Source organism: Streptomyces sp. AC602_WCS936, assembly GCF_019049125.1.
Lineage (GTDB): Bacteria > Actinomycetota > Actinomycetes > Streptomycetales > Streptomycetaceae > Streptomyces.
The window spans coordinates 1-57,671 of sequence record NZ_JAGMUF010000129.1; the positions used below are offsets into that span (position 1 = coordinate 1).

Below are 57,671 nucleotides of genomic sequence, written 5' to 3' on the forward strand. Positions count from 1 at the left end.
AGCACGCCGCCAGCGTTCGTCCTGAGCCAGGATCAAACTCTCCGTGAATGTTTACCCGTAATCGGGTGACACCACGAGAGCGGAACAGTCGGAGGAATAATCCGACCGTTCACAGCGTCCTCGCTGTGTTATTTCAAAGGAACCTCGTCCCAGCCTGATGGCTGGTAACGGGGTATCAACATATCTGGCGTTGACTTTTGGCACGCTGTTGAGTTCTCAAGGAACGGTCGCTTCCTTTGTACTCACCCTCTCGGGCTTTCCTCCGGGCGCTTCCCTTCGGTGTTTCCAACACTATCAGGCTTTCCCGGTGCTTCTGACCACCGTCCTGCGGGCATGCAGAAGGTGATCCAGCGATAGGATCTGACGAGTTGGATGCTGCCGTTGCGAGGACGCTTGCTTCGCGTCGCTCACTCCCAGGCAGGAGTAACGACTCTACACGGGGCCGCGGAACGGGTGCAAATCCGTGGCGAGTGTGGTCTAGACCTCTAATCGGAACACTCATGCGGAACCGGTACTTCCTATGACATACCCTGCTGCACAGTGCGCCGTCCGGGACAGGCAGTGACGGCCCATATACATCCCCGCCCCTGGGAGGCTTCCCATGACCACCGTCTCGTCCCCGCTCGCAGGACGTGCCATCGGACTGGCCGCCGTGCCCGATCCCGTCTTCTCCGGGGCCATGGTCGGCCCGGGTACCGCCATCGACCCCGTCCGGGAGGCCGGTGAGGCAGTGGCCCCCGTGGACGGGGTCATCGTTTCTCTGCACCCGCACGCCTTCGTCGTGGTCGACGAGAGCGGGCACGGCGTTCTCACCCACCTCGGTATCGACACCGTGCAGCTCAACGGTGAGGGCTTCGAGCTGCTGGTGAACAAGGGGGACACCGTCGTGCGCGGGCAGGGCGTGGTCCGCTGGGACCCGGCGGCCGTCGAGGCCGCGGGCAAGTCGCCGGTCTGTCCGATCGTGGCCCTCGAAGCGACCGCCGAGGCCCTCACCGAGCTGCGTGAGGACGGCGAGGTGAAGGCCGGCGAGAGTCTCTTCCTCTGGAAGTGACGTCGGCGCCGTCGCAGGACGGCTGGCAGGACAACCACCGCGGCGGCGGGACCCGCCGCATTATCGGGACGGGTGAGATGGAGACAACGCTGCGAGGCGTCGGTGTGAGCCACGGCGTGGCGATCGGCGAGGTTCGGCACATGGGGACGGCGGTGCTCGAACCGCCGGCGAAGCAGATTCCGGCCGAGGACGCCGAGCGTGAGCAGGGGCGCGCCCGCAAGGCCGTGGAGGCTGTGGCCGCCGATCTGATGGCGCGCGGCAATCTGGCGGGGGGCGAAGCCCAGGCGGTGCTCGAGGCGCAGGCCATGATGGCCCAGGACCCCGAGTTGATGGCGGACGTGGAGCGGCGGATCGCCGTCGGCAGCACGGCCGAGCGGGCGGCGTACGACGCCTTCGCCGCCTATCGCGCCCTGCTGGCCGGTGCCGGTGAGTACCTGGCGGGCCGTGTGGCGGATCTCGACGACGTGCGGAATCGTATCGTCGCGCGTCTGCTCGGAGTGCCGATGCCGGGCGTACCGGACAGCGACGAGCCCTACGTCCTCATCGCGCGCGACCTCGCGCCGGCGGACACGGCCCTGCTGGACCCGACGCTGGTGCTCGGTTTCGTCACCGAGGAGGGCGGGCCGACCAGCCACAGCGCCATTCTCGCGCGGGCGCTCGGCGTGCCCGCAGTGGTCGCGCTGCCCGGTGCCGGGGAGCTTCCCGAGGGCACGGTCGTCGCCGTGGACGGCAGCACCGGTGAGATCTTCGTGAACCCCAGTGCGGAGAAGAAGGCGCGGATGGCGGCGGAGGCGGCCGAGCGCAAGGCCGCGCTGGCCGCCTCGACGGGGCCGGGCGCGACCTCGGACGGTCACAAGGTGCCGCTGCTCGCGAACATCGGCGGCCCCGCCGACGTGCCCGCCGCGGTCGAGGCCGGTGCGGAGGGTGTGGGTCTCTTCCGTACCGAGTTCCTCTTCCTCGACGACAGCAAGAACGCGCCGTCCGAGGAGAAGCAGGTCGCCGCGTACCGCCAGGTGCTGGAAGCCTTCCCGGAGGGCCGGGTCGTCGTGCGGGTGCTGGACGCCGGCGCGGACAAGCCGCTGGACTTCCTGACGCCGGGCGACGAGCCGAACCCCGCGCTGGGTGTCCGCGGGCTGCGGACGCTGCTGGACCACCCGGAAGTGCTGCGCACGCAGCTCACCGCGCTGGCGAAGGCGGCTGAGGGCCTGCCGGTCTACCTCGAGGTCATGGCCCCTATGGTGGCGAACCGCGCCGACGCCAAGGCGTTCGCGGACGCGTGCCGCGAGGCCGGGCTGCGGGCGAAGTTCGGCGCGATGGTGGAGATCCCGTCGGCCGCGCTGCGGGCGCGCTCGGTGCTGCAGGAGGTCGAGTTCCTGTCGCTGGGGACGAACGACCTCGCGCAGTACACCTTCGCGGCCGACCGTCAGGTGGGCGCGGTGTCCCGGCTGCAGGACCCGTGGCAGCCGGCGCTGCTCGACCTGGTCGCGCTGTCCGCGGAGGCGGCGAAGGCCGAGGGCAAGAGCTGCGGTGTCTGCGGTGAGGCGGCGTCGGATCCGCTGCTGGCGTGCGTGCTGACGGGTCTGGGCGTCACCTCCCTTTCCATGGGTGCCGCGTCACTGCCGTACGTGCGGGCGACGCTGGCGAAGTTCACGCTGGCTCAGTGTGAGCGTGCGGCGGCGGCCGCCCGGGCGGCGGAGAGCGCCGAGGAGGCGCGCAGCGCCGCTCAGGCGGTGCTGTCCGGCGAGTAGGGCCGGGCGAGGCCGTCTGCGTGGCCGCGGTGCGGGGCGCTCCACCTTCGGGTGGGGCGCCCCGCGCGCGTTCAGTGGTGGTGTCCCGGTGGCATGTGGTCGTCTCCGAGGTAGGGCGGCGCGCAGTAGTCGACGTTGGATTCCGGGGAGATGAGGTCGCCGGACTCGATGTCGGTGCAGTAGGCGTCGAAGACCTCTCCGGCGGTGAGGGGTTCGAGGCCGTATCCGCGCAGGCGCCAGCCGTGGATGCGGTCGGGGCCGCCCGGGGTGCTGACGCGCATGACGAGTCCGCCGGGGCTGTGGGTGGCCAGGCCGAGGGCGAGGACGCTGGTGAATTCCAGGGCTTCGGCCTCGTCGACGTGCGGGCTGCCGTCGAGTTCGTCGTCGGCGTGGAGGACGGAGACGAGGGTCTCCGGGGAGCCGGAGACGCTGCAGACCAGGTGGCGGTTGCCCGGTGGGGCGGTCTCGAGGACGCGTAGGAGGAGCCGCGAGGCGCGGGTGAAGGCGGCTCGGCCCAGGTCCTCGCCGCAGGTCGCGCAGCTGCCGAGGCGGGCGAGGAGGGTGGCGGCGTACTCCCAGGTGGCCTGGCGGACCGCTTCGTCGACGAGAGCGGGGAGGAGGTCGGCGAGTGGCCGGCCGTCGTAGGGAACGGTGGGGCCGTCGGCCGCGAGTTCGGCGGTGAATCGGCTGCGGCTGGCCGGGGCGTCGGGGTCGAGGCCCGCCGCCGTGCAGAATTCGGCGTACTCCTCGGGGTCGAAGAGGGCGATCGTGGTGTGGGTGCCTTGTGACGCGCGTGTTTTGAGCAGGGCTTCCACCTGGTGGAGATAGGCGGCGTGGTCGTCGAAGGTGAAACTTCGGTAGCGCCGCATGGCGCGGAAGTCGTGCTCGTCGGTGAGCAGTCCGATGGTGCCGGCGATTTCCCGGCGCAGGACGCGTCGCGTGGTCTGGTCGGTGTGCGCCATCTTTCCCCCTGTGCGCAGTCGATCAATGCTCACTCACAGTAACCGGCGGCACTGACAACGGCGTCGGGGCAGGCGTCGCGAGCCGGCCGCCGGATGTGTGGCCGGCTCGCGAAGTGCCTGGTCAGGTGCGTTTGCGGGCGAGTTCCTCGTAGAAGTGGAGCAGGTCGAGGTTGTCGATGGAGCCGGGGTTGACCGCCTTGTCCAGCGGAGTGCCCTGGAGGAGGCGCTTGACCGGAACCTCGATGCGCTTGCCGGTCAGGGTGTGCGGGATGCCGGGTACCTCGATGACTTCGTCGGGTACGTGACGCGGGGAGAGCTGTTCGCGGATGGTCTGCTTGATGCGGGTCAGCAGGGCCTCGTCGAGGGCGGCGCCGGGGGCGAGGTGCACGAACAGGGGCATCCAGTAGCCGCCGTCGGGCTGTTCGACGCCGATGACGAGGGATTCCCTGATCTCGGGCAGCCGCTCGACGGCTTCGTAGATGTCGGCCGAGCCCATGCGGACGCCCTGCCGGTTCAGGGTGGAGTCGGAGCGGCCGTGGATGACGACCGATCCCCGTGAGGTGACGGTGATCCAGTCCCCGTGCCGCCACACGCCGGGGTAGGTGTCGAAGTAGCTGTCGCGGTAGCGGCTGCCGTCGGGGTCGTTCCAGAAGCGGAGCGGCATCGAGGGCATGGGGTTGGTGACGACGAGCTCGCCGACCTCGTCGGTCAGGGGTTTGCCGCTGGGGTCCCAGGACTGGAGGTCGGTTCCGAGGCCGGGAGCCTGGAGTTCGCCGATGTACACGGGGAGGGTGGGGACGGCGCCCGCGAAGCAGGAGCAGACGTCGGTGCCGCCGCTGACGGAGGCGATCCACAGGTCGGCGCCGCTCGCGGCGAACTCGTCGTGCAGCCAGCGGAAGCCGTCGGGCGGGAGCGGGGAGCCGGTGGTGGCGACGCACTGGACCTTGGAGAGGTCGTGGTCGCGGGCGGGGTGGACGCCGGCCTTGCGGCAGGCCATGACGTAGGCGGCGGAGGTGCCGAAGAGGGTGGCGCCGGTGCGTTCGGCGATGCGCCACTGGGCGCCGGTGTCCGGGAAGCCGGGGCTGCCGTCGTAGAGGACGATCGTGGTGCCGGTGAGGAGGCCGGAGACGAGGAAGTTCCACATCATCCAGCCGGTCGAGGTGTACCAGAAGAAGCGGTCCTCGGGGCCGAGGTCGCAGTGCAGGCCGAGCTGTTTGAGGTGCTCGACGAGGATGCCGCCCTGGGACTGGACGATGGCCTTGGGCAGGCCGGTGGTGCCGGAGGAGTAGAGCACCCACAGGGGGTGGTCGAAGGGCAGCTGCTCGAAGACGGGTTCCGTGTCCGCGGCCGTCAGCGCTTCCCACTCCAGCGCGCCCTCGGGGGCCTCGCTGCCGAGGAGAGGGATGTGGACCACCGCGCGGAGGGTGGGCAGTTCGCGGCGGAGTTCGGCGACCGTTTCGCGGCGGTCGTGTTCCTTGCCGCCGTAGCGGTAGCCGTCGACGGTGAACAGGACGACGGGCTCGACCTGCTGGAAGCGGTCCAGGACGCTGCGGGCGCCGAAGTCGGGGGCGCAGGAGGTCCAGACCCCGCCCACTGCGGCGGTTGCGAGAAGGGCGACCACGGCCTGGGGGATGTTCGGGAGGTACCCGCTGACGCGGTCGCCCGGGCGGACGCCCAGGGCGCGCAGTTCGGCGGCGAGCGAGCCGACCTGGCGGCGCAGTTCGGCCCAGGTGACGGGGCTGGGTTCGTGGGTCTCGTCGACGTACAGGAGGGCCGGTTCGTCCGCGCGGGTGGCGACCGCGCGCAGGGCGTGCTCGGCGTAGTTGAGCGTGGCGCCGGGGAACCACTGGGCGCCGGGCATGGAGCGGTCGCCCAGTACGCGCGCGTAGGGGGTCGTGAAGCGTACGTCGAACCAGTCCGTGACCGCTTGCCAGAAGGTGTCGGGCTCGTCGACGGACCAGCGGTGCAGGGCCGCGTAGCCGCCTTCGGCGGGCGCGCCGTGGTGTTCGGCTGCCCAGGCCTGGAAGGCGGTGATCCGGGCTCGCGCGATGCGTTGCGGATCCGGCTGCCAGAGCGGCTGGGGGTTCACGGTCGACATGGGCGGCTCCCGGACTGTGCGCGTCGTGTGCGTCCTCCGCGCACGGGCTGGGGTGTGCGCGTGACGCGGCTGACAGGGACGATGCCATGTGATCGACTTCCGCACCAGGGCGCGCCCCACATAGTCGGCGACATGAAGATGTGGTGGCGTCACGGGTGAACGGCAGTTGAACGCGTCCCGCGCGGGTGCCGGTCGGTGGCAGGGTGAGCAGCATGGACGGTCGTGACCTGGTGCGTTCGATGAAAGCGGTCGGTTCTGCGGGGGCTGTGCAGGGGTTGCGTACCGTGCGGGCGGCGTGGCGCAGGCGGCGGGCGGATGCCGCGGGGCTCCCGCCGCGGGGTGCGGAGCGCGCCCGGGTGCCGGGGCTGATGCGGGAGGTCGAGCCCGGGCCCGGGGGTGGGGCGGTCCGGTTCGCCCGCTCGGAGCTGCGCATTCTCGTCGCCGTGAACGGGGCGGTGTTCTGGGGGTGGGACGGGGCCGGGCCGGAGCCGTCGTACGCGTTGGCGGGCCGTTGCCCGGAACCGGACCCGCGGGCGGTGCTGGAGCCGGACAAGGGCGGCGGCTGGCGGGTGGTGGCCGAGCGGGCGACGGTGGCCGTCTCCCGGCACGGGGCGATCGAGGTGCGTACGCCCGGGGGTGTGGTGGTGCGCCGGGAGGCGCCGCCGCGCTGGTGGGAGCCGGTCGGCGGTGGTCCGGCGCGCTGGACGCTGCGGTCGGAGGTGGCGGCGGACGCCCGTTTCTTCGGGCTGGGCGGGCGGTCCGGCGGTCCCCGGCTGCGGGAGGGCACGTACCGGTTGTGGAACGGCACCCGGGAGTCGGGCTTCGCGCCGGGTGAGGACCGGTCGTCGGTCGCGATGCCGGTGCAGCTGGTGGTGGCGGACGCGGGGACGCACCTGGTGTTCCACGACAGTTCGTGGGACGGCACGGTGGCGTTGCGGGAGGGCGAGGAGGGGGCGGGGTCGGGTCACGACCGGCCGGGGCGGAGTGTGTTGCGGATGGAGGGGGGTCCGTTGCGGTGCTGGGTGGCGGTGGGCACTCCCGCGCGGGTGCTGCTCGCCTGGGCCGCGCTCACCGGGGCGCCCGCGCTGCCGCCCGCGTGGGCGCTCGGTCACCAGCACGCGCGGTCGGGTGCCGGTGACGAGCAGGAGGTGCGGCGGGTCGTCGCCGGTTTCCAGGAGCGCGACCTGCCGTTGGACGCCGTGCACCTGGGCGCCGGGCATCTTGACGGCCGGCAGGTGTTCACCGTGGACGAGGGACGGTTCCCCAAGCTGCCCGTCCTCGCGGAGGAGCTGCGCCGGGACGGTGTCCGGCTGGTGTCGGTCGTCGATCCGGCGGTCCCGGCCGTGCCCGGCAACGCGGTGTACGACGGCGGGACGCAGGAGGACGTGTTCGTGCGGGACGCCTCCGGGCCTCCCGTGCGCGGGGTGGCGCGGCCCGGGGAGGTCGTCTTTCCCGACTTCACGCGCGCGCGGGTGCGCGAGTGGTGGGGCGGGTGGTACGAGGAGCGGCTCGGGCGGGGTTTCGCCGGGTTCTGGCACGACCTGGACGAGCCCACGTCGTTCGCCGCGTTCGGGGAGCCGACGTTGCCGCTTTCGGCGCGGCACTCGCTGGAGGGCCGGGGCGGCGACCACCGGGAGGCCCACAACGTGTACGCGTTGTGCATGGCCCGCGCCGGGTTCGAGGGGTTGCGGGCTCTGACGCCCGGGGAGCGGCCGTTCGTCCTGTCCCGTTCCGGGTGGGCCGGCATGCAGCGGTACGGCGGTGTGTGGGCCGGGGGCGCGGGTGCGGGCTGGTCCGGACTGCGGGCCTCGCTGGCGGTGGTGACGGGGCTCGGGCTGTGCGGGGTGCCGTACGCGGGGCCGGATGCGGGCGGCGGTGGGAGTGAGTCGCCGGAGTTGTATCTGCGGTGGCTGCAGCTGGCGGCTCATCTGCCGTTGTTCCGTACGCGGGGCCGGTCGGCGGGCGGTGGTGAGCCGTGGGGGTTCGGTGCCGAGGTACTGGAGCACGCGCGCGTGGTGCTCGACGGACGGCGGCGGCTGCTGCCGTACTTCGTGACGCTGGCGCACCTGGCCCGGCGAACGGGCGCTCCCTATGTGCGTCCCCTGTGGTGGTCGACGCCGGAGGAGCGGGCCCTGCGGGACTGCGAGGACGCCTTCCTGCTGGGCGACTGTCTGCTGGTCGCGCCGGTACTGGACCCGGGGGCGGAACGCCGGGCGGTGCGGCTGCCCCGGGGGCGCTGGTACGACACGGCGACGGAGCGGGCGTACGAGGGGCCCGCGCAGGTGCTCGTCGACGCTCCCGTGGCGCGGATTCCGGTGTTCGCCCGCGCAGGTGCCGTGATTCCGGTGCGCGGGGAGGACGGTGGGACGGTGCTGGAGGTGTGGGCTCCCGCGCGGGGGCGGACCGGTGGCGGACTGGTCGTGCCGGACGCGGGCGACGGCTGGGAGGAACCGGAGATCGAGCGGTACGGCTCGCGTTGGGAGGGTCGGCGGGTGGTGGTGGAGCGGGAGGGCGAGGACGGCGTGTGCGAGCCGTCCCGCCCGGTCCGCGTCCGCGGGCTCGCGGAGTGCTCGGCCCCCAGGTAGCAGCGAGCCGGATGTTGCGGCACCCCAGATGTAGCGGCAGCCAGATGTAGCGGCACCTAGCTGTAGCGGCAGCTAGATGTAGCGGCCCTCGAACCAGGCCCGTACGGCCCGGGTGTGGAGCGGGAAGGCGAGCTCTTCCGCCCTGCGCAGCAGGTGCCAGCCCTCGGTCTCGTTCGTGGCGGCGGAGGGCGGGAGGCTCTCGGCCGGCCGTTCCGGCAGGAGTCCGAAGAGCAGCAGGTGGCCGTCGGGCGAGCTCATGGCGTCGATCAGGCGTACGTCGCGGCTCGCGACGTCGATGCCCGTCTCCTCCTTGAGTTCGCGGACGACGGCCTGCCGCCAGTCCTCCCGGTCGTCGATGTAGCCGCCGGGCAGTGCGACGCCCCCGCGCGCGGGGGACACGGTTCGGGTGATGACGACCAGGGCGGTGCCCTGGGTGTCGTACACGGGCTGGAGGGCGACCGCGACCGGCAGCGGGTTGCGGTAGGCCACGGTGCCGCACGCCGGGCAGGTGCGGGGCCAGCCGGAGACGCCCTCTCCGTAGGGCGATCCGCAGCTCGAACAGTGCGAGGCGGGCGCGGAGTTGGGAACGGAGGATTGAGTTTCGGACACGCGGCGGACTGTATCCGATGGCTCGGCGGGCGGCTCCGGCAGGCGGCTCAGCGGCGGCCGGCGAGGGACTTGGCGGAGACCGGGAAGTCGAAGTAGGTGTCCGTGTACGGCTCGGGCTTGTACGTGAAGTGCCACCACTCTTCGGGGAGGTTCACCAGGCCGACGTCCTCCAGCGTGTTCTTGAGCAGCAGCCGGTTGGCGCGCTGGGCGCCCTGGATGCGGGGGTCGAGGGTGTGGGAGCGGGTGTCGAAGCAGTCGTAACCGGTGCCCATGTCGACGGAGTTGTCGGGGAAGCGCTCCTCCTGGGGAGCGAAGCAGGGCACCAGGGGCTGTCCGGGGTGGTAGGGCCTGGTCGGCTCGGCCGGGAGCTTGACGAGGGTGAGGTCGACGGTCGAGCCGCGGCTGTGGCCGGACTTCTCGGCGATGTAGCCGTCGGCGAACAGGCGGGTCTTGTCGACCTCCGGGTAGAACTCGGCCTTCATCCGCTGGTCGTCGAGGTCCTCGGCCCAGCGGACGAAGTGGTCGACGGCGCGCTGCGGCCGGTAGCAGTCGTACACCTTGAGGGAGTAGCCCTGGCGCAGCAGGCGGGTCTGGGCCCGGTGCAGGGCTTCGGCGGCGGGGCGGGTGAGGATGCACAGGCGCTGTCGGTAGCCGTCGATCGGTTCGCCGACGAAGTTGTGCCGGGTGACGTAGCGCATCTCCTGGATGATCGTGGGGTCGACGCTTCTCAGGGACACGAAGTCCTCGGGAGCCCTGGGTTCGGTCTTCGCCTGGGCGGTGGCGGGGGCGGCGGTCACGGCGACCAGGGCGGCGAGGGCGGTGACCAGTCCACGGAACGCGGTGGGGATACGTGTCATGTTCCCTGCATCTATCAGGCGGGAGCGGTGCGGGGGAAGTGGGCGGACCGGCGGCACGCCCCGCGTACGCTCCGTGAGCGATTCGGAATCATGCGTGAACGTCTCATGAACTGGGCCCGGTCGGGCGCCGGGGACGCCATCCTGCTCCCGTGCGCTCCTGGACGGACAGTCTCCGCTTCGCCTTCCAACCGGTGGTCAACCTGATGACCGGCGGGGTCGCGGCGCTGGAGATACTCGCCCGCCCGGAGAGCGGCGACATCCTGGCCGAGGCCCGCCGCGACCCCGGACTCGACGGCCGGCTGGCGGTGTCCGCGTTCCGCGCGGCGGTGCGCAAGGAGACCTTGCTGCCCCTGCACGTCAACGTGTTCGCGGGCACGCTGGCCGACCTCGGTGGTCTCCAGCCCCTGTACGACGCCGTGCGCGAGGCGGGGCGGATGCCCTGGGAGGTCACGCTGGACGTCTGCCCGCCGTACGCGCACGTGCCGCGGCGGGCGCTGCTGGAGGCGGTGTCCACGGTGCGGGGCCAGGGATTCCGGATCTGTGCGGACGGGGTCGGTGACGGCGACGCGCCGCTGCGGCTGCTGGCGGACCTGGCGCCGGAGCTGGTGAAGCTCGACGCCTCTTTGCTGACGCGGCCCGCTGCGGTGCGGGCGATGCGGGTGCTCTGCGACGGGCTGGGGGCGCTGCTGTCCGTCGAGGGCGTGGAGACGGAGGCGCAGTGCGCCGCCGCGCGGTCGGCCGGCGCGCAGTGGGCGCAGGGGGAACTGTTCGCGCCGCCCGCGCGGCTGCCGACGGCGGACGTGTACGTCCCGCCCGGCTCCCCCGGCGTCCCGCCGGCCCGGCGTTCGGGCCCGTCGGTGCGGCAGTTCGTGCGGCCGGCCGCGCTGCTGCCCGCGACGGCGTCGGCGGGGCAGGTACGGGCGCTGCTGACCGGGTCGCCGGACGTGTCCGGGGTGCTGCTCGTGGACCGGAACGGGGTTCCGGTGCGGTCGGTGCACCGGTCCCGTTTCCTCCTGTCGATGTCGGGGCGCTACGGGCACGCCCTGTACGCCGACCGGCCCGCGGCCAAGCTCGGCGACGTGCCGCGGACGGTGGGCGTCGACGCGACGGCCTGGGAGGTGCTGGACGTCGTGGCGGTCGGCGGCCGGGGCCGTACGTCGGGCGACGTCGCCGTGGTCGACGCGAACGGACGGTGTGTGGGCGTCGTACGGCTCGCGGATCTCGTACGGGCGCTGGCCGAGAGCCGGGTGGAGGAGGCGGCCGGGCTGAATCCGCTGACCCGGCTGCCCGGCTCGGACGCGATCACGGGTGAGGTGGACCGGCGGATCGCGGACGGGCGGGCTTTCGCGCTGAGCTGGCTCGACGTGGACCACTTCAAGCAGGTGAACGACCGGGCCGGGTTCGCGGCGGGCGACGAGCTGATCCGGGCGGTCGGCAGGGCGCTGCTGCGGTCGGCGTCGGGGTCCACCCACGTGGGGCACATCGGTGGCGACGACTTCCTGGTGCTCACCGATCCGGAGGAACTGGATCCGCTGGCCGCCTCCGTGCTGGACGTGCCGTGGTCGGCCGGCGGGAGGTCCGTGACGCTGTCCCTGGCGACGGTCCTGTGTCGGCCCGGGAGCGTGCCGGACCACCGGCAGGCGGCGGCCTGTCTGGCCCCGCTGAAGGAGGCCGCGAAGGCTCTGGGCGGGGCGAGCTGGGTGCTGGGCCGGGCGGGAGTGCCGGGGCACGAGGTCCGGCGCGGGGCGAACCGGGCGGCGGCGCAGACGGGCTGACGGAGAGCTTCCCCGGGCGGGCCCGCCCGGGGACCGGCCCCGGGAGCTGCCGCGCAGACCCGCTCACGGGCGATTTCCCCGCGGGCGGGCATCCACGCGGGACAGCCCCGGGGCAGCGGGCAGACCGGCTGAGGGGCCGCTTGCCCTCCGACGGGAGTTGGCCTCAAGCACCCCCAGAACAGCGCCCCGGACCCGCTCCCGGACATCCCCGCCACCGGGAATCCCGCCCACGACACCCCCCGGAGGGCACCGACGCAGACCGGCTGAGAGGCGGCTTACCCTCCGACGGGAGTTGACCTGGAACACCCCCCGAGGGCAGCGACACAGACCGGCCGAGGGGCGGCGCGCCCTCCGGCGGGCGTTGTCGCGGGACGGCCGTGGTGCGGCTCACGAACCGTTGTGGTCGGCCACCTTGACGCTCCGCGGGTGCCGGTGAACACTTCCGGTGTCAGTCGACATCGCCGTACATCTCGGCGTATTCCGGCACTGCGTCGCGCGCGTCCTCCTGTGCTTCGAGGTCCACTCCCCCACGGCCGGTTCGGCTGCTACGGCACGCTCGTCACTCACGCCCCCTCGGGGCAGGACGCCATGGGAAGCGCACCCGCACGTGCGGACCGGGACCGGTCGTCCCGGGCCGGGGCCTAGGAGCCGTCATGAGCAACGGAGACATCTTCGTCGGCGAGATCATCGGCACGGCGATCCTCATCCTCTTCGGCGCGGGTGTCTGCGCCGCCGTGACCCTCAGGTACAGCAAGGCCCGGGCGGCGGGGTGGGTGGTGATCGCGTTCGGCTGGGGGTTCGGCGTGCTGGCCGGCGCGTACACCGCGGCCCCGCTCTCGGGCGGACACCTCAACCCGGCCGTCACGCTCGGGATCGCCGTCGACACCGGTGAGTGGGGCAAGGTCTGGGTGTACGTGCTGGGACAGTTCGTCGGCGCGATGCTGGGCGCCGTGCTGTGCTACCTCACGTACTTCGCCCAGTTCCAGGCCAACGTGCGCAAGACCGGCACCACCGAGGGGACGGCGGACGAACCGGTGCCGACGCTCGGCATCTTCTCGACCGTCCCGGAGATCCGGAACCCCGTCGCGAACCTGATGACGGAGATCATCGCGACCGTGGGGCTCGTCCTGCCGATCCTCGCCTTCGGGCTGACGGAGGGGCTCGGCGAGTCCGGGACGCTGGTGCTGATCGTCGCCCTGCTCGTCGTCGGCATCGGTCTCTCCCTCGGCGGGCCGACCGGCTACGCCATCAACCCGACGCGCGACCTCGGCCCGCGCATCGTGCACACGTTCCTGCCGATCCCGAACAAGGGCACTTCCGACTGGAGTTACGCGTGGATCCCGGTGGCAGGCCCGCTGATCGGCGGAGCGCTCGCCGGACTGATCTACAACGCGGCCTTCTGACCGGCCGCCGCAGCACTCCTCCACCACCGGCCAAGCCCAAGGGGTAGCCATGACGGACCACTCCGCCAAGTACGTCGCCGCAATCGACCAGGGCACCACCTCGAGCCGCTGCATCGTCTTCGACCGGGACGGCGCGATCGTCGCCGTGGACCAGCGCGAGCACCGTCAGATCTTCCCCAAGCCCGGCTGGGTGGAGCACGACGCCACCGAGATCTGGTCCAAGGTGCAGGCGGTGGTCGCGGGAGCGCTCGCCAAGGCCGGACTGCGCGCCGACCAGCTCAGCGCGCTGGGCATCACCAACCAGCGCGAGACCACCGTGCTGTGGGACCGCGCGACCGGCAAGCCCGTGCACAACGCCATCGTGTGGCAGGACACGCGCACCTCCGGGCTGTGCCGCCAATTGGGCGGCACGGACGGGCAGGACCGTTTCCGCGAGCAGACCGGGCTGCCGCTGGCGAGCTACTTCTCCGGGCCGAAGGCGGCCTGGCTGCTCGACAACGTGCCCGGGCTCAGGGCCCGCGCCGAGCGGGGCGAGATCGCCTTCGGCACCATCGACTCCTGGCTGATCTGGAACCTCACCGGCGGCACCGACGGCGGCCGGCACGTCACCGATGTGACCAACGCCGGGCGCACCATGCTGATGAACCTCCGGACCCTGGAGTGGGACCCGTCCATCCTGTCGGCCATGAACATCCCCGAGGCCGTGCTCCCGGAGATCAGGTCCTCCGCCGAGGTGTACGGCACGGCCGTCGGGCAGCTCGCCGGCGTCCCCGTGGCCTCCGCCCTGGGCGACCAGCAGGCGGCCGTGTTCGGCCAGGCCTGCTACGACGTGGGCACGGCGAAGAACACCTACGGCACGGGCAGCTTCCTGCTGCTCAACACCGGTGAGCGGCCGGTGCCGTCGAAGAGCGGGCTGCTGACCACGATGGGCTACAAGATCGGCGACGAGCCGCCCGTCTACTGCCTGGAGGGGTCGATCGCCGTCACGGGGGCCCTGGTGCAGTGGTTCCGCGACCAGCTGGGCATCATCCGCAGCGCCGACGAGATCGAGCCGCTGGCGGCGAGCGTGGCGGACAACGGCGGCGCGTACATCGTGCCCGCCTTCTCCGGCCTGTTCGCCCCCTACTGGCGCTCGGACGCGCGCGGGGTCGTCACCGGGCTCACCCGGTACGTCACCAAGGCGCACCTCGCGCGAGCGGTGCTGGAGGCCACGAGCTGGCAGACGCGCGAGGTCGTGGACGCCATGTACCAGGACTCCGGGGTGCGCATCACGACCCTGAAGGTCGACGGCGGCATGACGGGGAACGGTCTGCTGATGCAGCACCAGGCGGACGTCCTGGGCGTGCCGGTGATCCGGCCCCGGGTCTCCGAGACGACCTGCCTGGGCGCCGCGTACGCGGCCGGGCTGGCCACCGGTGTGTGGAACGGCCTCGACGAGCTCAAGGCGCACTGGCGCCCGGACGCCGAGTGGACGCCCGCCATGGAGGCGTCGGTGCGGGACCGGGAGTACCGGAACTGGCGCAAGGCGGTGGAGAAGAGCTTCGGTTGGCTGGAGGACGGCGACGGCTAGCCCGCGGGCGGACGACGGCCGGTCGGCGGGCGGACTCGGGCACGCGCGCGTGCGGCACGTTTTCCGTGCCCCGGGCGCATCGTCCGCCCCCGGAGGCCGTCAGGTCGCGACGGCCCGGCGGCGGTCCGCGGCCTGGGCCATGGCGTGCTGGACCACTCCGATGAGGACCTCCTTGACCGACTCCCGGTCGCGTGCGTCGCACATCACCAGTGGCACGTCCGCGTCGAGGTCCAGGGCCTGGCGGACGGTCTCGACCGGGTAACGGGCCGACCCCTCGAAGCAGTTGACGCCGACCAGGAACGGGATGGAGCGGCGTTCGAAGTAGTCGACGGCGGCGAAGCAGTCCTCCAGGCGGCGGGTGTCGGCCAGGACGACGGCGCCGAGCGCGCCCTCGGAGAGCTCGTCCCACATGAACCAGAACCGCTCCTGGCCGGGCGTGCCGAAGAGGTACAGGACCAGGTCCTCGCGCAGGGTGATCCGGCCGAAGTCCATGGCCACGGTGGTGGTGTGCTTGGCCTCCACCCCGCTGACGTCGTCGACGGGCCGCCCGGCCTCGGTGAGCAGTTCCTCTGTGCGCAGCGGCCGGATCTCGCTGACCGCGCCGACGAGGGTGGTCTTGCCGACGCCGAAGCCGCCGGCCACCAGGATCTTGAGCGTGACGGGCTCGACCGGCGGCTTGCCGCGCTGAGAACGCCCGAAGATCATCGATCTCTTCTCCTTAACGTGCCGCTTGCCGTGTCCCCGGGCCGGTTCGCGGCGCTCCCATGCCGGTTCACAGTGCCCTCAGTCCGTTGATCACGTCGCGCAGGATGCCCTCGTCCGGCAGTTCGGCCGGGGGCACGGGCCGGTTCACGTGGACCAGTTCGCTGTCCACGAGGTCACCGACCAGAACCCGTACGACCCCGACGGGCAGGTCCAGTTCGGCGGCGAGTTCGGCGACCGACAGGGGCGTGTGCCGGCACAGTCCGACGATGTCCACGTGCTCCGGGGCGAGCGTGACGTCCGCCTCCGGGTCGTCCGCGTGGGGTTCCGTGACGACCACCGCGATCAGGTCGAGGCGGTGCTGGCCCGCACTGGAGGTGCGGCCGCGCGTCATGGCGTACGGACGGACGACGGGGCCGGCCTCGTCGTCGAACCAGTGGTTGCTTCCCTGACCGTCTGCGCTCATGTCATCCTACTTACCCACTCGAGGGCAGATCGGTGCGCGGGGCGGTGCCCAGGTGCGCGCCGACCCGCTTCACGAGGAGGGTCATCTCGTAGGCGACCTGGCCGACGTCGGAGTCGGCGTCCGAGAGGACGGCGAGGCAGCTGCCGTCGCCGGCCGCGGTGACGAACAGGAAGGCGTCGTCGAGTTCGACGACCGTCTGCCGGACGCTGCCCGCCTCGAAGTGGCGGCCCACTCCCTTGGCGAGGCTGTGGAAGCCGGACGCCACGGCCGCCAGGTGCTCACTGTCCTCCCTCGTCAGGTCCTTGGAGGCCCCGGTCGCCAGTCCGTCGCCGGACAGGACGAGGGCTTTGCGGATGCTCGCGACACGGTCCACCAGGTCGTCGAGGAGCCAGTTGAGCTCGCCGGACTTGGTGGTGGTCTGGCCGGTCGCCTTCGGTGCGGTCATCGACCGTCCCCCTTAGTCGTTCCTCGTGGTGCTTGTGGTGCCGTGCCGCCGGGGACGTCGTCCCCCGTGGCGTTCTCCTGGCGGCCGCGCTGCCAGCCGCGCTGGAGCGAGGCCATGCGGCTGCGTACCTCCTCGGCGTCCCGGTCGGCGGGGTCCGGGCGGTTCTCGGCAGGTCTTTCGGTGCTCTGCCTCAGCTGGGGGGCGAGGTTGGCCTGCCGTACGCGCCGGGGCAGGGCGCCCGTCCCTGGTTCAGCGGGCGGTGTGTCCGGGGTGCCGGGTGCGGGGTCGGTGCCCTCGGTGCGGTGCTCGCCGTCGTGTGCCGAAGAGCCCCCGGGCGTGGGAGACGCGCCGCGGCGGCGGCCCGGCAGGGACGGCAGCGCGTCGGTCTCCGCGCGGTCGGTGCCGGTGCTGCCCCGGCCGCCGGTACGGTCGCCGGCGCGGTTCTCGCGCCGTCGGCGGGCCGGGAGCGCGGGGGGCTCGTCCGGTCGTTCCTGCGGCGTCGTCCGGGCTCCCCGCCGGGCCGAGTCCTTTGCGGGCGTCTCGTCCACGTCGTCCCGGTCGGTCCGTTCGGGGACCGGCCGCCCGTGCGAGCTGACCAGTTTCGGGGTCCGGCGGCGGGGCAGCGCGACCGGCCCGCTCGCCGCCTCCTCCTCGCCCCGGGGTGACGCGGCGTCGTCGTCCCGGTTCTGGCTTCGCCCGTCCGAGCGGCGGGCAGCCGGCGGGTCGTCGTCCGCGGCGACGAGGGAGCGGCGCGGGCGGAACAGGCCGCCCCGTTCGCTGTCCTGGTCGCCGAGCCCGCCCGGCAGGTCGTCGAGCGCGTCCAGGTCGACGGGCGCCTCCAGTTCCACCGGTCCGTCCAGCAACGGGGACGGCCGTCCCGGTAGCCGTGCGGGGACGTGGGCGAGGGCGGAACGGCGGTTCTCCTCCCGCTCCTTCTCCGTCACGTGCTGCGGGCGGTCGAGACGGAAGCCGACGCCGTTGGTGTCCGGGGCGTCGTCCGTCAGGAGCGCGTCGGGGACGAAGACGACCGCCGTGGTGCCGCCGTACGGGGATGGCTGCAGGGACACCCGGACGTTCTGCCGCTGGGCGAGCCGGCTGACGACGAACAGGCCCAGCCGGTCGGTGTCCGACAGCTCGAACTCCGGTGTCTCGGCGAGCCGGAGGTTGGCGTCGAGGAGGGCGTCGGCCGCCATGCCGAGGCCCCGGTCGTGGATCTCCAGGGTGAAGCCGTTGGCGACGCGCTCGCCCAGGACCTGTACGGCGGTGTGCGGTGGGGAGAACACCGTGGCGTTCTCGAGGAGTTCGGCCACCAGGTGGGTGAGGTCGGCGACGGCCGGGCCGGTGACGGCGATGCGGGGCAGCCGGCGGACCTCGATGCGCTCGTAGTCCTCGACTTCGGCGACGGCGGCCCGCACCACGTCCATGAGCTGGACCGGCTTGCGCCACTGTCTGGACGGGGCCGCGCCGGAGAGGATGACCAGGCCCTCGGCGTGCCGGCGCATGCGGGTGGTCAGGTGGTCCAGGCGGAAGAGGTCGGCGAGCTCCTCGGTGTCCTCGGTGCGGCGCTCCATGGTGTCCAGCAGGGTGAGCTGCTTGTGCAGCAGGACCTGGCTGCGCCGGGCGAGGTTGACGAAGACCTCGGAGACGCCGGCACGGAGTTCGGCCTGCTTGACGGCGGCCTCCACGGCGGCGCGCTGGAGTGTGTTGAGGGCCTGGCCGACCTCGCCGATCTCGTTCTTGTCGTACTCCAGGCGCGGCACCTCGGTCTCGACGTCCACCTCTTCGCCCGCCGAGAGGCGGCGCATCACGCCGGGCAGGCGGACGCCGGACGCCTCGTGGGCCTCCAGGCGCAGCTGCCTGAGGTCGCGGATGAGGGAACGGCCGACGCGCACGGACAGGAAGAGGGAGAACAGCAGGGCGATCAGGCCGAGGGCGCCGGCGACGACCACTTTGGCGATGGTGTTCGTCGCGACCGGGTCGACGCGGTCCTGGTAGCGGTCGGCGGCGTGGTCGTCGAGGTCGCCCAGTTCGTCGAGGACACTGCCGGCGGCGGTGTCCCAGCTCTGGGCGGTGACGCCGCGGGGCATGCCCGCCTCGGTGGAGACGGCCGCCTGCTCGGCGGTCCGCAGGGGGGCGGAGGCGGCGTTCTTCCAGAAGCGCTGGTAGCGGCCGCGTTCGGCGGCGGGCAGCAGCGGGAGGTTGATGTCGTACGTCATCGTCCGCTGGGCGACGAGGTCGGAGACGTCCCGGGCCTCGGCACGGGTGAGCCGGCCGGTGACCAGGGCGGAGCCGAGGAGGGCGTCCTCGCGGGAGAGGAGCTCGCGAGCGCGGGAGACGTTGACGAGTGCGCGGTACTGCTTGTCCAGGTTCACGTCGTCGATGACGTGGAGGTTGGCGAGCAGTTCGTGGCAGGGGTCGACGAGCCGGTTGTAGAGGCCGAGGGCCTGTGCGCGGTCGACGGTGCCGTCCTCGACGCTGCGGCGCAGCGAGCCGATGCCGTCGAAGGCGTCCAGTACGGCGGTGAGCCGCTCCTGTTCGGCCTGGCCCATCGCGTCGCGCACGTCGGCGTCCGCGGCGCCCCGGCGGATCTCGGCGACGGCCTCGTCGGTGGCGGTGCGGCTGCGCTCCAGGGCGGCCAGGCCGTCGGAGGCGCGCGGGTCGGCGAGGTGGACGAGGGTCTGGCGGCGTTCCTGCTGGAGGACGCGGATGGTGTCCTCGACCGGGTAGCCGATCTCCTCGACGACGGTGGTGACGTCGAACAGGCGACTCGCCTCGCGTCCCGTGAGCACGGTGGCGAAGCCCCAGATCGCGGTCAGGGAGACCAGCGGCACGAGAAGCAGCGCCACGATCTTCCGGCGGATCGACTTCCCGCGAAAGCGCATGGCCTCCCCCAGCTCGTCCCCCACCGGCAGGGGGTACACATGTGCGTCAACAAACGGCGCGAGCCTACTACTGACACACAGGTAACTCGAAGACCTGTCCGGAACCCGAACCTCCGCACCACTGTACGGCGATGGTCAGTTGTCCGGCCATTGCGGGAGATTGCCCACCGGGATCCGACGGCGGACGGAGTGGGGCGCCCTGCCGGGAGAGCGGGTGGGTTGGCCGGATTTTTTCGGCCGGGCGGGCTTCTCGGGAATCTTGAGCGGTCGTCGTTCGTCCTTCACTACGGGAAATGGAGGCGGAATCGGCCACAGGAGCCGCATCCCGCCTCCGGGCGGCGTAAAGCAGCGCAAGCCGGGCAGCCAGAGGGGAGCCGTGTCCTCGGACACGGGCGAGCGGTCTGCAGGCGGTGGGGAGTGACATGGTGATGGGCACGGCGGAGCGGCGCAAGGCGCCCGAGGACGGTGGTGCGGCCGGGTCGACGGCCCGCTCGGCGCGCGAGGAGCCGGATCGCGACATTCCGGCGGTGGGCCCGGAGGCGGCGGAACCGGATACGCCGGGGCAGGAGCGGCGGACTCGGGCGGACCGGCACGGAGAGCGTGAGGAGCGGCCGGCCTACCGGCCGTTGTGGACGGAGGAGCCCGCACGGCGGCGCCGGCTGCCGGATCCGGTGCGTACGGCGGCCGTGCGGGCGGTGCTGGTCGCGGCCGTGACGCTGATCCTGGCGATGGTGGCCTTCCTGTGCACGTTGGCCGGGTCCTGGCTGGCGTTCCCCATGGTGCTCGGCAGCGTGGCGGGCACGGTGGTGGCCACGTGGGGCGTGCTGGACGTGTGGGTGACCCGGCAGGTCTGGAACCAGCGGCACGGCGTGGTGTCCGTGCCGAGCAGCACCGCGCGGGCGATGCGGCGCGAGCGGCGACGGGCGAGGCGGCAGGCCCGGTCCGCGGAGCGGGCGCAGGAGCGGATACGCGGGCGGGGCGGCGCGGGGCAGTTGTCGCACCCCTGAGCCGGCCGGGCCTCGGGAGGGCTCCGTTCACGGCTCGGCGGGTCGGACCAGTTCGGCCTCTCGGGCGAGTTCGCGCCGGGCCCGCGTGAAGGAGCGCGGTCGGTCCACCGCGAGCACCGCGGTCGTCCGGCCGTCCCGTTCGTAGCGGGCGAGGAATCCGTCCGCGCCGGGAGCGCCGTCGGTGATCCCGCCCTCGGTGATGCGGACGCTGTCCCCGTGCCGGCGTCGGCCGGTGAACTGGAGGCGGGCGCCGTACTGGTCGGACCAGAAGTACGGCACCTCTCCGGCGCTCCGCACGGTTCGCCCGGCGAGCAGGTTGGTCACGGCGACGCGGGGCTGCCCGGTGGCGGAGGTCCAGTGCTCCGCGCGGGTGCCGCCGACGCGGGCCACGTCGCCGACGGCGACCACCTGCGCCAGGGACGTCACGCAGCCGTCGTCGCACAGGACTCCGTCGTTCAGTACCAGCGGCGAACCGGCCAGCCAGGTGGTGTTGGGCACGGCGCCGATGCCGAAGACCACCACGTCCGCCAGCAGGGTGCGGCCGTCGGAGAGTGTCACGGCGGTGACGGCGGCCGTACCGCGCAGCGCGGTGACGGTCGCGCCGGTCACCAGTTCCGTACCGGCGCGGCGGTGCAGCGCGGCGCACACGGCGGCCATGTCGGCGCCGAGTTGGGGCACGAGTGGCAGCGGGGCTGCTTCGACGACGGTGACGGTGTGACCGAGGGCGGCACACGAGGAGGCGGTCTCCGCGCCGATGAAGCCGCCGCCCACGACGACGACCCGGCGGGGGCCGCGGGTGAGCTCCGCACGCAGGGCGCGGGCGTCGTCCAGGGTCCGCAGGGTGTGGAGGCCGGCGAGGTCGCGGACCGCGGGGCGCCGGGCCGACGCGCCGGTGGCGACGACGACACCGTCGGCGGACACGGTGCGGCCGTCGTCGAGCAGCACCGTACGGCCGCGGGCGTCCAGGCCGCGGGCGCGCACGCCGAGCAGCCACTCCGCGTCCAGTCCGGCGGTCTCCTCGCTGTCGGTGAGGGCCAGTCGCTCCTCGTCGGCGCGGCCGGTGAGGAAGTCCTTGGAGAGAGGAGGCCGGTCGTAGGGGTGGTGGGGTTCGTCGCCGATGATCACGAGGCGGCCGTCGAAGCCCTGGGCCCGCAGTTCCCGGGCGGCGTACAGGCCCGACAGGGAGGCGCCGACGACGGCGACGGTCCTCATGCGGCGCTGCCCTCCTGCGCGGCGAGACGGACATGGACCACACCGTCCTCGACGACGACGCCGTGGGTGCGGACGGGCCGGCGGGCCGGGAGACAGGTCGGCAGGCCGGTGCGGAGGTCGAACGAGGCGGCGTGCAGCGGGCACTCGACCAGGCAGCCTTCCAGCCAGCCCTCGGAGAGGGAGGCGTCCTGGTGGCTGCACGTGTCGTCGATGGCGTAGAGGTCGCCGTCGTCGGTGTGGAAGACGGCGATCGGCGGACTGGTCGCGACGCGGACGGACTCACCCTTAGGGAGGTCTTCGAGGCGGCAGACGGGAATCATGGGCTCCCCTCTCGGTACGGACCGCATGGCGGGGAGGGGTCGGCACGCGTACCCTTCCGCGATCCGGACGCTTCGGTAACATGATGTTTCACATGGCGCACTGGAGAGCGCTATACGCAACAGAATCCGGGCGGGCGCCCTTGGCGTCAAGGGCTTCCCGCGGACGCGGCCCGAATGGGCCGTCAGGCGGTGGGAGTCGAGCCATGCCCCGCACACACAAGCAGTCCGACCATGGTGAGGACCACGTGGAGAACAAGCAGGCCGGCAGAGGCGCGGCGAGCGGCGTGCAGTCGGTGGACCGCGCCGTGAGCGTCCTGGAGATCCTCGCCCGGCACGGCGAGGCCGGCGTCACCGAGATCGCCGACGAGCTGGACGTGCACAAGTCCACCGCCTTCCGCCTGCTCGGCGTCCTGGAGAACCGCGGTCTGGTGGCCCAGGAGAAGGAGCGCGGCAAGTACTACCTGGGGGCGGGCGTGCTGCGGCTCGCGGGGGCGGCGGCGGTGCGGCTGGACATCTCGCAGGAGGGCGTTCCGGTCTGCCGCGAACTCGCAGACGAACTGGGCGAGACGTCGAACATCGCGGTGCTCGACGACGACGCGGCGGTCAACATCATGCAGGCGCGCGGCACCGCCTCGGTGACGGCGCAGAACTGGCTCGGCCGGCGCACCCCGCTGCACGCCACCGCCAGCGGCAAGGTACTGCTGGCCCACCTGCCGACCACCCTGCGCGAAGGCCTGCTGGCCCGCCCCCTGCACCGGTTCACCGAGCACTCCGTCACCGGCGCGGCGGTGCTGCGCGGCGAGCTGGCGACCGTGGCGGACCAGGGCTACGCGATCACGCAGGAGGAACTGGAGATCGGGCTCGCCGCCGTGGCGGCGCCCGTACGCTCCCACGACGGCAAGGTGATCGCCTCGATCAGCGTCTCGGGTCCGGTGTACCGGCTGACCCCGGAGCGCCTCGCGGACCTGGCCGAACGGACCCTGGCGGCCGGGGTGGAACTGTCCCGCCGCATGGGATACGGCGGCTGACCGGGCACGCGCCCGCGTGGCGCGGCACGGCCCTGAAAAGGTTCTTCCCGGGGTTGTCACGCACCTCTTGACGGCCGCTCTCCGGCCTTCCCACTATGTTCCTCATAGCGCAACCCATCGTGCACTGCGCAACAGCAGAGGAGCTTGTCGTGACACACGAGGTCCGCGCCGTAGTCGCTGTCGAGAAGGGCGCACCGGTCGAGGTGCGGACGATCGTCGTCCCGGACCCGGGCCCAGGCGAGGTCCTCGTCGCCGTGCAGGCGTGCGGGGTCTGCCACACGGACCTGCACTACCGGGAGGGCGCGATCACGGACGGCTTCCCGTTCCTGCTGGGCCATGAGGCGGCCGGCACCGTTGAGGCGGTCGGGGAGGGCGTCACCGACCTGAAGCCGGGCGACTACGTCGTCCTCGCCTGGCGCGCCCCCTGCGGCGCGTGCCGCTCCTGCCGCCGTGGCCGCCCCTGGTACTGCTTCGACTCCCGCAACGCCGCCCGGCCGATGACGCTCCCCGACGGCACCCCGCTGACCGCCGCCCTCGGCATCGGCGCCTTCGCCGAGAAGACCCTGGTCGCGGCGGGTCAGGCCGTGCGGGTCGACCCGGCGGCCCGGCCCGAGGCGGCCGGCCTGATCGGCTGCGGCGTGATGGCGGGTTACGGGGCCGCGGTCAACACCGGCGACGTCGGCCGCGGCGACTCGGTAGCCGTCATCGGCTGCGGCGGCGTCGGCAACGCGGCCATCGCGGGCGCTGCCCTGAACGGCGCCGTGAAGATCATCGCCATCGACGTCGACGGCGGCAAACTGGACCGGGCCGAGCGGTTCGGCGCCACGCACACCGTCAACTCCCGCGGCACCGACCCCGTCGAGGCGGTCCGCGCCCTCACCGACGGCCACGGCGTGGACCTCGCGATCGACGCCGTGGGGCACCCGGAGACGTTCCGCCAGGCCTTCTACATGCGCGACCACGCGGGCGTACTGGTCCAGGTCGGCGTGCCCGCACCGGACACGACGGTCGAGCTGCCGCTCATCGACGTGTTCTCCCGCGGCGGCGCCGTCAAGTCGTCCTGGTACGGCGACTGCCTGCCGAGCCGCGACTTCCCGTTCCTCGTCGACCAGTACCTGCACGGGCAACTGGACCTCGGCGCCTTCGTCTCGGAGACCACCTCACTGGACGGGGTGGAGGAGGCGTTCGCCAAGATGCACCGCGGCGAGGTGCTCCGCTCGGTGGTGGTCCTGTGAGCGCCCGCAGCCCCTGGTCGAGCGCCCCCGTCCCCCGGCCCGTTCCCCGCGTGGTCGTCATCGGCGCCGGCATCGTCGGCTGCTCGCTCGCCGACGAGCTGACCGCCCGCGGCTGGAGGGACGTCACCGTCCTCGAACAGGGCCCGCTGCCCGCCCCCGGCGGCTCGACGTCCCACGCCCCCGGCCTGGTCTTCCGGACCAGCCCGTCCAGGACCCTCACCGCGTTCGCCCAGTACACCGTCGAGAAGTTCACGTCCCTGGAAGCGGACGGCGGGCCGTGCTTCCGGCAGGTCGGCGGCCTGGAACTGGCCACCACCCCACAGCGCCTGGCCGACCTGCACCGCCGGGCCGGGCACGCCGCCGCCTGGGGCGTGACGGGCGAGGTGGTCGGCCCCGCCCGCTGCAAGGAACTCTGGCCGCTCCTCGACGAGTCGGTGGTCCTCGGCGGCTTCCACACCCCCGGGGACGGCCTGGCCCACGCCCTGCACGCGTCCCGCGCCCAGCTGGACCGCGCCACCGCGCGGGGCGCCCGCTTCCTGGACCGTCACACGGTCACCGGCATCGAACGGCAGGACGGCAGGGTCACCGCGGTCGTCACCGACCGGGGCACCTTCCCCGCCGACCACGTCGTCTCCGCGGCCGGCTTCTGGGGGCCGGTCGTCGGCCGCATGGCCGGGGTCGACGTCCCCCTGCAACCCCTCGCCCACCAGTACGCGAGGACCGGTCCGCTGCCGGAGCTGAGCGGCACCACGGCGGAGGCTTCGAAGCCGATCCTCCGCTTCCAGGACCGCGACCTGTACTTCCGGGAGCACCACGACCGGCTCGGCATCGGCTCTTACGCCCACCGGCCGCTGCCCGTCGACCCGTTCGCCGTCCCCGCCTACGACGAGGCCCGCTCCCGGAACATGGACATGCCCTCGTCCTACCCCTTCACCGCGGAGGACTGGGCGCCGAGCTGGGAGGACTGCCGCAGGCTGATGCCCGCACTGCGCGGGGCCGGGATCGAGTCGGGCTTCAACGGCGTCTTCTCCTTCACCTCGGACGGCATGCCCGTCCTCGGCGAATCCCGCACGCTGCGCGGCTTCTGGCTGGCGGAGGCCGTCTGGGTGACCCACTCGGCCGGTGTCGCCAAGGCCGTCGCCGAGTGGATGGTGAACGGGCGGCCGGAGATCGACGTGCACGAGTGCGACCTCACGCGTTTCGAGGAAGCGCAGCGTTCACCGGCGTACGTGCGTGAGCGCGGCTCACAGCAGTTCGTCGAGGTGTACGACGTCGTCCATCCGCTCCAGCCGATGGACGGGCCACGGCCGCTGCGGGTCAGCCCCTTCCACGCCCGGCAGCAGCAGCTCGGCGCCCACTTCCTGGAGGGCGGCGGCTGGGAGCGCCCGCACTGGTACGAGGCCAACGCCGGCCTCGCCGAGGGCCTGCGGCTCCCCGCGCGCGACGCCTGGTCGGCCCGGCACTGGTCCCCCGTCGCGGCGGCCGAGGCGCTGGCCACCCGCGAGAAGGTCGCGCTGTACGACATGACCCCGCTGCGCCGCCTGGAGGTCACGGGCCCCGGAGCCCTCAGCTTCCTCGACCGCATGACCACCAACAACCTCCGCAAGAAGCCGGGAGCGGTCACGTACACCCTCCTCCTGGACGAGACCGGAGGCATCCGCTCCGACCTCACCGTCGCCCGCCTCGCGCCCGACCGCTTCCAGGTCGGCGCCAACTCCCCCGCCGACCTCGACCACCTGCTCCGGCACGCGCCCGCCGACGTCCACATCAGGGACGTCACCGCCGGCACCTGCTGCGTCGGCGTCTGGGGCCCGCTCGCCCGCGACCTCGTCCAGCCGCTCACCCCGGACGACTTCTCGCACGAGGCGTTCGGCTACTTCCGCGCCAAGGAGACGTACGTCGGCCACGTCCCCGTCACGGCGCTGCGTCTGAGCTACGTCGGCGAGCTGGGCTGGGAGCTGTACACCACGGCCGACCTCGGGCTCCGGCTCTGGGACACGCTCTGGGAGGCCGGCCGGGACCTCGGGGTGATCGCGGCCGGGCGGTCAGCCTTCAACTCCCTGCGCCTGGAGAAGGGATACCGGGCCTGGGGCGCCGACATGACCGACGAGCACACCCCGTACGAGGCGGGCGTCGGTTTCGCGGTCCGCCGCGACAAGGCCGACTTCGTCGGCAAGGCGGCGCTGGAACGCAGGGGCGAGCCGGTCCGGCGGCTCACGCCCCTCCTCCTCGACGACCCGGCGTCCGTGGTCCTCGGCAAGGAGCCCGTGCACGTCGACGGCGTGCCCGTCGGCTACGTGACCAGCGCCTCGTACGGCTACACCCTCGGCCGCTGTGTCGCCTACGCCTGGCTGCCGGCCGGTCTGGCCTCCGGAACCGGCGTGCACGTGGAGTACTTCGGCGAGAAGGTGCCCGCCACGGTCGCCGAAGAGCCGCTCTTCGACCCGCAGATGTCCCGCATCCGCCGCTAGCCCGCCAGGACACCGGGAAAGCCAAGCCCCGGACACCAGAATCGCTAGGAGGGCCCTCCGTTGTCCCCCACCTACGACGTGATCGTCATCGGCCTCGGCGGCATGGGCAGCGCCGCCGCGCACCACCTGTCCGCGCGGGGCGCCCGCGTGCTGGGACTGGAGAAGTTCGGCCCGGTGCACAACCGCGGCTCCAGCCACGGCGGTTCCCGGATCACCCGGCAGTCGTACTTCGAGGACCCGGCCTACGTGCCGCTGCTCCTGCGCGCCTACGAGCTGTACGAGGAGCTGGAGCGGGACACCGGCCGGGACATCGCCCTGCTGTGCGGCGGCGTGATGGTCGGGCGGCCCGACTCGTGGACCGTCTCCGGCTCGCTGCGCTCGGCCCGCGAGTGGGGCCTGCCGCACGAGTTGCTGGACGCCCGGGAGATCCGCCGCCGCTTCCCCACGCTCACGCCCGCGGCCGACGAGGTCGCCCTGTACGAGGCCAAGGCGGGCCTGCTGCGCCCGGAGAACACGGTCGCCGCCCACCTCCAGCTCGCCACCCGGCAGGGCGCCGACCTGCACTTCGACGAACCGATGACGCGCTGGGAGCCGTACCGGGACGGCGTGCGGGTGCACACCGCCGACAACACCTACACCGCCGCACAGCTGGTGATGTGCCCGGGGGCCTGGGCGCCCCGGCTGCTGGCCGACCTGGAGGTGCCGTTCACGGTCGAACGCCAGGTCATGTACTGGTTCCAGCCGAGGAACGGAGTCCGCCCCTTCCGCCCGGGGCGCCAGCCCATCTACGTCTGGGAGGACGCGGCCGGCGTCCAGGTCTACGGGTTCCCGGCCATCGACGGCCCCGGGCAAGGCGCCAAGGTCGCCTTCTTCCGCAAGGGAAACGCCACCACGCCGGAGACCATCGACCGCACCGTGCACGACCACGAGGTCGAGGCGATGGCGGACCACATGTCCACCCGCGTCCCGGACCTGCCCGGGACCTTCCTCAAGGCCGCGACCTGCATGTACACCACCACCGTCGACGAGCACTTCGTCATCGCCCGGCACCCCGCGCACCCCGGATCGGTCACCGTCGCCTGCGGTTTCTCCGGACACGGCTTCAAGTTCGTGCCCGTGGTCGGCGAGATCCTGGCCGACCTGGCCCTGACCGGCACCACCGCGCACCCCATCGGCCTCTTCGATCCCCTCCGAGGAGTACGCACGTGACGACGACTCCCCTGTCCCCCAGCCTCATCTCGACGCTTCCGGGCCGCTACTACACCGACCCGGAGGTCTTCCGTCAGGAGCAGCGGCACGTCTTCGAGGCGATGTGGGTCTGCGCGGTGCGCGGCGCCGACCTCGAGCGGCCCGGCGCCTTCCGCACCGTGCAGGTCGGCCGCGAGAACGTGATCGTCACGCGTACCCGAACCGGCGGGCTGCGCGCCTTCCTCAACATCTGCCGGCACCGTGGCGCCCGGCTCTGCCTGGAGGAGTCCGGCGAGGTGCGGCGCACCCTCCAGTGCCCCTACCACGCCTGGACGTACGACCTCGACGGCCGGCTGGTCGCCGCGCCCAACCTGACGAAGATGCCGGACGTCGACCGTTCCGCGTACGGCCTGGTCGAGGTCGCCCTGCGCGAATGGCTCGGCTACGCCTGGGTGTGCCTGGCCGACGAGCCGCCCTCCTTCGAGGAGACGGTGCGGGGCGCGGCCGTCGAGCGGCTCGGCGACCCGGCCGCGATCGAGCGGTACGGGACGGAGCGGCTGGCGCTGGGCCGGCGCGTGACGTACGACGTACGGGCCAACTGGAAGCTGATCGTCGAGAACTTCATGGAGTGCTACCACTGCGCGACCATCCACCCGGAACTCACCGACGTGCTGCCCGAGTTCGCCGACGGTTACGCGGCCCAGTACTACGTGGGCCACGGTGCCGAGTTCGGCGAGGGGGTGCGGGGCTTCACGGTCGACGGCAGCGAGGGCTTCGGCCGGCTGCCCGAGGTGTCGGACGGCCAGGACCGGCGGTACTACGCCGTCACCGTGCGGCCGACGGTCTTCGTGAACCTGGTGCCGGACCACGTGATCCTGCACCGCATGTTCCCGATGGCCGAGGATCGCACGGTGGTCGAGTGCGACTGGCTGTACGCGCCCGAGGTCGTGGCGTCCGGGGCCGACCTGTCGAAGTCGGTCGAGCTGTTCCACCGGGTCAACGTCCAGGACTTCGCGGCCTGCGAGCGGACCCAGCCGGCGATGTCGTCCCGGGCCTACCGCGCGGGCGGCGTGCTGGTGCCGACCGAGCATCACATCGGGGTCTTCCACGAGTGGCTGCTCGGGCGGCTCGGCGGAGACCTCCCCTAGGCCGGTGACTGCGCGGGCCGTTTGAACATCCGCGTGGCCGTGATCTCGCTGTGCACCGTCTCGCCCTCGCCCTCACCGGACGGGACCGGCTGGGGCAGGCCCGGCCTCAGGTGCTCCTCCACGCTGATGTACTTCAGGCCCGCCCTGAGGTCGGCGTCGTTGCGCAGCCGGATGACCAGCGGGAACTCGGCCAGCGCGGTCGTGTCGAAGAGGCCGGTGGTGTAGAGGAGCTGGACGCCGAGCGCGTCGGAGACGGCCCGCTGGAGTTCCAGCAGGTAGGTGGCGTTGGCGCGGCCGATGGGGTTGTCGAGGAACAGGGTGCCGGCGTGCCGGTGCCGGTCGCGGCCCCGGTCGTTGCTGCGGAGCGCGGCCATCGTGCAGTACAGGGCGATGGCCGCGGTGAGCAGCTGGCCGCCGGAGAAGACGTCGCCCATCTGGCCGACGGGGACGCGCTCGGCGCGCAGTACGGCGTCCGGCTTGAGGATCTCGACGGCGACGCCCTTGGGCTGAAGGGCGGCGGCGACGCCGCGCAGCAGCAGGGACATGCCGTCGCGGCGCAGGTCGGAGTTCTTCTTGACGGCCGCCCGGGTGGCCTCGTCGACGACCTCGCCGAGGCGCTCGGTGAGAGTCGCCTGGTCGGGTTCCTCGAAGCGGATGCGCAGGAATTCCTGCCCGGACCACTCACCGAGGCCTTCGGGCAGCCGGGACAGCCGCTGGGCGGAACGGAGGGTGGCGAGGGCCGACTCGACCAGGCCGCGCAGCCGGTCCACGATCGAGTCGCGGTTGCGTTCGAGCTGGGCCAGTTCGTCGGTCAGGACGCGGAGGCGGGGCTCGAAGGCCTCGGCCCACTTGGCAGCGTGCTCGGGCAGCGCGGAGGCGGGCAGTTCGCGGATCTGCTGGCGGGCGGGCGTGCGGACCTGCTCGTACCGGGTGGAGTTGGCGTGCCGGACGAGGACGTCGCTCGCCTCGCGTACGGCGGACTCGGCGGCGGACAGGTCGGCGGCGCAGCCGCGCAGGGAGCGGCGGGCCTCGGCGGCGGCGCGGCGGGCCTGCTCCATGGTGTCCGGGTAGGGCTCGGGCTCCTCCTGCTCGTCCTCGGGGTGCTCGCGCAGCAGGTCGCGGAGCATGGCGGCGACCTCGTCGAAGCCGCCGGCCGCGTCATCGGCGGCCCGGTGGGCGTCGAGCAGTCCGGCGTGGGCCTCGCGGGCCTGGGACAGCGCCTCGGTGTGGGAGGCCAGTTCGGCGGTCGCCGTGCGCAGCAGGGCCTGGGCGTGTTCGGCGTCGCGCGGCAGGAGCTCTTCGGGGAGTTCGGTGTGGGCGTCGCCGTCCTCGGGTGCGTGGCGTTCGGCCTCGCCGCGCAGCCGGCCGAGCTGCTCGCTCGCGTGCGACATCCGCGTCTCCAGGAGCTGGACCAGCTCCTCCGCGCGGGCGGCGGCAGCCTGCCGGGAGGGTCCGTCGGAGCCGTCGGGCGACTCCAGCAGCTGGGCGGCCCGGGTGCGGACCTTGTTGCTGAGCCGGTCCAGTTCGGCGCGGGCGGCGCTCTCGTCGCTCTCCGCCCGGGCCTGCTCGGCGCGCAGATCGGCGCCGACGCCGACCTTCTCGTACACCTGGGAGGCGGCCCGGTAGGCCTCGCGGAGGTCCGGCAGGGACGCCTTCGCCTTCGGCGCGTCCGTGCCGTCCCCGGGTGCCTCTTCCGGTACGTCGTCGGGGGCGCCGGCGATCTCGGCGCGCTCGGCGCGCAGCGCGCGGGCGGTGCGGCGGGCGTCGTCGGCGGCGCGCTGGGCGGCGCGGCGGTCCTCGTCGGCGGCGCGGGCCCGCTCCAGGCAGGCCTGCGCGCGGGCCTCGGCCTCGGTGCCCTCGTCGGCCAGTTCGCGGAGCCTGGCCTGCCAGCCGGCGCGCTCGCGCAGCCGGAAGGCGAGCCCGGCGAGGGCGTCGGCGGCGCGCCGGGCCTTCTGCGCGGCCTCCTGCCGTTCGTCGCGCACCCGTACGGCCTCGGCGGCACTCTCCTCGGCCTCGGCCCGCGCGGTGCGCGCCTCGGTCAGCTCGGCCTCGGTCTCCTCGGCGAAAGCCTGCGCCTCCTCGGAGGTCCGGGCCAGTTCGGCGAGGCGTCCGGCCGGGCAGCCGGTGCGCCAGGAGGCGAGCCGAGCCGCCAGCTCCCGGTCCTTGCCGAGCCGCGCGGCGAGGGTGCGGATCTCCTCGTCCCGCTCCGTCGCCCGCGCACGCAGCGTCTGCCGCTCCTCGTCGGCGGCGTGCTCGTCGTGCATGGCGGGGTTCGGCGGTACGAGGAACACATCGCCGGTGTCGGTGCCGGAGCCGGGGGCCGGGGTGGGCGCGAGCAGGGCGGCGGCCGTGCCGACGGCGACGGCGGAGCGCGGCAGCAGGGCCGCGTCGCCGAGGACCTCGCGGGCGCGGGTGTGCGAGTCGGGGTCGGTGATGATCACGCCGTCGACCAGTTCGGGCCGGGCGGCGAGCACGCGCGCGTGGTCGGCGGGGTCGACGGCCTGGGCGAGGTAGCGCCAGCCGGGCAGGGCGGGGATGCCGTGCTCGCCCAGGAACTCCACGGTGGCCAGCACGTCGGGGCCGGGCGGCAGCAGTCCGCCGTCGCCGAGGGCGCCGAGGATGCGGGAGTCGTCGGCGGCGGCGGTGCGCAGGTCGAACAGCTGGCGTTCGGCGGAGGAGACGGTGTCGTCGAGCAGTTCGCGGAGTTCGTCGGCGAAGCGGTCGAGCTCTTCGGCGGTCAGTGCTCCGTCGGCCGTGTGGTGTACGGCGGCCGGATCGCCGCCGTCCGTGTCCTGGCGGGGCTGCGGGATGCCGGGGCGGGAACCGGCGGCCAGACCCAGCAGGTCGGCGAGGCGTTCCTCGGCCGCAAGCGACTCGGCGGTGCGGCGCTCGGTCTCGTGGGCGTTCCTGGCCGCGGTGGCCGCGTCGGCCGCGCGGGCCGCCGTCAGTTCGGCGCGGCTCTCGGCGGCGGCTGCCTCGCGTGCGTGCTCGGTGGCCCGGCGGGCCGCCTCCCGGGCGGTGTCCCACGCCTCCACGGTCGTCTTCTCGGCGTCGCTGGCCGCGAGGGCGGCCCTCGCGGGGTCGGCGTCGGGTGCGCTGTCGTCGAGCCAGCCGGCGCGGACCGCCTCGGCGGTCTCCTGCTCGACCTCGGTGAGGCGCTGGCGCAGGTGCCCGGCCTCGCTGCGGGCGCGCTGGGCCTCGGTGGCGGCGGTGGTGGCGTCCCGGTGGGCGGTGTCGCTGACCTCCTGGAGGGCGGCGGAACGCTCCTCCTCCTCGTTGGCGTGGTGCTCGGCCTTGCCGGCCGCCGCGTGCAGGGCGCGGACGAGGTCGACGGCGGCCTTGGCGCGGGCGGCGAGCGCGGGGGCCGCGTCCCGCTCGGCCTCCTGGATGGCGGCGGAGACGCGGGCGACGCGGTCGGCTGCGGCGCGGTGGCGCAGGACGGCTTCGGCGGCCTGCCAGGCGGAGTGCAGGGTACGGGCGTCGGCGAGTTCGCGCTTCTGCGCGGCGGCGGACTTCTCCGCGGCGGTCAGGGCCAGCGAGGCGTGCCGGTAGGCGAGTTCGGCGGCGACGAGGGCGCTGCGGTCCCGGGCGGACTCGGCGTGCGTGACGGAGTGGGCGGCGGCGGTGACCCGCTGGGCGAGGTCGCCGGCCCGGACGCGCTCCCGGGCGCCGCGCGCGGAGAGCCGGCGTGCGAGGGTCCTGGTCCGGCGTTCGGCGGCGGTGTGGATGTCGCGGGCGCGGGCGCGGGCGTCGGTGGCCTCGACGATCCGGCCGAGGAGGTCGACGGACCCGGCGGTGAAGTCGCGTTCGGCGATCAGTTCGGCGCGGCGGCCCAGCTTGTTGCCGAAGCCGCCGACCAGGTCGGCGAGTCCGTCGGTGTCGCGGGTGTCGGTGACGGCGCGCAGCAGGAGGTCGGTGAAGTCGGAGTCCTTCTTGACCGCGAAGAGGCCGGCGGCCTCGCCCTCGTCGGCGTTCATCTCGCGCTGGTAGCGGAAGAGTTCGGGGTCCAGGCCGAGGTCGCCGAGGTGCTCGATCCAGCGGTCGTGGATCTCCTCCCAGTGCACCTCCAGGTGCGGGTAGGCCTTCGAGGCCTCGGTGATGGCGTCCCGGAAGCCCTTCATGGTGCGCCGGCGTCCCTGGGCGCCCGAGACGCCCTCGACGGGCGGGCGGACGGCGGTGGCCTCGGCGACGGGCAGGTTGTCCAGGGTCAGTCCGGGGCCGGGCCGGAAGGAGTACCAGGCCTCGGCGAACTTCCGCGGGTCGCTGGAGACCTGGCGCCCGCGCCACTCGCTGACCTTGCCGACGACGACGCACTCGCCGGTCTGCACGTGCTGCCACTCCAGCGCCACGTGTCCGCAGTCGTCGGCGAGGAGGAACTTGCGCAGTACGCCGGAACTGGCGCCGCCCAGGGTGTTGCGGTGGCCGGGGAGCATCACCGAGAAGATCAGCTTGAGCAGCACGGACTTGCCGCCGCCGTTCTCCAGGAACAGCACGCCGGCGGGCGCGGGGCGGCGCGGGGGGCCGACCGGCTCCTCCTCGAAGAACTCCGCCTGCGTGGGGGCGGGGTCGGGCACGGGCTCGCCCACACCGCGCAGGTCAAGCACGGTGTCGGCGTAGCGCGCACCGGCGGGTCCGATCGAGTAGAGACGGACCCGGGACAGCTCGTACATGGCGGACTCTCGTAAGTCTTCGGGTAGTCGGGGAGGTGAAGGCGCGGGGTGCGGGCGGTGAGCGGGTGCTCGGTGGTCAGGAGCCGTGGAAGGGCAGGCCGGCGTCGGCCGCCAGTTCCAGGTCGTCCGTCTCGTCGGCGGGCAGCAGCGTCGCCGTGCCGTCGGTGACGGGGACGATGCCGAGCTCCAGCAGCTCGGCCATGGCGGCGCTGCCTGCCATGTCGCGCACCTGGAGCTGGTAGCGGGCGGTGGTGCGGTACGTGCCGCCGTTGTCGTCGCCGGTGCGCTGGAGGAAGCCGGACTCGGTGAGGAAGGCGGCGGCCTTGCCGACGATGCCGGTGGTGGAGCCGGGGAGTCTGCGGGCGTCCTTGGTGGCGCCGGTCGAGCTGCGTCTGGCCCAGATCCGCCAGGCGGCCTCCAGGCCGGGCGCGTCGGTGGCCGGGTCGGTGTTCTCGCCCTGCTCCTCCGCGCGTTCCTCCAGGCGCCGGCAGGCCTGGCGGACGAAGGCGTCCACTCCGTTGACCGTGACGCGGCCGATGTAGCCGTCGTCGGCGAGGTCCTCGGGACGCGGGAAGGCCATGGCGGCGACGGCGAGGTGGGCGAGTCCGTGCAGGAAGCGGTCGCCGGAGTCGGTGGCGGCGCGACGCGCGTAGTCGCCCATGCGGACGGCGAACACCGAGTCCTCGGCGGCGGTGACGGCCATTCCCGCGCGCGGGGACACCTCCAGGACGACGAGCCCGAGGCCGGCGGCCACGGCGTCGGCGAGGCGGGCGAAGGGCGGGTCCTCGCGGTAGCGGCGCAGCAGGTCGGCGTACTCCTGGTCGCGGGCGGGGAGCAGCTTGGGCTGGAGGCCGAAGGCGACGAGCCGCGCCGCGTCGGCGGCGTCGGCGGGCGTGACGGCCGCGGTGGCCGGCGCGGCGCCCGCTTCCGGTTCGCTCCGGTCGACGTGCTCGGTCACGGTCGGTTCTCCTCGTTGTGCTGATGCCGGTTGTGCTGGTGGTGGTCCGGGGGCCGGGGGCAGGACCGACCGTGCGTTCTCATGCCGCCTCCGAGCGGTCGGCGGCCATTCCGGCCGCGTCCAGCAGTGCCGTGCCGACGACGAGGTCGGCACCGCCGAACTCCGGGTCGTCCAGCTCGGTGCCGTCGTCCACGGCGAACAGCAGCTTGGGCTCGCCCTGCCGGTAGGCGGTGCCGACCGGGGGGCTGGCCGCGTGGACGGCCAGGAGGGCCACGAGGTAGGGCAGTTCGGGGTCCTGGGCGCGGGCGTCGGCCAGCAGTCCGGACAGCCGGCGCGGTGCGTCGTGCGGCAGGTCGAGGAGCTCCATGGCGGCGGCGAGCTGCTCCTCGCTGAAGCGGCTGTCGTCCGGGGTGGCGATCAGGTCGGGTTCCGGCATCTCGGCGCCCAGGTGCTCCCGCTCCACGGGCGGGGTCAGCAGTATGTCGACGAGGTCGCCGACCCGGACGGAGACGGGCGTGCGCAGACCGGTGCCGCGGGCGAAGAAGGCGTCCGTGGCGCGGAGCGCCTGCTCCAGCGGCAGCGGCAGGACGGGGGCGACGAGGTGGCCGTACAGGTCCAGGCCCGAGGTCGTCAGGGGGGTGCCGAAGGCCTGCCGGTCCTGCTCGGCGCGGAAGAGCGGGCCGGCCTCCAGGAGGCGGGACTGGAGCTGGGTGTGGCGGCGGATGCAGTCCTTGACGATGTCGACGAGCTCGGCGGCGCGGCGCTTGTGCTCGAAGTCCTCGGACTCGTCGCGGGCCTTGCGGATGTTGGTGAGGATCGCGTTCTCGTGGCGGTACCGGTCGGCGACGTGCTCCAGGGCCTCGGCGATCATGTCGGGGACGGTGGTGAGCCAGTCCACCGCACGGACGTTGCGCCGGGTGGCGTCCAGGGCCTTGCGCAGGGTTTCCGAGTACTGCACGGTCCGGTACCGGGCCTGTTCGGCGGCGAGCTGGGCGTCGGCGAGCCGGCCGCGGCTGATCAGCACCTCCAGCTTGACCTCGGCGGCGATCTGGGCGCTGGTGACGTCGGTGTCCAGGGCGCCGACGAGGACGTTGACCGCCTCGTCGGTGGTGCGCAGGTAGACGGTGCCGCCGGGGCCGGGGACCTCCTCCAGGAGCTTGAAGTCGTAGTCGCGGCGCACGTAGGTGCCGTCCGGGCCGAAGGTGCCGTACACCGCGCGGAAGCCGCGGTCGACGCTGCCGACGTTGATCAGGTTCTCCAGGACCCAGCGGGCCACGCGCTCGTGCTCGGCGGCAGGCCGCGCCGGGGCCTGGGCGGCGACGCGCGGGATCAGCCGGGCCACGATCTGGTCGTGGTCGGCGCCCGTGTCGAAGTCCATGTTGAGCGTGACCAGGTCGATGGCGGCCAGGGCGACCTCCGCCATGCCGTACACCGAGTACTCGCCCGCGAGGTTGGCCTTGCGCGCGTCGAGGTCGTGCAGCGGCGCCGTGCAGGCGAGCGCGCGCAGCCGCCGCGCCAGTCCCTCGTCGGCGGCCGGGCCCGGTGCGGGGCGCGGCCCCGCGCTGAGCTGGGGCGGAACGCTGTCCGTCGATGCAGGCGAAGTCACGGTGCACAGACTAGGTCCTCGGTCTGACAACGACCCAAACGGCACAGATGCGCCCGACCGACAGGCGTCGCGGACGGCCGGGCCCCGAGGGACGGCGAGCCCCGCCCGGGGTGGCTAGGACTCGTCCCCGACCCGCCGCAGGTAGACCTCCACGACCCGCTTCAGCGAGTTCTCGAGGTAGACGGCGAGCAGTCGCGCGGCCTGCTCGCGTTCGCCGGTCCGCAGGGTGTCGAGGAGCTCCGCGTTGCGCGCGATGTAGGGCTCGTGCAGGCGCTGTGGGTCGTCCACCACGTGGAAGGCGAGGCGCAGTTCGGCGAAGACGCTGCGCATCAGCTCGTCGGTGCGTTCGCTGCCGGCGAGGGCCACCAGTTCCCGGTGGAAGTGGATGTTGGCCGTACCCACCCCTTTCCAGTCACCTTCGCGGGCCGAGCGGCGCCCGTCCTCGACCGCCTCGGCGAGTCCGTCCAGGGCGTACGGCGGGTCTCCCAGGCCGCGGACGACTGCGCACTCGACGAGGGTCCGGGTGCGGTAGATGTCCTCGACGTCCTCGACGGTCAGGACCCGGACGAAGACGCCCCGGTTCAGCTCATGGACGAGCAGGCGTTCGTGCGTGAGCAGCCGGAACGACTCGCGCAGGGTGTTGCGGGAGACGCCGAGCGCACCGCCGATGCTGTCCTCCGACAAGCGGGTGCCGGGCGGGAAGTAGCCGTCGGCGATCCGGCTCCTGAGGATGTCCGAGACCCGCTCCGCGGTGCTGGTCCGCCCTAGGAGGGCGCGGTCGTCCGCCAGTCCCGTCAACTGCTCTGCCATGCCCGGAATTCAATCGCAGATGCCAGAACGAAACAACAGGGGTATTGAGGGATCGTTGAACGATCCCCTACGGTGCCGTGAAGTGCCCAGCGCCCGATCGCCCGCCCTCCCTCTGCGAGGTGCCCATGAGCACGTCCCCTCCTCCCCCGCCGGCCGTGTCCGCCGAAGCCGGTTCCGTCACTGATCAAGGTCCCTCCGAGGACGGCCCGTTCGGCTGGCTGCGGGCCCTGGGGCCGCGGGGCCGTCGTGCCTTCGGCGGTGCGTTCGGCGGCTACGCCCTCGACTCGTACGACTACTTCACGCTGCCGCTCACCATGGTCGCGCTGTCCGCGTACTTCGGCCTGGACAGCGGTCAGACGGGGCTGCTCACGACCGTCACACTGGTCGTCTCCGCCGTCGGCGGTGCCCTCGCGGGCGTCCTGGCGGACCGCGTCGGCCGGGTCAAGGCGCTGCTGCTCACCGTGATCACCTACGCGGTGTTCACGGTGGCCTGCGGTTTCGCCCCCAACTACGAGACCCTGCTGGTCTTCCGTGCCCTCCAGGGCCTCGGCTTCGGCGGCGAGTGGGCGGTCGGCGCGATCCTGGTCGCCGAGTACGCGAGCGCCAGGCACCGGGGGCGCACGCTCGGCGCGGTCCAGAGTTCCTGGGCCGTGGGCTGGGCGCTCGCGGTGGTCGTCTACACGCTGGTCTTCTCGCTGGCCGGAGACGACCTGGCCTGGCGCGTGATGTTCTGGACGGGCGCGCTGCCCGCGCTGCTCGTGGTCTGGGTGCGGCGCAGCGTCCACGACGCGCCCAGGGCCACCGAGGTCCGTGAGAAGAGCGCCGGGAAGGGCTCGTTCGCGGCGATCTTCAGGCGGGGCACCGCGGGCACGCCGGGCCTGCTGCGGGTGACGCTCTTCGCGAGCCTGCTCTCCACCGGCGTCCAGGGCGGCTACTACACCCTCGCCACCTGGGTGCCGACGTATCTCAAGGACGAACGCGACCTGTCGGTCGTCGGCACCGGCGGCTACCTGACGTTCCTGATCTCGGGCGCCTTCATCGGCTATCTGACCGGCGGCTACCTCACCGACCGGCTGGGCCGCAGGCGCAACATCTGGCTCTTCGCCCTGCTGTCGGCGGTCTGCATCCTGGCGTACGCGAACATCCCGAGCGGCGCCAACACCCTGCTCCTGGTGCTCGGTTTCCCGCTCGGCTTCTGCATGTCCGCGATCTTCAGCGGCTTCGGTTCGTACCTGAGCGAGCTGTACCCGACGGCGGTGCGAGGCGCGGGCCAGGGTTTCACGTACAACACCGGGCGCGCCGTGGGCGCCGTCTTCCCGACCACGGTCGGCTTCCTGGCCGACAGCTGGGGTGTGGGCGGCGCGCTGGTCTTCGGCGCCATCGGCTACGGCATCGCGGCGCTGGCCCTGCTGGGGCTGCCGGAGACGCGCGGAAGGGAACTGTCGTGACGTACTCCCCGCACCCCGTGGCCGAGGACCGGCCGGTCGTCCTCGTCGACGAGCACGCGCACGCGTGGAGCCCGGGAACGGCCCGCGCACGATTCCGGGAAGGGCTGACCGGTCCCACGGCCGGGGTCGCGGCCGGCCACACCCAGGCCAACCTGATCTCGGTGCCCGCCGACTGGGCGTACGACATGCTGCTCTTCTGCACCCGCAATCCGCAGCCCTGCCCCGTGCTCGACGTCACGGACGCCGGGTCGTGGACCACCGCGCTCGCCGACGGCGCGGACCTGCGCACCGATCTGCCGCGCTACCGGGTGTGGCGGGACGGCAAGCTGGTGGACGAGCCGGCGGACGTACGGGCGCACTGGCGCGACGACCTGGTGTCCTTCCTGATCGGCTGCAGCTTCACCTTCGAGTGGGCGCTGACCGCTGCGGGAGTCCCCATCCGCCATGTCGAGCAGGGCCGCAACGTGCCGATGTTCGTCACCACCCGGCAGTGCCGTCCGGCCGGGCGGCTGCGCGGGCCGATGGTCGTGTCCATGCGTCCGGTGCCGCCCGCGCATCTGGACGCGGCGATCCGCGAGACCGGCCTGCTCCCGGCGGTGCACGGCAGCCCGGTGCACTGCGGTGATCCGTCGGCGCTCGGCATCGCCGACCTGGACCGGCCGGACTTCGGCGACCCGGTGGACGCCGAGCCGGACGACATCCCGGTGTTCTGGGCGTGCGGCGTGACCCCGCAGGCCGCGATCATGGCCTCGCGTCCGCCCTTCGCGCTCACCCACGCGCCGGGGCAGATGTTCCTCACCGACGCGCGGGACGAGCAGTACCGCGTGGTCTGAGTCCCGGACACCCCGACGGACACCGGAGAACGGACCTCGCTCGAACTCCCGTCACGCCACTACCCACACGCCCCCGTCACGCCGCCTCCGGCCTCTCGGTCGCCGACAGGGCCGTGAGCGCGGCGGAGACCGCGGCGGACGTGCGCAGGTCGAGGCGGGCGCTCGTGCCGCGCGCGTGGTGGCGCAGTTCGTCGGCGGCCAGGGTCAGCAGTTGGGGCAGGAGGTCGGTGCAGCGCCGGGCCACCCAGCCGGTACCGGCGGTGGCCAGCCACCACAGGCTCGCCGCCCTGGTGGGGGCGGGGAACTCGGTGTCGGGCGAGGGCGCGGGACCGGTCGCGGCGCCGCGCTCGGCGAGCAGGGCGTGGAAGCGCAGGGCGAGCTGTCGGTGGCCCCGCTCGCCGGGGTGCAGCCGGTCCGCGCTCCACATCCCACGGTCGGTGGTCCAGCCGCCCTCGCACGCGTGCAGGTGCACGGCCCCGTACCGGTCCGACAGCGCGTGCACCACGGCGTTGACCGCCTGCTGCCGCCGGCCCAGCGGGCGGGCCAGCGCCCCCGGCAGCCCGAGCATCGTCCCGGGGTCCGGCAGGCAGGCGGTGAGCAGTAGCGCGCCCTGAGCGGTGAACGCGGCGTACACCGTGTCCAGCCGGGCCGCGACCGCGCGGATGTCGAAGGTGCGGCGCAGGGTGTCGTTGACGCCGACGACGACGGACACGACGTCGGGCCGCAGGGCGAGGCCGGCGGGCAGTTGCCGCCCGGCCACGTCGAGGGTCTGCGCCCCGCTGACGGCGAGGTTGGTGAACTCCGCGGGCTCCTCGGCGAGTCCGGCGGCGAGCAGCGCGGCCCATCCGCGCCACCCGCTCCCGACCGGGTCGCCGACGCCCTCGGTCAGCGAGTCGCCGAGGGCCACGAACCGGACGCGTCTCATGACACGGTCTCCGGCAGCACGGGGTGCGCGGGCAGCGCCGCGTCGTGCGCGGCCAGGAACGCCCGGACCGCCGCGTCCCAGCCGAAACACTCCGCACGCGCGCGTGCCGCCTCCCGCCGCTCCGCCTCCCGGCGGCCGAGGAGCAGGGCCACGGCGTCGGCGAAACCCTCCCCGCGGCCGGCGGCGACGGCTCCGGCGGAGCCGATGACCTCCGGCAGCGCCGACGACGCGCTGGCCACCACGGGCGTACCGCACGCCATCGCCTCCAGCGCGGCCAGCCCGAAGGTCTCGGCCGGTCCGGGCGCCAGGCACACGTCGGCGGACGCCTGGAGGGCACCGAGCAGCCCGCGGTCGGCGACGTGCCCCAGGAAGGTCACCGGCAGCCCGCGCTCCCGCGCCCGCTGCTCCAGCCGCGGACGCAGCGGTCCGTCCCCGGCCACCACCAGCACCGCCCGCTCGCCCCGCCGCCGCAGCGCCGCCAGCGCGTCGAGCGCCGTGCCGGGCCGTTTCTCCACGGACAGCCGGGAGCACATCACCAGCAGGGTCTCGTCCACGCGCGCGTGCCGGGCGCGCAGCGCCACATCGCGCAGCGCGGGGTGCCGTCCGGCCAGGTCGACGCCGAGCGGGGCGCGTACGACGTTGCGGGCCCCGATGCGGACGAACTCCCGCTCGGCGAACTCCGTCGTGCACACCACGCGCGCGTAGGTGTGCGCCGTACGGAGATTGAGGGCGTCGGCGGTGCGCCGGGCCGTCCGCTCGGGCACGCCCCAGGTGCGCAGCACACCGTCGGCGCTCTCGTGGGAGACCATCACGGCGGGGACCCGGGCCCGCCGGGCCCACTTGCCGGTCCAGCGCAGCGTGGTGCGGTCGGAGACCTCGAGACGGTCGGGGGCCAGTTCCTCCAGCAGCGCGGCCACGCGCCGCCTGTCGGTCAGGACGCGGTAGCCGCCGGCGCCCGGCAGCAGGGGCCCGGGGAGGGTGATGACGCGGCCCTGTTCGGTCTCCCGGTCGTCGGCGTGCTCGCCGGGGACGATGAGGACGGGGTCGTGTCCGGCGGCCCGGAAGCCCTTGCCGAGCTCGCGCAGCGCGGTGCGCAGGCCCCCGGACGCCGGGGCGACGAAGTTCGCGAGCCGGACGATCCGCAGTGCGCCGCTCATGCCGCCAGCACCGCCTTCCGGGTGGCGAGGACGTCCGTGTAGTGCCCGACCAGCCGGTCGCCGACGGCCGCCCAGGTGCGGCCTTCGACGGCGGCCCGCCCGGCGGCGCCGTACGCGGCCCGCAGCGCGGGGTCGGCGGACAGGGACCACACCGCGTCCCGTACGGCAGCGGCGTCGCGCGGCGGCACCAGCAGACCGGTGCGCCCGTGGGCGACGAGGTCCAGGGGGCCGCCCGCGGCGGGCGCGACGACGGGAACGCCGCTCGCCATGGCCTCCTGCACGGTCTGGCAGAACGTCTCGAAGGGACCGGTGTGCGCGAAGACGTCCAGGGAGGCGAAGACCCGGGCGAGTTCGTCGCCGGTGCGGCGGCCGAGGAAGACCGCGCCCGGCAGCGCCTGCTCCAGGCCGGGCCGGCTGGGCCCGTCCCCGACGACCACCACCCGCACGCCGTCCAGCCCGCAGACCCCGGACAGCAGCTCCACCTGCTTCTCCGGCGCGAGCCGCCCGACGTATCCGACGATCAGCTCGCCGTTCGGGGCGAGTTCGCGGCGCAGGGTCTCGTCGCGCCGGTCGGGCCGGAAACGGACGGTGTCCACCCCGCGCGGCCACAGGCTGACCCGGGGCACGCCGTGCGACCTCAGGTCGCGCAGGGCCGCGCCGGACGGGGCGAGGGTGAGGTCGGCGGCGGAGTGCACGGAGCGGATGCGCCACCAGGCCGCCGCCTCGCCCGCTCCCATGTACGTACGGGCGTAGCCGGCGAGGTCGGTCTGGTAGACGGCCACCGCGGGGACGCCGAGGCGGGCGGCGGCGGCCATGCCCCGCACGCCGAGGACGAACGGGCTGGCCAGGTGGACGAGGTCGGCACGGTGTTCGGCGATCGCCGCGGCCACGCGCCGGCTGGGAAGGGCGACGCGGACCTGGGGGTAGCCGGGGAGCGGAAGGGAGGGGATCCGGACGAGGGGGCACGGCGCGGAGGTGTCCGCATCGGTGCCGGGGGCGGCGGCCGGGGCGACGACCACGCAGTCGTGACCGCGGTCGACGAGGTGCCGGGCGGTCTGGAGCGTGCAGTGGGCCACGCCGTTCACATCGGGGGGAAAGGATTCGGTCACGATGACGACACGCATACCCGTGTTGTCGCCGGGCTGGACGTGCTCGCGTCAACGTCGATCTTTCCGGGCGAGGAACGTCCCATGAGCGTTGCCCCGCCCGTCCGGGCGGGTCAGCCCGCGGCCACACCCGCCGTACTTGCGGGCCATCCGTCGTTCACGCGGCAGGGCTGCCGCCCGGCCCCGGGGCCCCGCCCCGGTGCCGGTTCCGTCCACCCCACGCGCCCGGCGGCAGGAAGGCACCGGCTCGCCCGAATTCTCTCGGCGGCGGTACGGACGTACGAGACCCACCCGCGCCCGGACGGCCGCGGGCAGCGTCCCGCAGGCCGAACACCCGGCACGAACGCCACCTCCTCGGCCCGCGCGCATCCCCTTACCCAGGCCTGCCCGCGCAGTCGCCCGCCCCCTCCGGCATCCCGAACACCGGCCCGGCCGCACAACACGCCGACCAGGCTCCGCTCTCCGCCGATCCCGCAACCGGCAGGAAGCACGCCACCTCACCAGTCGGTACCCACTCGGGGAGACGGGCAGACGGGCGGCTCACTCCGCGTACTCGACGCGGTAGCCGGATCTCGGTGTCCGCCCGTGGCGGCCCCGGCCGTACGCTCACCGCGCGGGCGCGACAGGGACCTGCGCGCGGCTGAGCGAGCGGGACCGGCGCGCGCGGCCCCGGCACGACCGCCGAACCGGCCCGCCCGGCTTCCCGGGCCTGCTCAGCCCCAGGCCCGCCCAGCCTTCTGGGCCTGCTCAGCCCTCCCCCCGGCCCGCTCACATCGCGGGCGCGTCCGGGCCGAAGCGGCTGCGTACGGCCGTCTGGACCTCGTCCTCCTCGGCCGGATCGGCGGCCAGCCTGCGCAGGCGTTCGACGACGCGGTTGTCGCCGGTCTCGGCGTGGCGGGCGGCGATTTCGCGGGTGGTCTCCTCGCAGTCCCACAGGCATTCGATGGCGAAGCCGGCGGCGAAGGAGGGATCGGTTGCCGCCAGCGCCCGGGCGGCCCGGCCGCGCAGGTGGGAGGAGGCGGTCTCGCGGTAGATGTGGCGCAGCACGGGGGCGGCGCAGGCGATCCCGAGCCGGCCGGTGCCGTCGACGAGGGTCCACAGGGTCGGCGCGTCGGGGCCTTCGCCGCGGATCGCCTCCCGCAGGGCGGCGAGGACGAGGTCGCGGTCCTGTGCTCCGCCCCGGCAGGCCAGTACGCGCCCGGCGGCGGCGCCGAGGGCGTCGGGCCGGTGGACCCAGCTGCGGGCGCGGTCGACGGCGGCGAGGCTGCGCATGCGTTCGAAGGCGGAGACCGCTGCCTCCATGACCGGTGTCGAGCCGATGGTCACGGCGCCCTCGATCAGGTCGAGGGCGTCCGGGTCGTTGCCGTCGGCGAGATAGCGCAGGGCCGTGCAGCGGGCGCCCTCGCCGCCGGACCGGGCGGCCTCGATGATCTCGGGGCGGTCCTCGGGGCCGGCGACGGCCGCGAGGCACCGGGCGGCCGGCACATGGAGCGCGGCGCCGCGCGCGACGCCCTGGTCGGCCCAGTCGAACACGGCCCGCACGCTCCACTCCGGGCGCGGCCCGGTGGAATTCAGCTGCCGCTGCCATCGGTCGAAACAGCCGCGCTCCTGGGCGGCGCGCACCCGCGCGGCGATCGATTCGCGCGGATCGTCGGCCCACAGGCGCCAGGGCCGTGGTTCGAAGGCGTCACGGACCGCGACGGCCAGCTCGGCGTCGCCCTCCGCGTCACGGGGGAAGCGGGCGAGGACGGGCGCGGCGAGGGCCCGCAGGCCGGCGTCGTCGTCGCGCAACGCCAGCTCGTCCAGGGCCCACGCCCAGTTGACACCGTGGGCGGCGTACCTGCGCAGCAGCTGGAGCGCGTCCAGCCTGCCGTACGAGGCGAGGTGGCCGAGGACCGCGAGGGCCAGCCCGGTGCGTGACTCGTCGGAGTCCAGGACGTCCTCGGGGTCGAAGAGGTGGGCCTCGATGGCGTCCAGCTCGCCGCCCACGTCGAGGTACAGGCGGGCGTAGTAGAGGGAGCGGTTCTCCACCTGCCAGTCGTGGCGGGGGTCGTGGAGCACACAGTGGTTCAGTGCCGCGAGCGCTTCGGCGCGCGGAGCGGTGAGCGCATGCAGCGTGCCGTCGCCGCGACCCCGCTGAAGCAGGCCGAGCAGCGTACCGCTGGGCGCTATGACCGGATCGAACATGGGAAACAGCCTCACATCAAGCGTCGACGCAACCGGGGAGCACGCGTTACCTGGCCGTGCGCCAACACGTCGGAGCGCCCGCCGTCTCTTGCTTGCTGAAGACCATGTTCCTCTGCCTCTCGTCGGTGGCCCTTGCGGGCCGTGTCACGGCCCGCGCGGTGCGGCAACATCTGCCCAGCCATCACGTCCGTGAACCACGTCGTCATGATGGCCCGGCGGTCACATCTGCCGCGACCGAAATTTCGGCGGCCCGGTACCGCCTCCCCCGTTTTTTGTGTTTCGCCTGGTCAGAATGGTCGGAGCGAGCCCGGATCAGATCCGGTCCCGCGTCCGGTCACTGGGCGCCGAACAGCTCGAGGAGCTCCGTCCGGGCGAACATCCGCGCCGTGTCCACGGCCGACGGGGTACCGGCGGAAGGGTCCGCTCCGGCCTCCAGGAGCGCCTTGGTCACTTCCGTCTCACCCTTGAAGGCGGCCCCGGCGAGCGGAGTCTGACCCCGGTCGTTGACGCGGTCGGCCTCGGCGCCCCGCGCCAGCAGGGCGCGCACCGCGTCGGCGTGGCCGTGATAGGCGGCGAGCATGACGAGGGAGTCGCCGCGGTCGTTGGTCAGATTGGCGGGGACACCGGCGTCCACGTAAGCGACCAGTTCCTCGGTCCGGCCCTGCCGGGCCAGGTCGAAGATCTTGGTCGCCAGCTCCACGACCTCGGGGTCGGGGGCTTCACTCATCGGCCGGACCACCTCTCACTACGGACGCCGCACCGTGCGGACGTCGGGGGACTGCGGGTGCGCACGGCCGCGAGCGGTGCGGCCGTGCGAGTGAATCGCCAGGGTACTGGCTGGTGCGGCACGTCAGCGGAAGTGCCGGGGGGTAAAGATCGGCAAGGACCCGGCCGCGCGCAACAGCACTGCTCATCCGGCCCAGTCCCACCTACCCCACCCGGGGCAACTTCGCCGAATTTCCCCCATTTGCACCTTTTATCGTACGGATACATCCTGTGAGCCTGGAAGTACTCATGGTGACTGTCCCCGCGAACCAGGAGAACTCACATGATCCTCTCGATCTCAGGCGTGGTCCTGCTCGGCATCGTCGTCTTCATCTTCTTCCGCAAGGACGGCCTCAAGGCCTCGCACGCGCTGGTCGCGGTCCTGTTCGGGTTCTACCTCGCGTCCACGGCGATCGCCCCGAGCATCAAGGCGGGCGGCGAGAGCCTGGCGGGCCTCCTCGGCGGCATCAAGTTCTGACGTCCCCCCGACCCGCCCGACATCCGCACGTACGCACTCCCAGGAGGCAGCAGTGGCCCGGCGGCCCCTCCCCCGCATTCTGAGCAACGGCGGCGCACAGCTCGCCCGGAGCCGGGAGCTGGCCCGGACGGCGGCCGACAGCGCCACCGACGTCCTCCAGCCGCTGATCACGATCGGCCGCGGTCTGCGCCGGCTGGCCGCGGCCGCGCGGCTCAGGTGGACCGAGACCCCCAAGGACCGGCGCGGTGCGCTGCTGTTCCTGGTGGCCTCGGTGGTCCTGGTCGTGGCACTCGTGCCGTACGGTCCGCTGCTCGCCGTCATCGTCCTGATGGCGGCGGCAGCCTGGCAGGGCAGGGACCGCTCCCCGACGGCACCGGAGGGCCCGGACGACTCCCAGTCCCAGCGCCTGCGGTCGCTGTACGAGGCGCTGGTCCCGTACTTCTCCCTCGCCGAGGACCCCGACCCCCTGTACGCCCACGGCGGCGCCTGGGAGAAGGCCTTCCCGGCGTACGACTTCGACGACGGCGGCCGTTTCGCCCACCTGGTGATCCGCTACCCCGCGTACTTCACCGACGGGGAGGCGGACGCCCGGGCCCGCATCGAGCACCTGCTCACCGCCAAGGCGGGCCGGGGCCGGGAGTACCACTTCACCTGGAACGAGGAGGCCAACCACCTCACCGTCGACGTGCTCGCGGCGCTGCCCACCGACATCGCCGCCCAGAGCTTCGTGACGGCGCCCGGCGAGACCGTCCTCGGCTTCACCGACCCGACCCGGGTCCAGCGCACCCTCCCGCTCACCCACGGCGAGGAGCGGCGGGACGTGCCGCCGGTCGTCTGGCGCACCGGCATCCGCTCCACCGAGCCCCACCTGCTGGTCCTCGGGCAGCCGGGCACCGGCACGTCCACCCTGCTGCGCTCGGTCGCCCTGCAGGCTCTGCACCACGGCGACCTGCTGATCGTCGACGGCGGCGGCACCGGCGAGTACGCCTGCCTGGTCGGCCGGGACGGCGTGCTGGCCGTCGAGTGCGGGCTCACCGGGGCGCTGACCAGCCTGGAGTGGGTCGCCGCCGAGACGGAGCGGCGACTGATCGCCGTCAACCGCGCCCGGCAGGAGGGCGAGGTCCCACCCGACGACACCAGGCGGCCCCTGTGGGTCTTCCTGGACCGGCCCGGCGCCTTCTCCCACCTGGCCGCCGCGGAAGGCCGCAGGGACCCGCAGTCCCTGCTCCAGGTTCCGCTGCGGCACGGCCGTGCCGCGAGCGTGACGGTGGTCGTCGCCGACCAGCTGGACGCGCTGGACGGCCTCAGCGACGCCGTACGGCAGCACACGCGCGCGCGTGTCGTGCTCGGCCCGGCCACGGCCGACGAGCTGACGGCCGCGCTCGGGGCTCCCCCGCACACCACACCCGTCGACCAGGTCCCGCCGGGTCGGGGGTACGCCCGCCTGGGCACGGGCCCGGTGCACCGCCTCCAGGTCCCGGCCACCCCGGACCCGTACGACGACGCGACGAGCGAGACCCACCGCCGGGCGGTACTGGACCTGCTTCCGCCGCGCACGACACCGGCGGACGGGGAGCGGGCCCCGGTGCCGGTGGAGGCGGAGGCGGAGTTGAAGTTGGAGAAGAAGGTCTCCGCCGAGAAGAAGGTCTCCGCCGAGAAGAAGGACGAGCCGGAGCCGGAGACACGCGAGGCGGACGCCGAGCCGGCACCGGTCGCCGTGGAGGCGGCGCCGCAGGAGGTGGCCGCTGCGGTGGAACCGGGCCCCAAGGAGACGGTGGCCGCCAAGGCGGTCGCTGCGGAGACCACCTGACGCGCCACCGGCGAGGAGCCCTGCCCGGTACGTCGGGCAGGGCTCCTCGCCGTACTGGACAGCCGAGGGAGGCCGGACCGCCGGCCCCCGGCGTACTGGACCGCCGGGGCAGCCCGGACCGCCGCCCCCGCCGTGCCGAGCAGCAGCCGTCGGACGTCCCCCTCGCCGACGCCCTCACCGCCGATGTCTTCGCCGCGGACGATCTCCGCGCGGGCGCAGCCGGAGAGCGAAGGCGGGAGCGGCGACGGGAGCTGACCGGAGGACTGGACTCCCCGTCACCCGCCCGTCCGCCCGGCGCCCGCGCTCCGCACCCGCTACGCCACGAACGTCCGCGGCGGCTCGCCGCCCCCGACGCCCCCGTTCTCCACCAGCCGGGCCGCGGCGGCCAGCCTTACCGCCGCCTCCTCGGCCACCGCGCCGCCGACGGTGAACGGCAGCCGGACGTACCCCTCGAAGGCCCCGTCGACCCCGAACCGCGGTCCGGACGGGACCCGCACCCCGACCCGCTCCCCCGCCTCGGCCAGACGCGAACCCGACAGGCCCCCGGTCCGCACCCACAGGGTGAGGCCGCCGCGCGGTACCTCGAAGTCCCAGTCGGGCAGCTCACGGCGCACCGCGGCCACCAGCTCGTCCCGGTTCTGCCGGGCCTGCTCGCGCCGCACCTGGACGGCCTGCTCCCAGCCGCCGGTGCTGAAGAGCCAGTTCACGCCCAGCTGCTCCAGCACGGGCGTACCCAGGTCGGCGTACGCCCGCGCGGCGACCAGACTGCGGATCACGTCGGGCGCGGCGCGGACCCAGCCGATGCGCATGCCGGCCCAGAACGCCTTGCTGGCGGAGCCGACGGTGACGACCGTGGAGCCGGCCGGGTCGAAGGCGCACACCGGGCGCGGCATCTCGACGTCGTCGTCCAGCCACAGCTCGCTCATCGTCTCGTCGGCCACGAGTACCGTCCCCGCCGAGCGGGCCGCGTCCACCAGCCGCCGCCGCTGGTCGTCGTCGGCGAGCGCGCCGGTGGGGTTGTGGAAGTCGGCGACGACGTAGGCGATGCGGGGCGCGGCGTCGCGCAGCACCTGGCGCCAGCGGTCCACGTCCCAGCCGGTGAGCCCCTCGGCCATCGCGACGGGCACCAGCCGGGCTCCGGCCTCGCGCATCAGCTGGAGGATGTTGGCGTACGACGGCGACTCCACGGCGATCCGCTCGCCCCGTCCTCCGAACAGGTGGCAGATGGCGTCGATCGCGCCCATCGCCCCCGTGGTCACCATGATTTGCTCGGGCATGGTCGGGATGCCGCGCGCCGTGTAGCGCTCCGCGATCATCGCGCGCAGGGCGGGCAGCCCGGCCGGATAGTCGCCGTGGGTGTGCGCGTAGGGGGGAAGTTCCTCCAGGGCTCCCTGCACGGCGCGGGTGAGCCAGGGCTCGGGCGCGGGGAGCGCCGCGCAGCCGAGGTCGATCATCGAGCCGAGGGCCTCGGGCGGCAGCGGCTCCAGGCCGCGCGCGGGCAGGGGGTTCCCGGCCGGTACCGCCGTCCAGCTGCCCGCACCGCGGCGGGACTCGAGGAAGCCCTCCGCGCGCAGGGCCTCGTAGGCGGCGGCGACGGTGGTGCGGCTGACGGTCAGGGCCAGGGCCAGCTCGCGCTCGGCGGGCAGCCGGGCGGCGACCGGTACGCGTCCTTCGAGCACCAGCAGGCGGATGCCGTCGGCGAGCGCCCGGTAGGCGGGCGGACGGCGGGTGCCGGGCCCGGCGGGGCGGTCCTGCTGGGAGCCGAGCAGCCGGGCGAGCTGCCCCGCCCCCACAGCCGAAGTCCACTGCGCCATGGAAATCAGTCCACCTTCCCCGAATTGGCCATGGTTGGCCCTGCCTCTCAAGCCACAGGGTGTCATGCAGCAGGCCACTACCACCACACAGGGGGCACGTCTTGTCCAGCCGACCCAGCCAACGCCTCGCCCGCCGGCTCACCCAGCTCTACGGCGGTCTGGTGCTGTACGGCGCCAGTTCGGCGCTGCTCGTCAGGTCCGGGCTCGGACTGGAGCCGTGGAACGTCCTGCACCAGGGCCTCGCCGAGCGCACGGGCCTGTCGATGGGCGTGGTGCTGACCATCCTGGGCGCCATGGTGCTGCTGCTGTGGATTCCGCTGCGCCAGCGGCCGGGCCTCGGCACGATCTCGAACGTGCTGGTGATCGGTGTGGCGATGGACGCGACGCTGGCGCTCGTGCCCGACGCCCACGGCTGGACGCTGCGGATCGCCGCGATGGTGGCGGGGATCGTCCTGAACGGCGCGGCCACCGGGCTGTACATCGCCGCGCGCTTCGGTCCGGGCCCGCGCGACGGACTGATGACGGGGCTGAACCGGCGTACGGGGCTGTCGGTGCGCCTGGTGCGCACGGCCGTCGAGATCACCGTGGTGGTTACGGGCTTCGCCCTCGGCGGCACGGTCGGCGTCGGCACCCTCCTGTACGCCCTGTCGATCGGCCCGCTGGCCCAGGTGTTCCTGCGGGTGTTCGCCGTCCCGGCGGCATCCGACGGCAGCACGGTGGTTGCCGCCGGTCAACCCCGGCGCGCGATACTGCGTCGGTGACCACCCCGATACGCCATCCGCGCCACCCCTACCTGGACCACCCCGGTCCGATCGCCTTCGCCCACCGGGGCGGGGCGGCGGACGGCCTGGAGAACACGCTGCGGCAGTTCCGGCGCGCGGTCGAGGCGGGCTACCGGTACATCGAGACCGACGTCCACGCCACGCGGGACGGCAAGCTCGTCGCCTTCCACGACGCGACCCTGGACCGGGTGACGGACGGGGCCGGGCGGATCGCCGACCTGCCGTGGGAAAGGGTGCGCCACGCGCGCGTGGCGGGCGAGGAGCCGGTGCCGCTGTTCGAGGAGCTCCTGACGGCCTTCCCCGGCGTGCGCTGGAACATCGACGTGAAGGCGGAGCCCGCACTGCTGCCCCTGCTGGAGCTGATCGAGCGGACGGACGCCTGGGACCGGATCTGCGTCGGCTCCTTCTCCGAGGCGCGCGTGGTGCGCGCCCAGCGCCTGGCCGGGCCGCGCCTGGCCACCTCGTACGGCACCAGGGGCGTCCTCAACCTGCGGCTGCGCTCCTGGGGCGTCCCGGCGGCGCTGCGCCGTTCGGCGGTGGCCGCACAGGTGCCCGAGGTCCAGTCGGGCATCCAGGTGGTGGACCACCGCTTCGTGCGCGCCGCCCACGCGCGCGGACTCCAGGTGCACGTCTGGACGGTGAACGAACCCGACCGCATGCACCGGCTCCTGGACCTGGGAGTGGATGGCATCATGACCGATCACATCGACACACTGCGCGAGGTCATGGAGGACCGCGGCGTCTGGGTCTGAGGACCCCGCCCGGCCCGGGGGCGGCGCGGGCACGGGGAAGCGAGGGCACGGGTGGGCACCGACACCCTGCGGACGGACGCGTCCGACGGCGCCGACGGCCGGCGGCGCGAGCAGCGCGGCTGGTACTTCTACGACTGGGCGTGCTCGGTCTACTCGACGAGCGTGGTCACCGTGTTCCTGGGGCCGTATCTGACCTCGGTGGCGGAGGCGGCGGCGGACGCGGACGGTTACGTGCACCCGCTGGGCATACCCGTGCGCGCCGGGTCGTTCTTCGCCTACTCGGTGTCCCTGTCGGTGATCGTGGCGGTGCTGGTGATGCCCCTGGTGGGCGCCGCCGCCGACCGCTCGGGCCGCAAGAAGCCGCTGCTGGCCGCCGCCGCGTACACCGGTGCGGCGGCCACCACCGCGATGTTCTTCCTCGACGGCGACCGCTATCTGCTGGGCGGCCTGCTCCTGGTCGTCGCCAACGCCGCGCAGTCCGTGGCGATGATGCTCTACAACTCCTACCTGCCCCAGATCGCCCCGCCCGAGGAACGCGACGCGGTCTCCTCGCGGGGGTGGGCCTTCGGCTACGCGGCCGGCGCCCTGGTCCTGATCGCCAACCTGGTCCTTTACACCGGCCACGACTCCTTCGGGCTGACCGAGAGCGAGGCGGTCCGCGTCTGCCTGGCCTCCGCCGGGCTGTGGTGGGGCGCGTTCGCGCTCATTCCGTTGCGGCGGCTGCGCGACCGCCGTGCTCCCGCGCGGGAGGGCTCCGCCCTGCCCGGGTTCCGGCAGCTCGCCGCGACCGTCCGCGACATGCGGCGCCACCCGCTGACGCTGGCCTTCCTGCTGGCGTACCTGGTCTACAACGACGGCATCCAGACGGTGATCTCCCAGGCGTCCGTGTACGGCTCCGAGGAACTGGACCTCGGCCAGTCCACGCTCATCGTGGCGGTGCTGCTGGTCCAGGTGCTCGCGGTGGCGGGCGCGCTGGCGCTGGGGCGGCTGGCGCGGAGGTACGGCGCCAAGCGGACGATCCTCGGGTCGCTGGTCGCCTGGACGGTCACCCTGGCGGCCGGGTACTTCCTGCCGGCCGGGGCGCCGGTCTGGTTCTTCGTGCTGGCCGCGGGCATCGGGCTGGTCCTGGGCGGCAGTCAGGCGCTGTCCCGCTCCCTGTTCTCCCACCTGGTCCCGCCCGGCAAGGAGGCCGAGTACTTCGCGGCGTACGAGCTGAGCGACCGCGGGATGAGCTGGCTGGGGCCGCTGCTGTTCGGGCTCACCTACCAGCTGACGGGGAGCTATCGCGACGCGATCATCTCTCTGGTCGTCTTCTTCGTCCTCGGTTTCGGGCTCCTCGCGCGGGTGCCGGTGCGGCGGGCGATCGGCGACGCGGGCAATCCGGTACCCGAAAGGATTTAGCACTCGGCGCGAAAGGGCTGTAGTGTACGCGTTTGGCCTGCCAGGCGTACCGTTACTGCGCGTCAAAGGTGCCGAATCGCTATGTCACATCTGCCAGCAGAGGTGACAAACCGGACGTCGGCGGGTACTGCACTGGTTGCAAGGCTGCGGCTGCGACGGCGACGCAGGGCCCGGATCGGGAGTCGGGACGGGAATCTTTACCGCCGCCCGGACGTTGACCGGATGACGACGACAGCGACACCTGTCCTGTGGGCGACAAGCCCGGGAGGCACGATTCATGAGTGAGCGAGCTCTTCGCGGCACGCGCCTCGTGGTGACCAGCTACGAGACGGACCGCGGCATCGACCTGGCCCCGCGCCAGGCCGTGGAGTACGCATGCGAGAAGGGGCATCGATTCGAGATGCCCTTCTCGGTCGAGGCGGAGATCCCGCCGGAGTGGGAGTGCAAGGTCTGCGGGGCCCAGGCACTCCTGGTGGACGGCGACGGCCCTGAGGAGAAGAAGGCCAAGCCCGCGCGTACGCACTGGGACATGCTGATGGAGCGGCGCACCCGCGAGGAACTCGAAGAGGTCCTCGAGGAGCGGCTGGCCGTTCTGCGCTCCGGCGCGATGAACATCGCGGTGCACCCGCGAGACAGCCGCAAGAGTGCGTGACAACAGTTCCTGACGGGAAACCGTAGGCGACACATATCGAACACCGCGGGTGCCGTACGTGAATCTCACGTACGGCACCCGCGGTTTCGGTGTGTCCGCGGCGGCACGGCGGCCGCGGACACAGAGCGCTCAGTGCGTCAGCGGGGGGCGCGGGTCCTGTGGGGCGTCGCCCGGCTCGTCCCGTATGACCTCGCCCTGGACGACCTTGCCGTCCGGCTGGTGCATGCGGGCCTGGCGGAAGGCGTCGCCCAGGGTGCCCGGGCCCGCCTCGCGGAGCTTGCGCTCGAACGTCCGCTCCGCGTACCGGCTCACGGCCTTCTGGACCGGCGGCAGCAGCATGAGCAGGCCCAGCGCGTCCGAGATCAGGCCGGGGATGATGAGGAGCAGTCCGCCCAGCATCGTCAGGCCGTTGCCCTCGCTGTTGCCGCCTGGCCGGGCTCCGGGCACGACGCCGGACTGCTGCTGTTGCACGGTCTCCTGGAGATTGCGGAAGGCCCGGCGGCCCGCCGCCTTGATCACCACGGAACCGAGGACGACGCCCGCCACCAGCAACAGGAAGACCACGAAGCCGCTGGAGGCACCCGCGACCACGGTCAGCAGCCAGATCTCCAGGACGAGCCACGCGGCGATGCCCAGCGGCAGGAAAGTGCGCAGTTTGGAGCGCGGGGGCCGGGCGGGGGAACTGGGAGTCTGAGCGCCAGTCGTCATACTCCCAGTGTGCCTGGCCCCGGCTCAGCGCGGCATAAGGGGGCGATCAGGTGTTCTTGTCCGTCGTCTGTGCCGGCTTGTCGCCCGCCGGCGAGTCCACCGCCCGGTCGGGCTGCCGGTCGCGGCCCAGGACCTTGCCGACCCGCTCCCCCACGCCCCACGTGGTGACCCGCCAGAGCGCCTCGACGAGGATGTCGCGGCTCATCTTGGAGTCGCCGTGTTCGCGCTCGACGAACGTGATCGGCACCTCGACGACGTGGTAGCCCGCCTTGATCGCCCGACGCGCGAGGTCGACCTGGAAGCAATAGCCCTGGGAGGCCACCTCGTCCAGGCCGAGCCCTTCCAGCGTCTCGCGGCGGAAGGCACGGTAGCCGCCGGTGATGTCGCGCAGCGGCAGGTCGAGCGCGAGGCGCGAGTACATGCTGCCGCCGCGGGAGATGAACTCGCGGGACCTGGGCCAGTTCACCACCCGGCCGCCGGGCACCCAGCGGGAGCCGAGCACCAGGTCCGCGCCCTTGAGCGCGGTCAGCAGACGGGGCAGTTCCTCGGGCTGGTGGGAGCCGTCGGCGTCCATCTCGATCAGCACGCCGTAGCCGTGCTCCAGACCCCAGTGGAAGCCCGCGAGGTAGGCGGCGCCCAGGCCTTCCTTGCCCTTGCGGTGCAGGACCTGGACGTGGTCGTCGCCGGCGGCCAGCTCGTCGGCGAGCTTGCCGGTGCCGTCGGGACTGTTGTCGTCGGCCACGAGGACGTGCGCCTCGGGGACCGCTTCACGCACGCGCGCGACGATCGCCTTGATGTTCTCCGCCTCGTTGTAGGTCGGAATGATCACCAAAGCCGTGCCCAGGGGGCCGAACCGCCTCCCCTGCCCCGCCGCTGCGGGGGTCCCGTCGCCGTCGTTCACCGCTGTCCCTTCATCTCCATACGCAGAGGACCACCATAATGGCCGCGGCCTGCGGGGACGTGACAGGACGTCCGCAAAGGGTGTCGTTTTCCCGGGGCCGGGGTAGGGATAGGCGTTTTCGGGACCGTTTGCGCGGCGGATGGGGGCCCGGCGCCCTTCGGGCCGACCCGGGACCCGCCGGCTGCGGGTCGGCCTGGGCCGTTGTCTACTGAGCGCCCGGGCCCCACCCGGGTCACACCTCCCGACCGGCCGGAACGTTCCGTCGTCACGGCGCGAGCGCTGAGCCTGGCTCCCAGTGACGGTGCCCCGGTGCGGCACACCGTCCCTGACCCAGCGGCGCCGCGACGCGCGCGCGGAGGATTCCCCGGTCGGGCGTCCGGTGGTGGACTCCGCCGAACCTACCGGCCCCCCGCCATCGCCTGTCAACAGTCGTTCCACCTGCGGCTTCCCCGCCAATGCCCAGGTCAGCGCGGAGGACGCGCAGGTCGCGCACGGGAGAAGATCATCGCCCCGTCGGCCGCGTGGATCACTCGCCCGGCCGTACGAACACCGTCCGGCCGCCCACCACGGTGCGCAGGCAGACGGGCAGGTCACCGCCCGGGGACAGGTCGGGCAGCCCCGGAGTACCCGAACGGGGGTCGGTCGACCAGCGGGCCACCCGGTCGTCGGGGGCCTGGACGACGAGTTCGCCGGTGCGCCACACGGCGTAGTCGGCGGGAGCGCCCGGCACCAGGGCACCCGCGTCGTCCCGCCCGATCGCCCGCCAGCCGCCGCGCGTGTGCGCGGTGAAGGCGGCGCGGACGGAGACGCGGTGCTCGGGCGTGCGGTGGAAGGCGGCGGCCCGGACGGTGCCCCACGGGTCGAGGGGCGTGACCGGGCTGTCGGAGCCGAAGGCGAGCGGCACGCCGGCGCGCAGCAGGGCCGCGTAGGGGTTGAGGGTACGGGCCCGTTCGGCGCCCAGACGCTGCGCGTACATGCCGTCCTCGCCGCCCCACAGGGCGTCGAAGGCGGGCTGGACGGACGCGGTCAGGCCCAGTTCGGCGAAGGCCGCGATGTCCTCGGGGGTGAGCATCTCGGCGTGTTCGACGCGGTGGCGGGCGGCGCGGACGCGGGCGAGGCCGAGCTTCTCGGCGGCGGCGCGCACGCCCTGGACCACGGCGCCGACGGCGGCGTCGCCGATGGCGTGGAAGCCCGCCTGGAGGCCGGCCTCGGTGCAGGCGACGACGTGGGCGGCGACGGCGCCGGCGTCCAGGTAGGCGGTGCCGGTGTGGCCGGCGTCGGCGTACGGCTGGTGCAGACAGGCGGTGTGCGAGCCGAGGGCACCGTCGACGAAGAGGTCGCCGGCGGCGCCGGTCGCGCCCAGCTCCCGTGCCTTGTCGACGTCCTGTTCGGCCCAGTAGCCGATCACGCGCGGGCCGGCCTCCTCGGCCGACAGCCGCAGCAGGCCGGTGAGGTCGTCCTCGGAGGAGATCTCCGGTCCTGCGCACTCGTGAACGGTCCCGATGCCGAGGGAGGTGGCGTGCGCGAGGGCGGCGCGCTGGGCCTCGGTGCGCTGGGCGGGGGCGAGGGCCCCGAGGGCGGCGGCGCGCACGGCGTGGTGGGCGTCGGCGGTGAGCGGGCCGTCCGCGCGGGTGACGTGGCCGGGGACGAGGTCGAGCAGCGCGGTGGTGACGACGGCCGAGTGGACGTCGATGCGGCTGAGGTAGAGGGGTCGCCCGCCGGTGGCCGCGTCCAGCTCGGCGCGGGTCGGGGGCTGCGCGTCGGGCCACCGGGAGGCGTCCCAGCCGTGGCCGAGGAGCACCCGGTCGGCCGGGCGGGCCGCGGCGAAGTCCCGCACGAGGGTGAGGGCGGCCTCGCGGGTGGCGGCGCCGGAGAGGTCCAGGCCGGTGAGGGCGAGGCCGGTGGACGTCGTGTGCACGTGTGCGTCGGTGAACGCCGGGGTGACCAGGGCGCCGTCCAGGTCGATCACCTCGTCCACGCCGTCGGCGAAGGCGTCCGCGGCGCCCTCGGAACCGACCCAGGCGACCTGGCCGCGTTCGACGACCATCGCCGTCGCGAAGGGGTCGGCGGGACTGTGGACCTCGCCGCGGCGCAGCAGGACGGTCGTGGACGAGGCGGTGGGCTCACTCATGGACACCAGTCTCGCCCCTCCCGGGACACGCCCGGCACGCAGGTCACCCCGTACGGCACCCGTCGGACCCGGTCGCCGTCAGACCCGGGGCGGCCGGGCCTCGTACGGCGTGGAGAGCACGACGGTGGTCCGGGTCGAGACGCCGGCCAGGGAGCGCACCCGGGCGAGGAGTTCCTCCAGCTCGTGCGGGGTCGACACGCGCACCTTGAGGATGTAGTTCTCGTCGCCCGCCACGCTGTGACAGGCCTCGATCTCCGGGACGCCGGCCAGGCGGTCCGCGATGTCGTCGGGAGCGCTGGGGTCGAACGGTTTCACGGAGATGAACGCGGTCATCGGCAGCCCGACGGCCTCCGGATCCACGACCGCGGCGTAGCCGCGGATGACACCGCGCTGTTCCAGTCGCCGCACCCGCTGGTGCACGGCTGACGTGGACAGGCCCGTGGCCTTGCCCAGGTCCGTGTAGCTCATCCGCCCGTCCTTGACGAGCAGCTGCACGATCTGTCGATCCAGCTCCTCCATGGCGCAAGAACCTACAGTGCGGTTGATCTCCTCGGGTACCGAGCGGTCCAGGTCATGCCCGGTTCGTGATGTGACGGGGAACCGGCCGGCGGCCGAGCGGGGCGAACCGGCGCCGGGCACCTGCGAGCGGCATGTGACGAAGGCCACACCATCCGTACGGTCTCCGTGATGTTCTCGTGATTACCCCGTATTGGGGACGGGAAGTGCTTGCTGTGGTCGAGGCCGCAGTGCCGTCACGACCCAGCCCGAGGGGGAGAATCCCATGCAGAGTCTTAAGCGCCCTGGTCGTACCGCGCCCAAGCGGCAGCAGCCGGTCGTCGAGCCCGTACCGGAGGGCGTCGAACCCGACGCCTTCGACGACGAGGAACTCGACACCTACGACACCTTCGAGATGTACCGGGTGATCTGCCCGGACTGCGCGCAGCCCATCGCGCTGCTGGCGGACGAGGAGGTGCTGCCGGAGCACGCGCTGTGCGCCTCGCCGTGGAACCCGTTC

45 protein-coding genes (1 of these 45 running past the window's edge) are annotated in these 57,671 nt (G+C 73.3%); 21 read left to right on the top strand and 24 right to left on the bottom strand.

All coding sequences use genetic code 11. From position 1 onward, the window contains the following. Window positions 1–601 precede the first annotated feature (601 nt). Window positions 602–1,051: a PTS glucose transporter subunit IIA gene (locus KUM03_RS34830; protein ID WP_073730720.1), complete on the top strand. Its 450-nt coding sequence runs from the start codon at window positions 602–604 to the stop codon at window positions 1,049–1,051. Between the two features lie 77 nt (window positions 1,052–1,128). Next, window positions 1,129–2,799 carry a phosphoenolpyruvate--protein phosphotransferase gene (ptsP, locus tag KUM03_RS34835; RefSeq protein ID WP_217254565.1) on the top strand — a complete coding sequence of 557 codons (1,671 nt, stop codon included), beginning with the start codon at window positions 1,129–1,131 and terminating at the stop codon, window positions 2,797–2,799. A 71-nt stretch (window positions 2,800–2,870) separates the two neighbouring features. On the opposite strand, the gene KUM03_RS34840 is transcribed toward ptsP, so the two are convergent. Next, window positions 2,871–3,761 (bottom strand): hypothetical protein, encoded by an 891-nt coding sequence (locus KUM03_RS34840; RefSeq protein ID WP_217254566.1) that lies wholly within the window; start codon window positions 3,759–3,761, stop codon window positions 2,871–2,873. A 121-nt stretch (window positions 3,762–3,882) separates the two neighbouring features. After that, on the bottom strand, window positions 3,883–5,859 hold the full coding sequence (locus KUM03_RS34845; protein ID WP_217254567.1) for an acetoacetate--CoA ligase: 1,977 nt from the start codon (window positions 5,857–5,859) through the stop codon (window positions 3,883–3,885). A 212-nt stretch (window positions 5,860–6,071) separates the two neighbouring features. Between KUM03_RS34845 and KUM03_RS34850 the strand changes: the two genes are divergently transcribed. Beyond that, complete coding sequence (locus KUM03_RS34850; RefSeq protein ID WP_217254568.1) at window positions 6,072–8,444, top strand: glycoside hydrolase family 31 protein; 2,373 nt, start codon at window positions 6,072–6,074, stop codon at window positions 8,442–8,444. 72 nt (window positions 8,445–8,516) lie between these two features. Here KUM03_RS34850 and KUM03_RS34855 read toward each other — a convergent pair whose 3' ends face one another. Both KUM03_RS34855 and KUM03_RS34860 read right to left on the bottom strand, forming a co-directional pair. After that, window positions 8,517–9,053, bottom strand: coding sequence for an NUDIX domain-containing protein (locus tag KUM03_RS34855; RefSeq protein WP_217254569.1), 537 nt, complete (start codon window positions 9,051–9,053; stop codon window positions 8,517–8,519). A gap of 47 nt (window positions 9,054–9,100) precedes the next feature. After that, window positions 9,101–9,910 (bottom strand): M15 family metallopeptidase, encoded by an 810-nt coding sequence (locus tag KUM03_RS34860; protein WP_217254570.1) that lies wholly within the window; start codon window positions 9,908–9,910, stop codon window positions 9,101–9,103. A gap of 149 nt (window positions 9,911–10,059) precedes the next feature. Here KUM03_RS34860 and KUM03_RS34865 point away from each other — a divergent pair, with 149 nt between their 5' ends. The 3 genes from KUM03_RS34865 (at window position 10,060) to glpK (ending at window position 14,658) form a co-directional block, all read left to right on the top strand. Beyond that, window positions 10,060–11,685 carry a GGDEF domain-containing protein gene (locus tag KUM03_RS34865; protein ID WP_217254571.1) on the top strand — a complete coding sequence of 542 codons (1,626 nt, stop codon included), beginning with the start codon at window positions 10,060–10,062 and terminating at the stop codon, window positions 11,683–11,685. 653 nt (window positions 11,686–12,338) lie between these two features. Further along, entirely contained in the window at window positions 12,339–13,088 is a 750-nt protein-coding gene (locus KUM03_RS34870) for an MIP/aquaporin family protein (RefSeq protein WP_217254572.1), read from the top strand. A gap of 49 nt (window positions 13,089–13,137) precedes the next feature. Then, on the top strand, window positions 13,138–14,658 hold the full coding sequence (gene glpK / locus KUM03_RS34875) for a glycerol kinase GlpK (protein ID WP_217254573.1): 1,521 nt from the start codon (window positions 13,138–13,140) through the stop codon (window positions 14,656–14,658). Window positions 14,659–14,757: 99 nt separating this feature from the next. Here the strand turns inward: glpK and KUM03_RS34880 are convergent, their stop codons facing one another. The 4 genes from KUM03_RS34880 to KUM03_RS34895 all read right to left on the bottom strand — a co-directional run bounded on the left by KUM03_RS34880 (window position 14,758) and on the right by KUM03_RS34895 (window position 19,153). Next, the gene (locus KUM03_RS34880) at window positions 14,758–15,363 is read right to left on the bottom strand and encodes an ATP/GTP-binding protein (RefSeq protein ID WP_217254574.1); all 606 of its coding nucleotides are present in this window, start codon (window positions 15,361–15,363) and stop codon (window positions 14,758–14,760) included. A gap of 67 nt (window positions 15,364–15,430) precedes the next feature. Then, window positions 15,431–15,826 (bottom strand): DUF742 domain-containing protein, encoded by a 396-nt coding sequence (locus tag KUM03_RS34885; protein WP_073730731.1) that lies wholly within the window; start codon window positions 15,824–15,826, stop codon window positions 15,431–15,433. A 10-nt stretch (window positions 15,827–15,836) separates the two neighbouring features. Then, entirely contained in the window at window positions 15,837–16,271 is a 435-nt protein-coding gene (locus KUM03_RS34890) for a roadblock/LC7 domain-containing protein (protein WP_217254575.1), read from the bottom strand. Continuing rightward, the gene (locus KUM03_RS34895; RefSeq protein WP_217254774.1) at window positions 16,268–19,153 is read right to left on the bottom strand and encodes a nitrate- and nitrite sensing domain-containing protein; all 2,886 of its coding nucleotides are present in this window, start codon (window positions 19,151–19,153) and stop codon (window positions 16,268–16,270) included. Before KUM03_RS34895 ends, KUM03_RS34890 begins: the two co-directional genes overlap by 4 nt. Window positions 19,154–19,581: 428 nt before the next feature. Here KUM03_RS34895 and KUM03_RS34900 point away from each other — a divergent pair, with 428 nt between their 5' ends. Further along, entirely contained in the window at window positions 19,582–20,160 is a 579-nt protein-coding gene (locus KUM03_RS34900) for a hypothetical protein (RefSeq protein ID WP_302185927.1), read from the top strand. A 27-nt stretch (window positions 20,161–20,187) separates the two neighbouring features. Here KUM03_RS34900 and KUM03_RS34905 read toward each other — a convergent pair whose 3' ends face one another. Together KUM03_RS34905 and KUM03_RS34910 are read right to left on the bottom strand one after the other, a co-directional pair. Then, window positions 20,188–21,372, bottom strand: a complete 1,185-nt coding sequence (locus KUM03_RS34905) for an NAD(P)/FAD-dependent oxidoreductase (protein WP_217254577.1) — start codon at window positions 21,370–21,372, stop codon at window positions 20,188–20,190. Beyond that, on the bottom strand, window positions 21,369–21,692 hold the full coding sequence (locus KUM03_RS34910) for a bifunctional 3-phenylpropionate/cinnamic acid dioxygenase ferredoxin subunit (protein WP_217254578.1): 324 nt from the start codon (window positions 21,690–21,692) through the stop codon (window positions 21,369–21,371). The genes KUM03_RS34905 and KUM03_RS34910 overlap by 4 nt, the downstream gene beginning before the upstream one ends. A 203-nt stretch (window positions 21,693–21,895) precedes the next feature. Here KUM03_RS34910 and KUM03_RS34915 point away from each other — a divergent pair, with 203 nt between their 5' ends. The 5 genes from KUM03_RS34915 (at window position 21,896) to KUM03_RS34935 (ending at window position 28,762) form a co-directional block, all read left to right on the top strand. Next, a complete protein-coding gene (locus KUM03_RS34915; RefSeq protein WP_254400343.1) occupies window positions 21,896–22,720 on the top strand; it encodes an IclR family transcriptional regulator in 825 nt (274 codons plus the stop codon). A gap of 149 nt (window positions 22,721–22,869) precedes the next feature. Continuing rightward, entirely contained in the window at window positions 22,870–23,955 is a 1,086-nt protein-coding gene (locus tag KUM03_RS34920) for an S-(hydroxymethyl)mycothiol dehydrogenase (RefSeq protein ID WP_217254579.1), read from the top strand. Continuing rightward, the gene (locus tag KUM03_RS34925) at window positions 23,952–26,426 is read left to right on the top strand and encodes an FAD-dependent oxidoreductase (RefSeq protein ID WP_217254580.1); all 2,475 of its coding nucleotides are present in this window, start codon (window positions 23,952–23,954) and stop codon (window positions 26,424–26,426) included. Before KUM03_RS34920 ends, KUM03_RS34925 begins: the two co-directional genes overlap by 4 nt. Before the next feature lie 60 nt (window positions 26,427–26,486). Continuing rightward, the gene (gene solA / locus KUM03_RS34930) at window positions 26,487–27,635 is read left to right on the top strand and encodes an N-methyl-L-tryptophan oxidase (RefSeq protein WP_217254581.1); all 1,149 of its coding nucleotides are present in this window, start codon (window positions 26,487–26,489) and stop codon (window positions 27,633–27,635) included. Continuing rightward, window positions 27,632–28,762, top strand: coding sequence for an aromatic ring-hydroxylating dioxygenase subunit alpha (locus KUM03_RS34935; protein WP_217254582.1), 1,131 nt, complete (start codon window positions 27,632–27,634; stop codon window positions 28,760–28,762). The genes solA and KUM03_RS34935 overlap by 4 nt, the downstream gene beginning before the upstream one ends. On the opposite strand, the gene KUM03_RS34940 is transcribed toward KUM03_RS34935, so the two are convergent. From KUM03_RS34940 to KUM03_RS34955, 4 genes are all read right to left on the bottom strand, one after another. Next, window positions 28,759–33,432 carry a hypothetical protein gene (locus tag KUM03_RS34940; protein WP_217254583.1) on the bottom strand — a complete coding sequence of 1,558 codons (4,674 nt, stop codon included), beginning with the start codon at window positions 33,430–33,432 and terminating at the stop codon, window positions 28,759–28,761. The genes KUM03_RS34935 and KUM03_RS34940 overlap by 4 nt on opposite strands. Window positions 33,433–33,508: 76 nt before the next feature. Beyond that, entirely contained in the window at window positions 33,509–34,390 is an 882-nt protein-coding gene (locus tag KUM03_RS34945; RefSeq protein WP_217254584.1) for a hypothetical protein, read from the bottom strand. A 79-nt stretch (window positions 34,391–34,469) separates the two neighbouring features. Beyond that, window positions 34,470–35,996 (bottom strand): hypothetical protein, encoded by a 1,527-nt coding sequence (locus KUM03_RS34950; protein WP_217254585.1) that lies wholly within the window; start codon window positions 35,994–35,996, stop codon window positions 34,470–34,472. 114 nt (window positions 35,997–36,110) lie between these two features. After that, window positions 36,111–36,806: a GntR family transcriptional regulator gene (locus KUM03_RS34955; protein WP_217254586.1), complete on the bottom strand. Its 696-nt coding sequence runs from the start codon at window positions 36,804–36,806 to the stop codon at window positions 36,111–36,113. Between the two features lie 125 nt (window positions 36,807–36,931). Between KUM03_RS34955 and KUM03_RS34960 the strand changes: the two genes are divergently transcribed. Both KUM03_RS34960 and KUM03_RS34965 read left to right on the top strand, forming a co-directional pair. Then, window positions 36,932–38,254: an MFS transporter gene (locus KUM03_RS34960; RefSeq protein ID WP_217254587.1), complete on the top strand. Its 1,323-nt coding sequence runs from the start codon at window positions 36,932–36,934 to the stop codon at window positions 38,252–38,254. Continuing rightward, a complete protein-coding gene (locus KUM03_RS34965) occupies window positions 38,251–39,087 on the top strand; it encodes a putative hydro-lyase (RefSeq protein WP_308406475.1) in 837 nt (278 codons plus the stop codon). The genes KUM03_RS34960 and KUM03_RS34965 overlap by 4 nt, the downstream gene beginning before the upstream one ends. Window positions 39,088–39,163: 76 nt before the next feature. Here the strand turns inward: KUM03_RS34965 and KUM03_RS34970 are convergent, their stop codons facing one another. The 5 genes from KUM03_RS34970 to KUM03_RS34990 form a co-directional block, all read right to left on the bottom strand. Then, window positions 39,164–40,012 carry an SGNH/GDSL hydrolase family protein gene (locus KUM03_RS34970; protein WP_217254588.1) on the bottom strand — a complete coding sequence of 283 codons (849 nt, stop codon included), beginning with the start codon at window positions 40,010–40,012 and terminating at the stop codon, window positions 39,164–39,166. Further along, window positions 40,009–41,169, bottom strand: a complete 1,161-nt coding sequence (locus KUM03_RS34975) for a glycosyltransferase (protein ID WP_217254589.1) — start codon at window positions 41,167–41,169, stop codon at window positions 40,009–40,011. The genes KUM03_RS34970 and KUM03_RS34975 overlap by 4 nt, the downstream gene beginning before the upstream one ends. Further along, entirely contained in the window at window positions 41,166–42,293 is a 1,128-nt protein-coding gene (locus KUM03_RS34980; protein ID WP_217254590.1) for a glycosyltransferase family 1 protein, read from the bottom strand. The genes KUM03_RS34975 and KUM03_RS34980 overlap by 4 nt, the downstream gene beginning before the upstream one ends. Before the next feature lie 750 nt (window positions 42,294–43,043). Beyond that, window positions 43,044–44,462, bottom strand: a complete 1,419-nt coding sequence (locus tag KUM03_RS34985) for a HEAT repeat domain-containing protein (RefSeq protein WP_217254591.1) — start codon at window positions 44,460–44,462, stop codon at window positions 43,044–43,046. Window positions 44,463–44,796: 334 nt separating this feature from the next. Beyond that, complete coding sequence (locus KUM03_RS34990; protein ID WP_073730749.1) at window positions 44,797–45,189, bottom strand: ankyrin repeat domain-containing protein; 393 nt, start codon at window positions 45,187–45,189, stop codon at window positions 44,797–44,799. A gap of 321 nt (window positions 45,190–45,510) precedes the next feature. On the opposite strand from KUM03_RS34990, the gene KUM03_RS34995 reads away from it, so the two are divergent. Both KUM03_RS34995 and KUM03_RS35000 read left to right on the top strand, forming a co-directional pair. After that, window positions 45,511–45,705 carry a hypothetical protein gene (locus tag KUM03_RS34995; RefSeq protein ID WP_003977410.1) on the top strand — a complete coding sequence of 65 codons (195 nt, stop codon included), beginning with the start codon at window positions 45,511–45,513 and terminating at the stop codon, window positions 45,703–45,705. Between the two features lie 52 nt (window positions 45,706–45,757). Continuing rightward, complete coding sequence (locus KUM03_RS35000) at window positions 45,758–47,515, top strand: hypothetical protein (protein WP_217254592.1); 1,758 nt, start codon at window positions 45,758–45,760, stop codon at window positions 47,513–47,515. A 314-nt stretch (window positions 47,516–47,829) separates the two neighbouring features. Here KUM03_RS35000 and KUM03_RS35005 read toward each other — a convergent pair whose 3' ends face one another. Continuing rightward, window positions 47,830–49,329 (bottom strand): PLP-dependent aminotransferase family protein, encoded by a 1,500-nt coding sequence (locus tag KUM03_RS35005; protein ID WP_217254593.1) that lies wholly within the window; start codon window positions 49,327–49,329, stop codon window positions 47,830–47,832. A 101-nt stretch (window positions 49,330–49,430) separates the two neighbouring features. Between KUM03_RS35005 and KUM03_RS35010 the strand changes: the two genes are divergently transcribed. The 4 genes from KUM03_RS35010 (at window position 49,431) to KUM03_RS35025 (ending at window position 52,916) form a co-directional block, all read left to right on the top strand. Continuing rightward, window positions 49,431–50,090, top strand: coding sequence for a YitT family protein (locus KUM03_RS35010; RefSeq protein WP_217254594.1), 660 nt, complete (start codon window positions 49,431–49,433; stop codon window positions 50,088–50,090). After that, entirely contained in the window at window positions 50,087–50,863 is a 777-nt protein-coding gene (locus KUM03_RS35015; protein ID WP_217254595.1) for a glycerophosphodiester phosphodiesterase, read from the top strand. Before KUM03_RS35010 ends, KUM03_RS35015 begins: the two co-directional genes overlap by 4 nt. 51 nt (window positions 50,864–50,914) lie before the next feature. Next, window positions 50,915–52,264, top strand: a complete 1,350-nt coding sequence (locus KUM03_RS35020; RefSeq protein ID WP_217254596.1) for an MFS transporter — start codon at window positions 50,915–50,917, stop codon at window positions 52,262–52,264. 277 nt (window positions 52,265–52,541) lie between these two features. Continuing rightward, window positions 52,542–52,916 (top strand): RNA polymerase-binding protein RbpA, encoded by a 375-nt coding sequence (locus KUM03_RS35025; RefSeq protein WP_003977404.1) that lies wholly within the window; start codon window positions 52,542–52,544, stop codon window positions 52,914–52,916. A gap of 129 nt (window positions 52,917–53,045) precedes the next feature. Here the strand turns inward: KUM03_RS35025 and fxsA are convergent, their stop codons facing one another. The 4 genes from fxsA to KUM03_RS35045 form a co-directional block, all read right to left on the bottom strand. Further along, window positions 53,046–53,624, bottom strand: a complete 579-nt coding sequence (gene fxsA / locus KUM03_RS35030; RefSeq protein WP_217254597.1) for an FxsA family membrane protein — start codon at window positions 53,622–53,624, stop codon at window positions 53,046–53,048. 46 nt (window positions 53,625–53,670) lie between these two features. Continuing rightward, complete coding sequence (locus KUM03_RS35035; protein WP_217254598.1) at window positions 53,671–54,525, bottom strand: polyprenol monophosphomannose synthase; 855 nt, start codon at window positions 54,523–54,525, stop codon at window positions 53,671–53,673. A gap of 526 nt (window positions 54,526–55,051) precedes the next feature. Then, window positions 55,052–56,656 carry an amidohydrolase gene (locus KUM03_RS35040; protein ID WP_217254599.1) on the bottom strand — a complete coding sequence of 535 codons (1,605 nt, stop codon included), beginning with the start codon at window positions 56,654–56,656 and terminating at the stop codon, window positions 55,052–55,054. A 78-nt stretch (window positions 56,657–56,734) separates the two neighbouring features. Next, window positions 56,735–57,175 (bottom strand): Lrp/AsnC family transcriptional regulator, encoded by a 441-nt coding sequence (locus tag KUM03_RS35045; RefSeq protein WP_019325021.1) that lies wholly within the window; start codon window positions 57,173–57,175, stop codon window positions 56,735–56,737. Between the two features lie 262 nt (window positions 57,176–57,437). Between KUM03_RS35045 and KUM03_RS35050 the strand changes: the two genes are divergently transcribed. Then, on the top strand, window positions 57,438–57,671 hold the 5' portion of the coding sequence (locus KUM03_RS35050; RefSeq protein ID WP_217254600.1) for a hypothetical protein. 204 nt of this gene lie beyond the right edge of the window; only the first 234 of its 438 coding nucleotides appear in the window; it begins with the start codon at window positions 57,438–57,440; the stop codon falls past the right edge of the window.

Coding starts and splice junctions, on each gene's coding strand:
- KUM03_RS34830 (WP_073730720.1), top strand. CDS start 602: ATGACCACCGTCTCGTCCCCGCTCGCAGGACGTGCCATCGGACTGGCC.
- ptsP (WP_217254565.1), top strand. CDS start 1,129: ATGGAGACAACGCTGCGAGGCGTCGGTGTGAGCCACGGCGTGGCGATC.
- KUM03_RS34840 (WP_217254566.1), bottom strand. CDS start 3,761: ATGGCGCACACCGACCAGACCACGCGACGCGTCCTGCGCCGGGAAATC.
- KUM03_RS34845 (WP_217254567.1), bottom strand. CDS start 5,859: ATGTCGACCGTGAACCCCCAGCCGCTCTGGCAGCCGGATCCGCAACGC.
- KUM03_RS34850 (WP_217254568.1), top strand. CDS start 6,072: ATGGACGGTCGTGACCTGGTGCGTTCGATGAAAGCGGTCGGTTCTGCG.
- KUM03_RS34860 (WP_217254570.1), bottom strand. CDS start 9,910: ATGACACGTATCCCCACCGCGTTCCGTGGACTGGTCACCGCCCTCGCC.
- KUM03_RS34870 (WP_217254572.1), top strand. CDS start 12,339: ATGAGCAACGGAGACATCTTCGTCGGCGAGATCATCGGCACGGCGATC.
- glpK (WP_217254573.1), top strand. CDS start 13,138: ATGACGGACCACTCCGCCAAGTACGTCGCCGCAATCGACCAGGGCACC.
- KUM03_RS34880 (WP_217254574.1), bottom strand. CDS start 15,363: ATGATCTTCGGGCGTTCTCAGCGCGGCAAGCCGCCGGTCGAGCCCGTC.
- KUM03_RS34885 (WP_073730731.1), bottom strand. CDS start 15,826: ATGAGCGCAGACGGTCAGGGAAGCAACCACTGGTTCGACGACGAGGCC.
- KUM03_RS34890 (WP_217254575.1), bottom strand. CDS start 16,271: ATGACCGCACCGAAGGCGACCGGCCAGACCACCACCAAGTCCGGCGAG.
- KUM03_RS34895 (WP_217254774.1), bottom strand. CDS start 19,153: ATGCGCTTTCGCGGGAAGTCGATCCGCCGGAAGATCGTGGCGCTGCTT.
- KUM03_RS34900 (WP_302185927.1), top strand. CDS start 19,582: ATGGGCACGGCGGAGCGGCGCAAGGCGCCCGAGGACGGTGGTGCGGCC.
- KUM03_RS34905 (WP_217254577.1), bottom strand. CDS start 21,372: ATGAGGACCGTCGCCGTCGTCGGCGCCTCCCTGTCGGGCCTGTACGCC.
- KUM03_RS34910 (WP_217254578.1), bottom strand. CDS start 21,692: ATGATTCCCGTCTGCCGCCTCGAAGACCTCCCTAAGGGTGAGTCCGTC.
- KUM03_RS34915 (WP_254400343.1), top strand. CDS start 21,896: ATGCCCCGCACACACAAGCAGTCCGACCATGGTGAGGACCACGTGGAG.
- KUM03_RS34940 (WP_217254583.1), bottom strand. CDS start 33,432: ATGTACGAGCTGTCCCGGGTCCGTCTCTACTCGATCGGACCCGCCGGT.
- KUM03_RS34955 (WP_217254586.1), bottom strand. CDS start 36,806: ATGGCAGAGCAGTTGACGGGACTGGCGGACGACCGCGCCCTCCTAGGG.
- KUM03_RS34960 (WP_217254587.1), top strand. CDS start 36,932: ATGAGCACGTCCCCTCCTCCCCCGCCGGCCGTGTCCGCCGAAGCCGGT.
- KUM03_RS34970 (WP_217254588.1), bottom strand. CDS start 40,012: ATGAGACGCGTCCGGTTCGTGGCCCTCGGCGACTCGCTGACCGAGGGC.
- KUM03_RS34975 (WP_217254589.1), bottom strand. CDS start 41,169: ATGAGCGGCGCACTGCGGATCGTCCGGCTCGCGAACTTCGTCGCCCCG.
- KUM03_RS34980 (WP_217254590.1), bottom strand. CDS start 42,293: ATGCGTGTCGTCATCGTGACCGAATCCTTTCCCCCCGATGTGAACGGC.
- KUM03_RS34985 (WP_217254591.1), bottom strand. CDS start 44,462: ATGTTCGATCCGGTCATAGCGCCCAGCGGTACGCTGCTCGGCCTGCTT.
- KUM03_RS34990 (WP_073730749.1), bottom strand. CDS start 45,189: ATGAGTGAAGCCCCCGACCCCGAGGTCGTGGAGCTGGCGACCAAGATC.
- KUM03_RS34995 (WP_003977410.1), top strand. CDS start 45,511: ATGATCCTCTCGATCTCAGGCGTGGTCCTGCTCGGCATCGTCGTCTTC.
- KUM03_RS35005 (WP_217254593.1), bottom strand. CDS start 49,329: ATGGCGCAGTGGACTTCGGCTGTGGGGGCGGGGCAGCTCGCCCGGCTG.
- KUM03_RS35025 (WP_003977404.1), top strand. CDS start 52,542: ATGAGTGAGCGAGCTCTTCGCGGCACGCGCCTCGTGGTGACCAGCTAC.
- fxsA (WP_217254597.1), bottom strand. CDS start 53,624: ATGACGACTGGCGCTCAGACTCCCAGTTCCCCCGCCCGGCCCCCGCGC.
- KUM03_RS35040 (WP_217254599.1), bottom strand. CDS start 56,656: ATGAGTGAGCCCACCGCCTCGTCCACGACCGTCCTGCTGCGCCGCGGC.
- KUM03_RS35045 (WP_019325021.1), bottom strand. CDS start 57,175: ATGGAGGAGCTGGATCGACAGATCGTGCAGCTGCTCGTCAAGGACGGG.